Source organism: Paenibacillus sp. GCM10027630 (genome assembly GCF_042676305.1).
Lineage (GTDB): Bacteria > Bacillota > Bacilli > Paenibacillales > NBRC-103111 > Paenibacillus_S.
Genome location: NZ_JBHTGY010000057.1, coordinates 1 through 57,671, shown reverse-complemented (window position 1 = coordinate 57,671; position 57,671 = coordinate 1). Strand labels below are relative to the sequence as shown.

The window sequence follows — 57,671 nt, the reverse complement described above, 5'->3', positions numbered from 1 at the left end:
ATTCACTCCCGCCGATTATTTTATCTATGTTACAATTAGAAAAGCTTCTTATCGAAGCCCTTTCGATGAAGATCCATTCGTGTCTAAATTGCTTTTCTTGCATAAAAAAAGACTGCCTCCTCAGTGAGAGAAACAGCCTTAGCACACCGTTGTCATACAAAATAATCGGCGGCCAGGCTGTCATAGTCCTTGACATTGGACCTTAGACCCTAAGCTTTGCGTCCTTGCTTTTCAGCAAGTTTGCCTTGAACAATCTGGTTAGAAAATGCCATTCATGTTAGGTAAATTGACCTAAACATTTCATATTTTTATTATACGCTCTAGGGGCAATGAGAATCAATCATCTAATTCGTGATTTAAGTCACATTTAAATATTAATTTATAGTAAATCGCAGGAATTGTTAACTAAAAATTAAATAAATCATAGAAGGTGGTCTCATGATCGACGAAAAAACCTCTAAACACGAACATTCCGATACGAACAGCTACTCTATTGTTCTTTTTGATGGTGTGTGTCGATTTTGTAACGGTTGGGTGCAGTTTCTGATTCGCCAAGATAAAGCCGATGTGTTTCGGTTTTCACCCCTTCAATCTGATTATGCACAGTCCTTGCTCGATTCAACCCGTTCGGCTGATACTGCTCCGGATTCTGTTATTTTGGTTGAAAAAGGGGTCGTCTATACTCGTTCCTCGGCAGTTTTGCACATCTTCAAACGATTGGGCCGCTACTGGGCTCTATTCTATTTATTTATAGCTGTTCCCAGACCCCTCCGTGATGCCGTATATCGATGGATTGCGAAGCGCCGTTATAAGCTGTTCGGTAAGTATGACAGCTGTATGATGCCGACCGAGAATGTAAAACGCAAATTTATCGGATAGCAGCAAATCTGTGATGCTTTACTTCTTGGCCTATATCCACATATGGGGATATCTGTTGGTATAAACCGAGGGGCTTTGCTCATTTATCCCCAGAGCTTTATAATGAAATGTGAACAATAACTGTGTTATCCACAATGTTATCCACAGCATGTTAACAAAACGAATACTTGTTCGTTCTTCACCCCATTTTCGGAACAAAAGAGGTGTACCTTGCAAGATTATATTCCTTATATGAACGAAGCCATAGCCGAGGCACGAAAAGCGGAAGCGCTGCTGGAGGTGCCAATCGGCGCAGTAGTCGTTTGGAACAATCAAATTATTGGACGCGGCCATAATCTTCGCGAAACTACTCTGGATCCACTGGCTCACGCCGAGCTTATTGCTATTAAACAGGCTAGCGACTATTTGCAAGCTTGGCGATTGCTGGACTGCCAGCTATTTGTGACGCTGGAGCCCTGCCCTATGTGCGCGGGAGCGATAGTTCAGTCTCGCATTCCCCAAGTCATCTACGGCACGACAGATCCAAAAGCGGGTTGTGCAGGAACATTGATGAATTTGCTGCAAGAGGAGCGGTTCAATCATAGGGTGGATGTAGTAAGCGGTGTGCTTCAAGAGGAATGCAGCTCGATGCTGACGCAGTTTTTTCGCAGACTACGGGGAAAATCATAAGAAGCAGCTCCGACTAATCCCTTGCTAAATCTATAGTCTCTTCTTTGCTATTCCATTTTATATGCAGCTTAAACCCGGCTTCATCTACATACGGCGTATCCATAGTAGACTTACCGCTTATTTTCAAAGTTGCCGATGAAGCTTCGCTTTTGCCGCTATTGTTAAAATTTTTGCTATCTACAAAGGAATAGCTAGTATCTTTAACAGGTTGATTTTCTTTACCGGTATATCGTATCAAGAATGATTTTACATTAGCTGATTGGTCGACCGAACAGGTGACGCTCCAGTTCTCGCTTTTTCCATTAAACTCTATGGGGCTGGAGCATCCCGTCAACCCTAACACCATCACTATTATCATACCTACTATGAATGTTCTCATAGGCATGACCTCCTTAGTTATCGGATTATGATATCCCCGTACGATTCCATTGTTTACTTACTCAATCATCTCATTATTAGCTCCGCGCACCTCAGCCTGCACATCCTGCGGAAGAACAACAGTAACCGTCATCCACGGGTAGTAGGAATCGAAGCCCCTTCTTTGCGGCAACCGTTTAACTTGCACATACATCGTATCCCCAACGGTGCGTACAGCTACGAACTGCTCCTTCTCCATAGGTTGGATTGCCTCGCCCTGGATAGTACGGCTGCGGTAAGTACCGAACACTTGAAGTGACCGCTCCTGCGATTTATCCACCTTTACAGTTTGGTCCTGTGATTGTACGATAACCTTCTTCACCCCTTCGGCTACCGCTTCCTTCACTGTAGGCAAATCCTTCGTTTCATCAATTGCCCCTATCATCGACCTTACTTCACCCATCAGACCGACTGAAGCGAGCATTGTGAACCCAAGACAACCTATACAAAGCACGCCGACGAATAGGATGCTCATCATATCATAGGAGATGATGCTGTTTTCTTTTCTGGAAAAGGATAAATAGAGGACGATTTCCAAACCCAGCAAAACAAATACGATCGGCCACCACGTAATAAACGCATCAAAAGCCTGCTGCCCCTTCCACTGGGAAATAAACAAAACCACCCCCAGCAGCACCAGAGTTATTCCCATCGAAAGCGTACCCACGCGCCACTTCTTCATCTTTCATCCTTCTTTCTTTTACTTCCTAGCAGCAGCCGTAAACCGCCCCCTATGAGGATGACCGAAACGACGAATGTTTGGAAATATTGATGGAACAGCATCGAAATACGTTCTTTCGGAAATAATCGATCAAGCGCTGTTAGCACAACCTCATCCATTAAATAATACAAACCCAGTCCGAGAAGCACGATTCCGACCCATTTTTGATGATTAACCAGCCAATCTACAAACGGGGTGTCCTTCAGCTCTTCCTCGCGATCCTGCCTTGAAATTTGCTGCAGAGCGTCAAAGAAGCTGTAAAACCACAGAATGGGAATCAGAAATAAGAAAAAGGAAAGCCTCAGCACATCCATAATGTAGATGCAGAACAAAAAGGCGGCCATGAGCTGCAAGCCTCTTTTTTGCAAGCCAAGGTACATGTGGCCCGCTCCAGGGACAATAGATAGAAAGGTAGCTATCATCTTATTTTTTTTGCCGTCTTCGCGGGTTTCTTGAAAATCCTCAAAAATCGTTCGATCCGTCAGCAATTCCCCCCGCTGTTTACGGTTTAGCTGCTGGATGCAGTCGAACAGGCAATAAATCCAAATGATTGGCAGCGCGCCGAGAAAAACGAAAAATCCATCTTTATGCGTCAGTAAGGCGACAAAGAAAATCATCACGGCTGATCCGAAAAAAGCAATCATAAAGGTCAAGCCCCGCTGCATTAAACCCAGCTGAAAATGACCGAGCCCCGGTATAAACGACAGCAGCACGGTAAAAATCCGTTCGCTTTCATTGCTGCGATGCTGCGGTTCATAGTAAGCCGTCTCTTGCGGATGGGAAATCGGCGGCGATACGAACTCACCGGAAGGCTCGCGCCTTTTCACAAGCCCGAATACCATATCAATCAGATTGATAGCAGCGATGGCAAAAGCTACAAACAACAGGAAAATGGCAAACTCCTCTAAACGATTCATTTTACCTGATATCCCTATCAAAAACACCAGAGCTAAGGGTCCGAAAAATCCGGCTCCATACAGGAAGGCTCTTATCTTGCGGTTCAAATACAGATGGCCCAGGCCTGGAATAAAAGATAACAGAAGGGCTGTTATCGCGTTCTTGGTTTGCATTAGCGGGCTCCTCCTTTTGCTTGTTTGGGTTGAATGGAATCTAACATGACGATTGTTTTTTCCATAATTCTATAGGAAACGGATGCGTGCCCATTTACTTTGACCGTTTGTTCCGGCTCTAGATCCGGCTCCTGCTCCACAGCTTCTGCCGCAGCATCCAAGTGGCCTATTCTTTCCGTCAAGGACTGAAAAGCTCCCGAGCTCATTAAGATGAAGGTAATGGCGGCCGCGATCGCATAGTGAAACAGAGGATGCCTTGTAAATGACGGTGATCTGCGAGCTGTTCTGGATTCACTCCATTTCGAAGGGACGGAAGCAGGATCAGGAGATGCCGTTGATTCTTCCAAGATTATTCGCCCCATTACAGCTTCAGCCAATTCATCAGCAGACTGAAGTACTGGATACGAACCTGCAGACCGCTCCAAGCTTTGCATATACAAATCAAGACATGAATCACATGAGCTGAGATGCGTTTCATAAGCTAATCTATCCTCATCCGAGAGCAGCTCACCAGCATAAAGATCCCATTGCTCTAACGTATAATGTTTCATCCCCATTCTTCCTCCTTCCAATGTCTGCGAATCCATTGCTTAGCGCGGTACAGCTTCGACTCAACGGTTTTCAAAGTAACTCCTTGTTCAGCCGCTATCTCCAGATAGCTTTTTTCTTCAATATAGTAAGCAACCACAACTTCACGGTAATTAGCAGGGATGTCATCTAAATATTGCCTGAGCTGCTGCTTTCTCTGCTTATCGAGCACTTCCTCTTCCACGGTATGGACGGCATCAGCCGGAAGCAGCTCTTCAATGTCTGAAGTCAGCTGCTCCCGTTTTCGATCCAGCGCCCGTTTGTGATCTATCGCTTTGTTAACCGCGATACGGGTCATCCACGTTTTCAACCCCTGGTGCTGGTATTGGGGGAGTGACGCATAGATTTTCAGCAGCGCTTCCTGTGTTACATCCTCGGCATCTTTAGTAGATCTTAGCACCGAGTAAACGGCATGAAACAAATAAGAATTGTACTTATCCATCAGCAAGCGGAACACTTGCTTATCGCCGGCGATAATTCGTTCGATCCACTCTGATTCCTCTGTAATCGTCCTCCCCCTCCTCTCCGTAACAATAGACGAACCGCCCGCATAGAAACACTGCACTTTATGAAAAAAAAGTTTATTCGTATCACTCATTCATAACTTATAATTGAAACTATACCACTACTAGGACCGGTTCTTCGAATCACATCCTAATATACAAAAGGCGGGAAGCTGTTGATGAGCAATGAGATCAGAGTTACTCATGGGGACTTTCAGGGGTTTGTTGCACAGCATTACGATTTATGGTTCAGTGAGTCAGGAAATTCAGTTGAGCAAGATTTTTATAAGCAGCACATCATCCATAATAGAGGACCGGCCGTAGAGATTGGGTGCGGTACAGGGCGGCTGCTGAATGCTTTAATACGGGACGGCCTGGATGTCGATGGGGTTGATTACTCTGAGGATATGCTAAATATTTGTTCAAGCAAAGCTAAGCGGCTTGGTCTGCATCCTGCACTTTATCACCAAGCCATGCAGCGTCTGGAGCTGCCTCGGAAGTACAATACGATTTATATACCAGGCAATACCTTCAATCTGCTCACAGATCGCGCGGATGCGACCGCAGCCTTGAGCCGTCTGTACTTGCATTTGGCTGATGGAGGCCAACTGCTGCTCACACTAACGATTCCCAAGGCCTACATCAGGAACGAACAACCCGAAGCGTGGCGCATGCTGGCCGAGGTGAACAGAGATGATGGGGCTGTAATTAGACTTAGTGAGCGAGTTGAGCTTGATTTCTGGGAGCAGCTAAAAACCAATTTCAATAAATACGAAGTGTTTAAAGATGGAGAGCGGATCGAAACTCATGAGGATACTATTCGTCTCCGATGGTTCTATCAGAACGAATTTGAGCTGATGCTCACCGCTGCAAGCTTTAAAGAGATCCAGTTCAACTATGGAGCGGATCGCTCGTCTATGCGGATTTTTGCGAGCAAATAGCGATACGGTACGATGCGAAACCCACAACCTTATTTAAGGCCGTTCAGCGAGCCATTCTTTATCCAGTCAAGCCATCCTACGGGGTGGCTTTTGGCATGTCCAAACCTATTGCATCATCAACAATTGCGTTTGCTAAACCGCGCCCTTTTCCTTAAATATAGAATAAAATTTCTGCAACGGTAAACACTATGCTCAATACAAATATAGCAATATTATACAACTGCTTTTTGAAAGTTCGCGTCTAAGGAGATTGAACCAATGGGTAATTGGAGTGCACTCAAGAAATACTTTGTTGCGGATTTGTCAACGGACAAGCAAACTTTTTCCTTGGGGCATTGGGAGGAAAAACTCATTGATAGAACTTCGGTTGAAGGATCCGAAAGCATGCCACAGATTGATACTCTAATTGAGGACTATGGCCTTATTTCACCCCAGCTTAATACCAATATTGAGTGGTTCAAACAGCATTTTTCGTATCCTCAAAACAGCGGACTCATCATCCGTCAGTTTTTGATCGGTCACTCGTCTTTACAAGGCGCCGTAGTCTACCTTAACTCGCAAGTAGATTGGGAGCATTTGAATCGAACCGTACTTGTACCATTGATTTCGATGGACATATCGGACGATATATTGGTGGATGCCGATACGCTTATGGAGGAAATTTTAACGGAAGGACAAGTATGTGCAAATGATAAGCTCCAGAATATCGTAAACGATATTTTGATCGGTTCAGCAGCCGTATTAGTCGATGGATTAGACACTGCGGTGATGGTGGATGTTAAAGGATGGGAGAAAAGAGCCATCGAAAGTCCCAAAACCGAAACCGTAGTTCGCGGATCACAAGAAGGCTTTACGGAGGACATCCGAACGAATCTGTCTATGATTAGACGCAGGCTTATCACTCCCGATCTTATATTCGAATCGGGATATGTAGGCGTCCTGTCAAGGACGGAGATTGCTGTTGTCTATTTAAAATCGATTGCCAATACCGAGCTTGTCAGTGAGGTTCGCAAGCGCATAGCAGCCATCCAAATAGATTACATCGGCGATAGCGGAATGATCGAACAATTGATCGAGGAGCAACCCAACTCTATTTATCCAACTGTTTTGAGTACGGAACGACCCGATCGGTTTGCGGCTCAAATTGCTGAAGGTTATATCGGCATCATCGTGAACAATTCACCCTATGGACTGATCGTTCCGGCTCATTTTCCCCTCTTCCTGCAAACAGCGGAAGACGCTAATTTACGATGGCCTTACAGCACCTTTCTCCGTATTATCCGAACGTTCGGGTTCTTTTTGTCGATGTACTTGCCCGCCCTTTATGTCGGGATTGCCAATTATCATCAGGAAATGATCCCTACAACGCTAATTCTCGCCATTGCCGGTACTCGTGAGGCGGTACCCCTTCCTGTGGCGGCGGAGGCTCTAATGCTGGAGTCCATGTTTGAATTAATTCGTGAGGCCGGCATCCGGATACCGAGCGTCATCGGTCCGACTATCGGAATCGTTGGAGCGTTAATTCTTGGCCAGGCTGCCGTTCAAGCCAACATCGTAAGCCCTATCGTGGTCATTATCACGGCTACTACGGCTTTGGCTTCCTATACGATTCCTAACTACAACATGCAGTTTGCAACACGGATTCTCCGTTTTATTTACTTGATTAGCGCTTCTTTTCTCGGTCTGATCGGGATTGTCTTAATGTCGATTATATTCTTATCTCAGTGGGTCGCAAACAAATCCTTTGGTGTACCGATCTTATCTCCAATTACTCCATATCGCCAAAGCAGCGATACGATCATAAGAGGACCGATTCAAGAACAGAACTATCGCCCTCTGTCGATTCACCCCCAAAGAAAGAAGAAAATGCCAAGCGATAAAGAAAAATGACACCCCTATTCAATCAACAAGAGGAGGCGAAAAAGTGAGAACGCATCACATCGGGGTTCGCGAAGCGGCATCCATAGGAATAATTTTTATCATTACGAATATATTCCTTCCTTTGCAGCGGTTGTTGGCGGATATTGGGGGCACAGCCGCTTGGATCATTATTCTCATAGCCGGATTGCTCTGTCCGTTGATTTGGTGGGGAGTGAGTGGGGTCCTCAGAAACGGAACACAGGGCTCAACACTCATTACTGCGACTGAGGAGATATGGGGACCCTATATGGGAAGCTTGGTGAATCTGGCTTACTTCAGCCTGTTCTTCATCATCACGTTTACCGTGCTTCGCGAGTTCTCGGAGCTGTTGACATCAGATATATTGCTAAGAACCCCGTTAAAAGTTATCTTGCTTTCCCTTCTTATTACTGCCGCCATAGTGGCTTATTCAGGTATTGAAGCTATGGGACGCCTATGCTGGCTAACCATCGGTTTAATCATTGCAAGCGTGTTCATAACACTCGTCGGCGGATTAATGACCCATGCGGAGCCGGATGCGTTATCACCTTTTTGGGGCACCGGAAGAACCCAGGTTCTGACAATGGGGGTCGTGAAAAGCTCCTTATTTTCTGAGTTACTTGTACTTGGCTTCCTGGTCCCCAGAATGCGGAAAACGGAAGAGTGGGGAAAAGCCGCATGGTGGTGCATGGCAATCAGCTCCATAATCCTGTTCAGTACAACCATCGTCTATCTTTACGTAGTTCCCTACCCAACGGCCACACGCTTAAACGTTCCGATGTTTGAAATCAGCCGGATTATTATTTTTGGGCGATGGATTCAACGAGTGGAAAGCCTTTTCCTGATCGTTTGGCTTTTATGTGCCGTAATCAAGCTCTCCATAGCCATATATTGCTGTGCGTCTACTTTATCGCAAATGCTGAAGTTGCCCAGAACTCAGCCTCTGATCATTCCGCTCTCCATTATCATATACAGCTGCTCCTTATTGCCGACCAGCGAGATGGCTGCAGTCGCATGGGATCGGGATATACTGCGAACCTATGGATCGCTAATTTCCATATGCCTTCCGCTGGCGACATGGCTCGCAGCAATTTTGCGCAGAAAGTGGAGGCAACCGTGAGCCTGTTCATGCGTACTTCCCGAGCTTTATTGGTACTCCTATTGTCGCTGCCGCTGCTGACTGGATGCTGGGATCGGCTGGATCCTGAAAATATGGCTTTTATCATTGCTGTCGGGGTTGATTCAGGTCCCAAAAACGATTATATATTCACCTTCGCCATTGCCGTTCCCAAAACAAGCGGCGGCGGACAAAGCTCAAATGATAGCCAGAAAAAAATTGTTTCTGTACATTCCGAGCAGAGCTCAGATATCGCTACTGCGCTGCTTGCGAGCCAAAGCTTTGTTGCCCGCAGGTTAACCCTTATCCATTCCAAAGCGTTTATTTTGGGTGAAGGTATGGCCCGCAAGGGGGTAATGCCTGTATTGGGAGAGGTTGTACGCAATCGTGAATTTCGGCGAACTGTAAATGTTATTACGACGCGTGGGAAGGCGGAAACCTTTATCCAGCACATTCAACCAACCACGGAGAAAGATATCAACTTATGGTTTGAACTGGAATTAGACCCCCATAATGTGGGAGGCATCGTACCGATGAACTCCCGGTTTCACGACTTTATCATGGATATTGAAAACGTCGGAACCGGTGCCACAACCATCTTGGCTGCACCCAGACCTGATATAAAAAAGGGCACTGCCCAGTTGTCCAAGGAGAACGAACATTCAGACTCCAAATCCAAGCAACCGTTAGTTGGTGAACAATTTGCAGGGAGCTTACGTAGATCCGGAGAGGTTCCTGTAGAGTTTTTTGGCAGTGCTATTTATAACAACGGTACTCTGGCAGGTTTTCTTACCGGTGAGGAAACAAAGATTTTAAATGTACTTCGCGGTGAATTTTTTGGAACGACGTGGGGGTTCCGGGATCCTTCAGAAAGCAAACTGAATCTTAGCATCAACATGAGAGCTCAAAAAAAAGCTCAGATGAAAGTAACCCGAAAGAATGACAAAGTCACAGTAACCTTTAGCGTTAAAATGGAAGGAGATTTGATCGGCGTTCAAACAGTTGTGGACTATACAAAGCCGGAGAACACAAAAAAACTCGAACAATCCATACAAAATCAGCTTCATTCCGAGTCGATCAAGCTGCTCAACAAGACGCTTCATCAATGGCAAGTCGATTGTTTCAGCATCAACAACCGTCTCAAATCAACTTTTTCCACACTAAAGGAATGGTATGCTTTTAAGTGGAAAGATCGTATGAAGGATATTGATTATAACGTGGAAATCAGCTTTAAAATGCGCCGCCATGGCGATCAAGTTGGACCCGCTATCGAGGGGGATAAAATGCAATGATTCAACAAATAGCAAAGTTTGGAATATTAGCTGCCATTTCCCTTTGGTCCAGCGTTTATGTCGGAAGCCTCGCCCCGCAACTATGGCGGCAGAGAAACTATAGGGGAGCGGTCGGGATTGCAGTCCTTGCATGTCTTACCCTGATCCTGCCCACTTTATTGACCTTGTATAGTGAAGAATAATGATTATTCAGGCCCAATACCAAAGAGGCTGTCCCAAAAGGGTATCAGTGAATGAATCAGTCCCAAACTACGTACAAAGACGCCTCCAAAACCACCATGTAAGCGGAAATGGAAGCGTCTTTTTTGTAGGGAAATTCCCATCAGTGTGGGGGTTCGAAAGTCCAAAAATGAATCCGGCCGCTTTTTGGATGTTACTTAAGTGACGGGGCGAGAGCGATGTTCAAAGACTGCTTTCAATCTAGAGGGGACCTTGATTTGTCGGGGCCGCTGCGGAAGTAAAGGAAATAGATGGAAATTGTAACGCTAATCCAGCGTGGATATCGCCTGAAATCAATCTAACTGGAAAAACTAACTCTAATAGAGGTGAAATGGTGGATATCAGCCAAAATACGTAGAATTAGCAGGAGGAATTCCAGTTATAAGGCTTGGAACGCTATTTTCGGAGTAACTAACGTGACATTTTCCTGATAATTGCACGGAGTGCGCCAGACTGCCATGCAATGCCGTAACCGAACCACGAACGACTAACCCGATACCCGCGATGAATACGCGCTGGAAAGCGACCTCATCTTATTCATCACTAAGAATACACAAGAATATGCAAAAAAGCCTTCAACTATTAAAGTGGAATTGAGGGCTCTTTTGCAACCATCTATTCAGGATAAAATGGTGGAGGGGGTTGTCTCAAAATGACTTTTGGGACAGCCCCTTGAACTTTATTTAGTAAACGGCACACCCGGTACGAACCAAGGCTAGTATACTAATTCTGCGTTAGTCATATGAACAATCCGATCACATATGGCAACCGCATCTTCCTTATCATGGGTAACGAGTATCGAGGTCATGTTGGCGGTTCGCAGCAATTGGCGCAGCTCCTCTCGAATTTTCCCCTTCAGTCCGGCGTCTAAATTACTGAAAGGCTCATCCATGAGCAGTATAGCCGGTTCCGGCGCCAAAGCACGGGCAAAAGCTACACGCTGCTGCTGCCCTCCGCTAAGCTCGTGCGGATACCGTTTCCCATAGCTCTCCAGGTGTACAAGCTCTAACATCGCCTGCAGCCGCTGCTTGCGTTCGGCTCTGGATAACCGGTGTAACCCGAACATAATATTTTGCTCTACAGTTAAATGGGGAAATAGGGCGTATTCCTGAAAAACCATCCCAACGCCGCGGGCTTCAGGCTGGACGAATAACCGTTCGCTTACCATTATTTTACCATCGATCACAATGCTTCCTGAGGAGGGGACCTCCAGCCCGGATATAAGCCTAAGCAGAGTGCTTTTCCCGCAACCGCTTTGACCAAGGATACCAACCACTTCGCCTTGCTCCAAGTGCATAGAGAAATCATGAAGCACACTCTCATTGCCTTTGGCATAGTGAAAAGAGACAGCGTTCATTTCAAAAAAAGTCATTCTGAATTTCTCTCTCCTAACCAGTAATAGAAATAAACCGAGATCATACCGACGGCTATAATGAATAAGGATGGAATGGAAGCTTGGTGAATTTGTTCGTCACTAGCGTATTGGTAGGCTTTTGTGGCTAATGTGTCAAAATTAAAAGGCCGAAGAAGCAGAGTAAGTGGCAGCTCTTTGACAATTTCCATAAAAGCCAAAATACAGCCTGTGAACACAGCGCCCTTGATCAAAGGCAAATCAACCTTGAAAAAGGTTTTCGTAAACCCCAATCCCAGCAGCCGGGATGCTTCCGTATAGCGGTTTCCGATCTTATCGAACCCCGCCTCCACAGAGTTAAAACCTACGGCCAAAAACCGGATCACATATGCGAAGATGAGCATGAGTAAGGACATACTGAGCACCAGCTTGCCGGCTCCCCAACCGAGCTTCTCATAAACCCCGCCAAGCCGGTTATCCAGTGAGATGAACACAGCGAGCACCCCGATCGAGAGAACGGCACCTGGAATCGCATACCCTGAGGAAATAAGTTTAGACAATATAAGTGTAAAAGCAGAACGCTGATAGCGGCATACATTAGCCACAATAACAGCAAAAAGCATCAATACAATGATCGAAACCAGCGATATAAAGAGGGTATTGGTGAGAAGTCCCATGAATTGGGCGCTCATAACCTCCTTATACGTCCATGTCGCCCATACAATCAGCTGAACGACTGGAACTAGAAAGGACAACGAAACAATAAGACCGCTGAAGAGAACAGCGATAAGAGCAGGAATACCGCGCAGCGTCCTTCGGCTAAGAGGACGAGTCCTGCTTGTTGAAGCATGATATCGTTTCCGTTTGCGGAGAACTCTTTCGATTATGAATAAGCCGACAATAAAGCTCATAAGCAGTGCAGCCAACCGCATCGCAGATTCTACGTCATACATGCCAAACCAGGTTTGAAAAATAGCGGTAGTAAAAGACTGAATCCCGAAGTACTTGGTAACCCCAAAATCATTCAATACTTCAAAGGCGACCAGACTTACTCCCCCGATAATCGCGGCCTGAGACAGCGGCAATACGACCCTGAAAAAAATATACAGCGGATTTTTGCCTAATAATCTGGCATTTTCAATGAAAGAGGCACTTTGCCTCTCCAGGAACGTTTTCGTGATCAGATACACATAAGGAAATAAAAACAAGCTGAAAATAACAATAGCACCCTTCATCGACATGATGTCGAAATAAGCTTGATTCAGATTCCAGCCCAGAACATTGCGCATAAAAATTTGAACACTGCCTGTATAACCCAACATATTAGCATAGGTGTAAGCTGCAATGTATGGTGGAATGGCCAGCGGCAGCACAAAAGCCCATGTGAAAAATCGTCTCAGCGGGAACTCATAAGCAGCTATAAGCCAGGCAAGCGTTACACCAACCAACACGGTACAGGCTGCTGTTCCTAGCACAAGCCATAAGGATTGCAAAGCATAATCCAGCAGTAAATAGTCCTTAATATGCTGCCAATTCTCATTAGGGGAACGAAAAAGACCAGTCGCAATATATAAAGACGGAAGAAGGGCCGCGAAGGCCCCTATAATGCTTAATAAATTCCATCCGTTACTAAATCTCTTCAGATTACGCAGCCAAGCGGAAACAACCATGCCTATTTCCAGCCTGCCTTGTTAAGAAGCTCAGTCGCTTTTTTATTGTGATCTCCAAGCTTGGCAAAATCAATTTGCTGGGATTTGAATGTTCCCCAAGTTTTCAATAGCTCCGGTTTATCCGCCGCTTCATTAACCGGGAACTCAAAGCTGCCTTGCGTCAAAAGAGTTTGGCCTTCTTTGGAAGTCATAAATTCGATAAGCTTGATCGCGTTGTCTTTATTTTTGGCATTCTTGGTCAGACCTACGCCGCTAATATTAAGATGTGTGCCTGTCGTGCTTTGGTTCGGGAAAAAGACGCCGATGTTCTGGGCTACTTTCACTTCTTCCGCATCCTTGGATGCCAGCATTTGACCTACATAATAGGTGTTCATAATCGCGACATCGCCAACTTTGGCTGCAATAGCCTTGGCTTGATCACGGTCTCCGCCTTCCGGCTTACGAGCCAGATTAGCGGCAATACCTTTGGCCCATGCTTCAGCTTTTGCTTCTCCATCAAGTTCAACGAATGAAGCTACAAGTGACTGGTTATACAAGCTGGTTGAAGAGCGAGCCAACACCTTCCCTTTCCACTTATCTGTGGCCAGATCCTCATATGTAGACAATTGCTCCGGCTTAATCCGGTCCTTAGCATACACGATAACCCGAGCTCGGGTTGCTATGCCAATCCAGTTGTTATCCTTGTCGCGCCACTGCTTGGGGACGTTCTTATCAATAGCGGGAGACTGGATCGCTTGAAGTACACCGTTCTGCTTGGCGTAGTTCAGCACGCCTCCATCTACAGTAATAAACAAGTCTGCCTCTGAACTCGTACCTTCGCGCTTCAGGCGCTCAACCAGCTCTTCGGCCGTACCTTTGATTTCATTAACTTTAATCCCCGTTTGTTTCGTAAAAGCATTGAATAATACGCTATCCACCTCGTAGTGTCTCGCTGTATAAATATTAACAGCCTGATCCTTGCCTGCAGTTGGACTCGCTGCCGGAGCTTGTGAGGACTTCGCCGTATCGGCGCTCTCTGCCTTAGGCTGTGGCGTGGAAGACGCACCACCCGTTGAAGGGCTTGAACCGCATGCGGCTACGATAAGTGACAGGATGATCAGCAGCATAGTGCTGAACAAGGTTTGTTTTCTCATTTGAAATCTACATCTCCATTTCGTTAACTAATATTTGATAGTAATACTCATTCTCAATAAAATTGGCCTGAAAAGTTGACTCCCCTCTCTCCCTAAACCCCAAATCGGTTAAAATCTTTATTGATGATAATGAATATCATTACCAGTTGCTTGACTAGTTAACAGTATAACTTACAATAATGAGAATTTGATGTGAAAAAAAAATTTCTTTACCTTTTCGGTAAAGAAATACAGACCGTAGTACCTTCATGTTCTATACTTTGCAAAGTGATCGTTCCGTTATATATATCTACCAGACGTTTAGCAATCGCTAAACCTAGTCCATGCCCTGCCTGTTCTCCACTGCGGGCCTTGTCCGCGCGATAGAAACGGTCCATGATATATGGCATATCGGAACTTGCAATACCTATTCCCGAATCGATTACTTCGATAAGAGCTGCTTCTTCGTTCACGGTAGCCCGGACGCAAATGATTTTGTGCTGCTCCGAGTACTTGACTGCATTATCCAACACAATGAGCAGAATCTGCTCCAGATGCTGAGGGGATATTGCCAGGACTACGGATTTGAGTGCCTCCAACTCTGCTTGTATATCAAACGTTGGGTGGAGCACCGCCATATTTTTAATAATAGTCCGAATCGCTTGCTCCGGATCTGTCACTTCGGAGTTATACTCGGGGTCCAGCTTCTCGGCACGACTGAGCGCCAGCAGCTCCTGCACAAGCATTTTCAGACGCGCAACCTCTTGGATCGAAGCATTCAACGATTCTTCCAATATCGCAGGATCATGTTTTCCCCACCGCTGTAGCAATGACAGATGTCCTTCCACAATAGCTACCGGTGTTCTCAGCTCATGAGAAGCATCTTCTACAAACTGCCTTTGCTGCTGAAAGGAGCGCTCCACCTGATCCATCATCGTATTAAACATGACCATCAAGGTAGCGATCTCATCCTTATTATTGTTCAACTGCATACGCTCGTGCAGACCTTTTTGCTTAATGTTTCGGATCGTTTCGGCCATCCCTTGCAATGGCTTGAGCAGTTGTCCCGCCAATAGCCGTCCACCAAGGCCGCTGATCACCACAGCTCCTAGACCACATAGGACCATCACGTAGAAGAGGGCGTCCGTTAGCTTTTCGAAGTTCACAATGTTTTTTATGATTTCTACAGTCCCATTGAATTTGAAAATCGTAAGCGGGCTTCTCATAATAACTAAACGATCGTTCGTATGTTTTATCCCGACCAATTCCTTTGAGCTTACAGCTTTAGCCTCCACCCACTGCTCCGGAATATCATCGGATACCGTAAGAATAGGCTCCCCCTTCTCATTTAGAACACGAATAAGCTGATCGGGACGGTTCATTCTTTCGAGAAAATTACGCGCTTGCACGAACTCGCCTTCCTTGAAGGATACCTCATTCTCCAAAAAGTAATTCAATATCTCCCTCATATCCTGCTGCGTGTTCGCTTCTTCCTGCTTAATCATCCATCTTTCAACAAAAGCATATTGCACTATATTGTAAACCGCGAATAGCAAAACGAGCAGCAGTGTAGACCATATTGTCAGTTTCCATTTTATAGGGATTTGGGCGAATCGTAAGGGTAACCGCTTCATCGTCTCATCACATAGCCAATGCCGCGTACGGTCTGTATGCAGCTATCCTCCGCGGGGTTATCCATTTTATTGCGCAAATAACGCACGTACACATCCACCACATTCGTTTCCACCCCAGCTTCAAACCCCCATACCATATCCAGCAAAGTTTCCCGGTCCAGTACCCGATTCGTATTCCTCATGAAGGCTTGAAGCAGGTCGTATTCTCTCTTGGTCAGATCGATGGTTTTGCCGCCCTTGGTAACATTCCTCGAATCCAGATTCATTACGATGTCCTGAAAAGTAAGAAGCTGCATCGCCGCGTCCGAAATATCTTCCCGTCTTCGGAATACTACCCTTATGCGTGCCAGCAGCTCCTCGATCGCAAAAGGCTTCGCTATGTAGTCGTCAGCACCACTATCCAATCCAGATATCCGATCCTTAAGGCTGTCTCTGGCTGTTAGCATAATAATCGGTGTTCTCTTCACCTCGCGTATACGACAGCACACTTCAATTCCATCCATACCAGGAAGCATAAGGTCTAATAAGATAACACCCCAGTCCTGCTGCAAAGCCAGCTCCAATCCCCGCTTTCCGTCATGAGCAACCATCACCTTGAACGATTCATGCCGAAGCTCCAATTCGATCAAGCGCGATAAATTTCGCTCGTCTTCTATGAGCAATATAGTTTTCATCAGCTCCCCCTTTTATTTGAGAATTATTATCAGCTGAGGTAATTATAAAAGAAAACGGAGAGTTCCACAATCAGGATGAATAGCAAGCTGTATGATGAGTCGGGCAAAGAACGGCAGCATAGCTGCATAAAATTTTTCAAAAAAAGAAAGGTTTGCCTTTTAGCTTCGTCATACTTAAGTGTAAGTACAAAAAAGCTCCATGCTTGGCTCAGCATTCTTTTTGGATAGGAGGGCAAAATGCTGGAAGACCAGGAATTTATAGATTACATACTTAACGGAGACAAGCAGGCTTTTTCCTTAATTATTAACAAATACAAGGGACGGGTATTTTCCCTACTCCTAAAAATGCTCGGTCCATCGCCTGACATACAGGATATCGCCCAAGAGATTTTTATTAAAGCCTACAACCATCTACAGGAATATAAGCCTGAGCACAGCTTTTCTGCCTGGTTATACCGTATCACCGCGAATCGGTCTATCGACGAGCTTCGTAAACGCAAGCGTACTCCCAGCTTAATCGATCTCGATTTCGAAATCGCCCATAGCAATACGCTGGAAAGCAATTATCTGGGAAAAGAACGTAAGGCTTCTCTACAAAAGTTGATCGAGGAGCTGGACCCAGATCAACGTGTTGTGTTTATGCTGCGGCATCAGCAGTTACTGAGCTATGAGGAAATCGGTGAGCAGTTATCGCTCCCGGTAAGTACCGTGCAAATGCGTCTTCATCACGCATGATTGAAATTGTGCAAAAGCATGAACGCATCAAAAGAAAAGGGGGATTTCTTGTATGAAATGTATGGAAACTAACCCTTTGAACGCATATATGGAAGGCCAGCTTTCCCAATCTGAAAGTATTCGGTTTGAAAAACATCTGGAAAGCTGCAAGGATTGCCAGCTGCAATTGGAGCATTGGATAAATAAGCATGAAGATTTTGAGGATTCATGGGAGGAAGAAGTATCGGATGAAGCGTTCATGCAAAACATTTTGGATCAGCTCACTCCATACACACCATCGGAAGATACGAATCCCGCTGAAGTTGTGATAGACTCCCCTAAACTAATCAATTGGAAACAAAGGAGCCTTGATATTATGAAAAAAATTACGATAGCTGCGGTCGGATTGGCAGTAGTCATATCGTTAGGAACCTATGTACCTCCGACTTTTGCAAACTACGCAAAAAGTTTTTCAATAGCACAGAACAAGTTGATCCAGGGATGAAGAATATTTATAACGAAGGTTTTGTAAAACCGATGGGTCTGAAAGTGACGGATCAGGGAATTACCGTAGAGGTAAAAGGGCGGACACGATGCGGATTTCCATCATCAGCGAAGCCACGGATCAAGACGGCAACTCTATAGACTTAAACCAGTCGAGGGAATTGAAATTTATTATTAAGGACGTAATGGGGAATCCATTGATTCACCGAAAGATGCGAGGATGGAGAGCCAGTAAGAAAGGTGAGCAACTCACGGTGGAGCAAGCATTGACGGATCTTATCACTGGAGGGAAGCAGTTGCCGGATGAATTGACCGTTAAGCTTATAATACGAAAAATAAGATCAATTATGGGTTGAGCTCACTAGGAAACGACGAATCGGGTTACAGGTGGTGGCATGCGTTTGCGCCGCTGACCGATAAGCCGGGGCGGCTTATGTTCAAGCTTCATGCCATATATTCGAAAGAACTCGCCAATTTCAACGTCAAGCTGATCCCTGACGGCATGAATAAAGAGCAGTTGACGCGGAAAATAACGGCAGTAAGTTCACGTTTAGTAAATTTTCTTTAAGAAATCGACGGGTAGCTCATCATGGGCAAAGCGGAATCATTCAAGAGAAGCTTGCGAAGGATTTATGTCCTCTTGCCCTTGCCGCTTTCAAACCAGCTTGTGGACGATCAATAATGATGTTACGTTCCAAACTCCGCGAATACTGCCAACACCCCAAATAGAGCCTCCCGTGCGGCTGTAGTAGGTACTATGCTGTCATTGACGCTTCTATTAAGCCTGCGACTTGTTCCCATTCCATGGTACAAAGTCGTATGTTTTATCCCAACCAAAATAAAGTTGATCCACATATTTCCCTTCATATTTCAATATAAAGAGTAGGCTAAGTTCAAGAAAATGTAACCCTAACCTTAGAACATAGAAGCTAAAATCACTTTGTAATGAATTGAATTTCCTCTTTTTTTTGGGGTGAACAATATTATTTCTATAATCGGTGAGTAAATGTGCAGATTCACTATAATTTAGTCTTTTAATATCATCTAAATAAGGAAAGTCTATTGGGATTGAACTTTCCTCACAAAATTGCTTGAAAAATAAACGAAAAATATCAGATGCTCTCATATCCTTGTATTCATGTTCTTTTAGAATTTTTCTATCTTCTACAAGATATGACCAAGCCAATGTTTCTAATGCAACTTGACTCGAAACTATTTTATGTTCGATAATTCCATCTGATTGACACTCAAGATACCAACTTAATGTATGAGTCAGAACATTGCTCCAATATTCATCCTGCAATTTACTGTATATCTGTGGAAGTATTCTTTGAAGTGATTGCCCGTCATTGATAGGGAACCATGTTTTTCTATACTTCCATTCATCGATTATTGGGGTTTCGTATCTCTTCCAGACTATTTTGTTATCAAAATAGCCCTCCAATAAGCAAATTCCCACATGCCTACCCGATGCAAATGAGAGTGTCCAATATAAAGCCTTTTCCAAACTTGCTATATCTTTAGTATCAAACATTTCTCCATCTAGTCTTTTTATCTGACAGAGATGTGTTATTGCATAGCCACCAGTATTTTTGAGTTTTTCATTAATTTTTTTTTCACTATAGTCAGGTCTTTTATCAATGATAATGTCCCACTCATTTATATTAATTTTATTCCTGCTTCTTATGCCACTTTGCTTGTATTTAACAATATCTCCGTAAGTGTTTAAAAAGTTAACAATTCCACAATTTATATAAGAAACCTTAGTAGACTGCTGTTCTATAATATTAAATACATTACCCGCAATACTACCAGTAATAATTGAAAATTCACTTATAAATACTTCGTCCTCAATATGGTTAGGGATTTTCAACTTAATCTTGTTCTTTTCTGAGTTGTTAAATAATTTGTGAAAATTTGCATCTTTTTTAAGAATAGGTTCTCCAAAAAACTTAATATTTGGATTGGGGAGCCATTCCAATGATAGTTCACCAATAAAGTTAAAATATTCTGCATCATTCACATTTAAGGTAAACTCTCCTTGATAGATAGGGATAGTCTCATTGATGTTAAATTTAAGGTAATCAGATTCTAATACCTTTGGAAATTTTTCAAAATCTAACATTGAATTACTCCCCTTTACTTTGAGCATCTGAAATTTCAAAAATAAACTCATTCCTTTGGTTTAACAATATAGTACCCTATTTGGAATTAGCGTCTTTGACTTATCGCTTCAAAAGACAGTCGAGTTTCTGGATCTAAGTGTACTGCTCATTTCCGTAACAACAATCGTATTGTATCTTTAAACCATCCCCATCCCATTCAACAAAACAAAATGCCACCTTGAAAGGTGGCTAATCTTTTAATATTCGCTCAACTGCTCTCAGCTTTCTTCCTCACTTGGCATACTGTAACGTAAAATCATATCAGCTGAACTATGGCCACTTAGACTTCGAATGACGCTTTATGTCTTCACCTGCTCTCACAAGCCCTGTAATGAAACCGTGGCGTGTTTGGTGTATATTATAACCATTCTTATCCATAAGATGCTGAATACTTCTGATGCTAAAACGTTCTTGTCTTTTACTTGGGAATAGAGCAGAGTGACTGTCTGAGCGATCTAGAGCGGCCGATTCTGACACCCTTATACCTGTCATGTAACATATCAATATAATAGCATTCTTCGGCGCTCTTTTTACCGATTGTGGTGTTCTAACCTAGCCAAAAATAATAGATTCTATATTTTCTTGTTTTTCTTTTGATTCCTTTAAAAGTAAAGGTAAAATTTTCATCGTAAAAGAGTAATCGATAAAATCTAGCTCTAGTAGTGAAATAAAATTTTCTTTGGTCTCGACTATCGACAACAACTCAGCTGGTGAAAGTGTGATCCTCTCAGTGAGGTTTGGAAAATACCTCATATAAATTTGCTTTCTATTAGGTATTGAGTAATCATACCCATAAAATTTACTGTATATCTTAGCATAACATTTTGAAGCATAATTTATTAAACCGATAGTATTTCCATACCCTTTTTGACGGTCATCATGAACAAGAGTTATGTCATAACTCCCATCTTCTTTACCTATATCAATATTAACCGAACTCACTATACTGAATATATTCTTTAAAAATGTGTCTTTAACACATTCAGGACTGTACCCAGATTCTTCAAAGATTCTAGTAAGATGAGGAAATATAAAATATTTCTCAACTCTCTCTCTCATCATCTCAAAAAGCAAGTTAAATACGATATCATTGTAATAAAATTTAGGTAATGCATCTAATAATTTTTTTTGAACATCTTCGGTGGCTCTGCTTACATAATACGCAGTAAAGTATTCTTGGAAACTCCTGTGGGTAAAAACATACTTGTCACCATCTAAAAGTAGAAGGCAAACAGAATTGATAATGTCTTTCTTAACCAATTTAACATCATATTCGATTTTAAGTATTCTTTTAGCATTTTCTAAGTATTCGTTTAATTCTTTATCAGTAAAATGTGTCTGACTTCTCATATATGACTGAATAGAAAATAAACTTATTATATCTTTAAATGTATCAATGGGCATGTTCTCTGCAAACAAAAATCTTTTGAATCCACCTTCTTTAATAGCATCATGGTGTGAATAAAGTGCATTAAAAGCTTGCTCATAAAATACACACAACTTTTCAGGAATATCTGCTGATTGGCTATAGGTCATTAACATAATCGTTAATAATAAAGGATTTGATAAAAAGGTCTCATGTTCATTATATAATCTTTTATCAAGAATTTTTTTAAAATTTTCTTTAGTACTAAGATCGTATTCTAAGTTATCAATGAGTTGAAGGCACTGTTTTTTTGATAAGGGTTTCATCTTTAATTCAGGGAAATTATTCCATGTTACGAAATTTCTATCTGGGCGTGAAGAAACTATAAAAAAGTTATTAGTATATTTATCACTGATTTTAACAATTTGTTTTGATACTGTATTTCTAAACCGCTGCTTCAACTCATCAAATCCGTCAAATATAAATACAAAATCCCCCTTTTTTATGGCGTTCATAAAATAAGGTTTTTCTAACGTGAAATTAAAATCACTTATCTTTTGGTACATAAAATCTAATAAGTCGAAGGAAGTAATATCTTCTAGATCATTAATTTCTCTTAGCTCGATAAAAATTGGAATATATTTTTCGGACTCTACCGCACTTAGAAACAAATGCTTCATCAATGTCGATTTCCCGGTCCCTCCAGTACCAATAAGCAAAAACTTGTTATTATTTTCAAGAAGTTTCTTAATTTCACTACTTTGAACTAATCCGTCTTTAGATTCCAGTTCAATATCCACATAAAATTGATACAAATGCACAGGCGAATACCTATATAGAATAGTTTTTGTAAAACTATACTTATTGGTTGCTGTTGTTAAATAATCTTTAAATGCAGTACCTATTTTTATCTTAATATTAGCTAACGTATCTTTACCTAGATTAGTTACTCCATGCGCCCATTTGTCTATATTATTTTGAATTAGTTCAGTTATAACTGATGTAACAGTTTCTTCGTTTATCATCTCTCTGTTCTCCTTTAGCTAGCTTTGAAGCGAGTTACCATTTAAGTAATATTATAGTATTAATAACTATATTTGTCTTGGAAATAATTATTAAATCACCAATATTCATCTAGTCGCAAGACAAGCCTAAACCTTTATCAAACATAATGAGATTAATCTAATGTTGCTTATCCTTCATACTGTATAGGATAGCTTGTAATCAAACCTTCTGCTTAAAAACAAAAAAAGCATCACTTGGATGCTTCTAACGCTTTCGACAAATTGACTTAGGCTTTTTCTGATATTCCTTGAAAATCTTATAAAAGGTGTTCTTTTTAAGCCTTAACATATCAATGAACTGCACAGCGGTTATCTCTTTTCTTTCCCACTTTGAATAATTTTAATCCAGTATTCTGCTTCTGTTCTTTGCTCAAACGCGTCAATGTTCATCTGTGGTCTGCCTAGCTGTTTAACCTTCGCAACAGATATTCCTTCTGCTTGTCCATGTTTGATGTTCTCACTTTCTCTTTCAGCAACGAACGAAAGCACCTGTAAGACCAAATCCATAGAACGAAACAAAAAGGTGATCGTGCACTACTAAAGGAGCGAGATCATTCATGAAGTCAAACCACCCTATGCCAATGTGAATGTTTGCATATGATACGGAGTTCATTGACACAAACGATGAATTTTAAGTATTTTATCATATCTGCACTATGGTCACTACAAAGGATACTAGTTCTGTCCTTCTTCTATCATTGGCTCCTTGGTATCTTCTACAACTCTCACTAACTTAATATTTTGCATAGGGCTTGAGAGAAGTATGTTCTCTGTAACCAAAACATTGAACCAACACTTGAGAAACCGAATCCATATATTCACTGTAAAGGGTGATAGTCTAGTTGTTGATTGTAATTTCTCAACTCTGTAAGGAATGCCTTCATACCCCACCTTTTCAAATGCCAAATAGTTGATGTAAGAGCGAACTATTATTGCCGTCATGTCTTGAATAAAGATAATTTCAGAATGGTTTTCACTTAACCACTCCTTAAAATATCCAAAAAGAATATGGTATTCTGATTTTGTTCGTGGTTTCACAATTTCAGCTTCCTTGACACTGACAAACAGCTTAGATGCTTCTGTAATTTCAGTTTGAAGTTGGCTAGTGACCACTGGATTTTCAGAACTTACGATTCTACGTTCAAGGACAATCCGTCTGCCCTTTCTTTTTTCGGCTCCTGTTTCTTGCGACATGCACGATTACCTCCCAAAGAATCCTGTTTGGGGTTACGCTGTCGTAAGTTAGGTCAGTTAGAGCAACAGTTCTGTATATATTATACACACAGTCTACATGATTTCTTGAATTAAACTGTGTGTCTAAACTATCGCCTAAAAAAACAAAAAACCTTGCTATAACAAGGTTTTACCATAAATGGCGCGCCCGATACGATTCGAACGTACGACCTGCAGTTTAGGAAACTGACGCTCTATCCTGCTGAGCTACGGGCGCGCGATAAGCATTAGTTTACCACAAAACGTCGAAGGAAAAAAGTGCTTGCGTTTTTTTCGGATAGCCCCGTATAATCTACTGTATTTCAGCTGCTTTACTTCAGCTCCACTGCCCTTACAAACGCAGCTTCCTGCACAATCGGCAGCAATTGCTCCACTCTGTAGGAGCCTGGAAATCTTACAATCATCTCCAGTATAAGCTCATCCGGATCGATTCCATTACTTTCAGCATGAAAGCTAAGAATCGTTATGTTTTTTTCTTCAAGCAGCTGTTGAATTTTATACGTTGCCCCCGTCTCATTAGTAAGCCGAATAACCAATTGTTCGGTTTTGGGGGAGGCGAGCCAGTTGAAACGGCCATGCAATAGCTTTTGAGCGAGAAGAATAATTAGGGTCACGCCCCCGCCTAGTATATATAACCCGGCTCCAATAGCCATTCCCACCCCTGCTGTAGCCCATATGCCAGCTGCGGTCGTGAGCCCTTTTATAGTCTGCCGCTGCATAAAGATCATGCCGGCTCCCAGAAATCCTACTCCGCTCACCACCTGAGCAGCAATACGTGATGGATCGAACGCTACGTTTTCCCATCCGTTTTGGTCCTGAAATCCGTATTTTGAAATAACCATCATAAGACAAGCACCGAGTGCCACAACAAAATGTGTACGAATACCCGCCTCCTTCATTCGGTTTTTACGTTCATAGCCAACAAGTGCACCGCAAATTCCAGCTAGAATAACCCGCAGCAAATACTCATATTTGCATAATTATCAGCCTCCATAATGCTAGTATTTATTAATGAGTGCATTGCCAAATCAGCAGGCAGCAGCACGAATAAGGAAATGAGTCTTATTAATGTACTAATTTTGTGTATTCCATATTACACCTGCCCCTCAGTTTAAAAAAGCTCTGCGAGCTTTTTAAGCATGCTCCTTAAGGACAATTGACAATTCCCTTACCAAAGGTTTACTTTTTTTATACCCATTACTGCAATCCTCTCGAAGGGAGTGGAATATGAGAAAATCCTTTATCCGACATTTGAAACCGGTTTCATTCCAAAGCAAGCTGTTGATGTCCTATATCATGATTATTATGATTTCCGTACTAGCGGCTCTACTTATCTACGGAGTCAATTTGTACAATCAAACCAAAGGCTACTATGAAGATTTACTGAATGAATTTAGCAATAGGACTAACGTGATCATAAGTGACTTTATTTCTAATGTTTCGCTGAACTCCTTCTTTTATTTAACCGATCCCAAGCTGCAATCCATTTTAACCAAAAGGTATCAGCTGGAAAGCAGAGAGCATGTGGAGGATACCCTTTACGTTCAGAGAGCAATGGATCAATTGGTGCTGATGAATGGGAATATTTCAACAATCTCAGTTATGGCTCCCAACGGGCGCGTCTACACCAGCATGTCGGCCTTCGAGCCCGGAATGAAGCAAACTATCGATAAAATGAACAAACAAGAGCTGCTTAATGGCAATATAGTCATCTCCCCTCCTTACGAAAACAATACGAAAGGGAATAAGGATAAACAAATTTCTATAGTCAGATATTTAACCGATATCAATATGAATAAAACTATTGAAAGCTATGCGAAAATAGATATCCGATTTAGAGCTCTCCAAAACATCCTTGGAGGTATTGCCAATTCGAACAATGAGTTGGGGACAATCGTCATTATGGATGGCAAAGTTATATACCATTCCAATCTTCCATCCGAAGCTCTAGACAGCAAAGAAACGCAGGACATTGCGGCCTTTTTTGACAATCAACTGAGTGATGGGAAAAAGTTTCAAAAGCTGTACATGAACCAAGAATCGTATTTATTTAGCGCCCGAGTCAACGACATGACCAAATGGAAAGTTATCCATTACATTCCGACAAGGCTGATCGATCAAGCATTCCTGAACAATACGCGGAATTATATTTTGCTGAGCTTCATTTCTTTGATCACTGCCTTTATTCTCGCCTTATTTTTCTCCAAACGTTTTATTAAACCCATACATAAATTGAACAGCGAAATGAAGCTGGTTGACTCCGGATATTTGGACCGAGTACCCATCCACGAGAACCGTGTAGACGAAATAAGTCGGCTGGTAACCAGCTACAACGAAATGATTCACCGCCTCAAGGAAAGCCGCGAGCTCGAGATTATTTCCGGTCAGCTGCAGAAACGCGCGGAGATGAACATGCTTCAAGCGCAAATTAATCCGCATTTTCTGTACAATACATTAAATGTCATTCATTCCGTAGCCGAGTTAAATAGAGTCAGCGATATTTCGACTATGGCAAGGTCTTTATCCGATATGTATCGGTATAACATCAAAACCGGTGATGAAGCAACGATTCACAATGAACTGGAACAAATCAAAAATTATATCAGTATTCAGCAAATCCGCTTTTTAGGCAAATTTCAAGTTGTGTATGAGATAGAGGAGGATCTATTTCCTTATAAAATATTGAAGTTTTTGCTGCAGCCCTTAGTTGAAAACTCCTTCTATCATGGGCTGGAGCCTAAAGGAGGCAAAGGGACTCTAATTATTTCCATCACCAAAAAAGGACATCTGCTCCATATCAGAGTTGAGGATGACGGAGTCGGCATGAGTGACCAGAAACTGGCTGAACTAAACGATATTTTCACAAATCCGTTCCAGACTGCAAGCCTGGACTCCAAGGATAATTTCGGGTTACGCAATGTCCATGCCAGAATTAAAAACTTCTACGGTGAAGACTATTGGATCAAGCTGAGCAGTGAGCTGCAAACAGGAACTTGTATCGAAATGACCATTCCGGGAGTGAAGGAGATGAACACTGATGAAAATACTGGTGGTCGATGACGAATTTTTTGCTAGGAAAGCGATGGTACAAATGATTCAGGATTGGAATCCACATGTGATTTTGTATGAAGCGGAGGATGGCCGGGAAGCCATGGAGCTGCTTAATAAAGCTAAGCCCATCCTCGTATTATCAGATATTCGCATGCCCTTCCTGGACGGGATCGAGCTGGCCGCTTTCATATATGAGCACCACCCGGATACGGCCAACATTATAATCAGCGGGTACGATGATTTTAAATATGCGCAGCAGGCAATTCGTTACAAGGTAGAGCATTATTTGTTGAAGCCCGTTGATAAGGAGCATATATGGACTTTATTGGAGCAATACAGGGATAAAGTCGTCATGTCTACTGAAAAAAGACTGGAGGATTGCTTTGCCGCATTATTATACGAGGGGACTCCAAGCAAGTTCATCCCTCTGGATATAGAGGTTGTCGATCGATACGCTATTGCAATCCTCCGAATGAATGTTAATTATAAAGATGATGTAAAACAAGCTGTGAAACGGCTTCTGTCAGCCGCCCAGCTGCGAGCTATTATAGTTGGAGATAGACGGTATGCAGATATGCTCGTCATGTGGATGTATGATTCGGGAGGAATTTCACTAACAGCAGAATGGGCAGGGAAACATCGGGAATTTTTTAAGCAAATGATCAGAGATTCCTCTCAATCAAGTGAATACAGCTTATCTGTCGGGCTAAGCAGCGTACATACGCATATTACGGAACTTGCAGCATCTTATAAAGAGGCTAAAACTGCTCTACTCTACAGACTGATCTCCGGGGAAAATCAAGTTTATGACGCCGCATTTGCTTGTAGGAACCATCCGTATAACTATGCCGCTATCGATGAGTGGATTTCCTGCTTGCACCAGAAGCTACTGAAGGGTCAGACGGTAGAAGCTGCTGATACGATGCGCCATTTTATGACGGAAGCCGCCCAGCATAATTTATCGGTAAACGTGCTTCATGATATGTGTGCCAAAGTTACAGCAATGTTAAATTCAGTTATTGAGCTAATGAATACAAGAAATGAAGCAGCCGAAGTTTTCCTGCAGCAAATTGATCTGCATGAATATCATTCCGTGGAAAGCATAGCTGAGGAGTTTGCCCAGGTGATAGCGAAGCTCGGTGAACGTCTGCTGCAGGGCAGAGTTAAAACAGACATGATCGAGCACATCAAAAATTACATGCTGCACAACTACAAGCAAGATATCCTGCTAGAAGATTTGGCCAAAAATATGTATTTTACAGATCCAGCTTATTTAAGTCGTCTATTTAAGAAAAAAACCGGGATGGGCTTTTCCCAATTTCTGCTCTCTGTGCGAATGCTGAAGGCTAAATCGATGCTCGAAAATGATACTACCTTGACCATAGCTGAGGTAGCAAGTGCGGTGGGTTTTAATGATTATTCCTACTTTATCCAAATGTACAAGAAAAGCTTTGGCGAAACACCTGGAAAATATAAAAGTGGCAATAAGCAGCCCGATGCTTGATGGGAAACAATAGTCATTTTTCTCATACTCATAAAGTCATCTATCTCATATTTCATAGTGACATCCTTAAATATACTTGGAATATCAGCAAACGAAAGGGGTCAAATAAAAATGAGAGTAGCAGGAAAATGGACTTCTGTCCTATTGGCTTCAGCTTTAGTAATTGTAACCGCTTGCTCCAATGATAGCTCTGGCGGAGCTGGTACGAGTAAGGATGGCAAAGCCGAAAGCCCAGGGGCAGCACCCGCAGCAAGCGGCCAAAAGGTAAAAATCGAGTACTTCCAAATGAAATCCGAAATGGTCGATGTAGTCAATGAATTAATTAAAGATTTTCAGAGTAAAAATCCTAACATTACCGTCGAGCAGAACAATGTCCCTAATCCGGAAAATGTATGGACCATGCGCGTTTCCACCGATGATGCTCCGGCCGCGTTTACCCATTTCCCTCACAATGCCGTGTTTCAGCAGCTTTCCAAAGAAGGCAGAGTGGTTGACTTGACTGGCGGACCGCTGATGGCTAACGTCTCTCCCGCACTCGCAGACCTTAGTAAAATTGATGGAAAGAACTACTTGGTACCGATTGCCGTAGCCACTCTCGGCGTATACTACAACATCGACATGTTTAATGAATTGGGCTTGCAAATTCCGAAAACCTATGACGAGCTTATTGCAACCGCTGACAAAATCAAAGCAGCAGGCAAAACGCCTTTCTATTTCCATGATAAAGATTGGAATGGCATCCGTCAGGAAGTCGTATCCAGGATGGGGCTTCAAATTCCTGATGTTCAAAATTTTCTCGATAACGTCATGAAAGGTAAAGCTCATATTACCGATAACGCAGAATTCAAGCCTTTTGCCCAAAAGCTGTACAATCTTAGAAAATACGCTCAGAAGGATGCGCTTGGTACAGGATACGACGACGCTCTTCCTGAGTTTGCCAACGGTAAATCGGCTATGTGGTATACAGGAATTTGGGCGATTCAACCCATCAAGAAGTCCAATCCTAACTTGAAGTTCTCGATGTTCCCTATGCCAGCGGCGACAGCGGACAACACCAAGGTCCAAGTATCCGTTGACACCGCAATTGGCATTCCTGCCAAAGGTAAAAATCAACCGGAAGCCAAGAAATTTATTGAATTTATGTCATCAAAGGAAGTTGTTCAAAAGTATGTCGATCTAAGCGGTTATCCTGCAGCCATTAATGGAGTTACTAACAACAATAAGGAAATTACGAGTTTGAGCAATCTGATTGCAGCAGGCAAAGTGTATCCGACCATTGAGCGGGTATGGCCACCGGGAGTAAATGGCGATGTAGGTAAGGCAACCCAGGAAATGTTCGCCACAGGCGATGTTGATGGATACCTGAAGGCTCTGGATAAGATTTTTTACAATAAGCTAAATCAGTAGTTGGAATGGTATAAGAAAAGCTTCCGATCGAAGCTCTTTCGATGAAGATACATTCGTGTCTAAGTTGTAGCTTTTCTTGCAATATCCGACTTGTTCGGCTCCGCTGAAAACTTATAGAGTCTGATATTATAAGAAAAGCTTCCGATCGAAGCTCTTTCGATGAAGATACATTCGTGTCTAAGTTGTAGCTTTTCTTGCAATATCCGACTTGTTCAGCTCCGCTGAAAACTTATAGAGTCTGATATTATAAACATAGCCCCCGAGGCAAGCAGATCCGTGTCCAGGGGGTTTTTCTATGACTTCAATTAGGTTAGAACGTATGGAGGTGGACTATGGAGGTTGTACCCGGTACAGGGCTATCTGTCAAAAAGAAAAAGTCAATAACTGCAAGCAAAGCAGGGCTCATTTTCTTTTTGCTTACATTGCCCACCCTGTTGTTATATATTGTTTTTTTTCTGTTCCCGGTAGGGATGGGATTCTTCTACAGCATGACGAATTGGGACGGCTTTTCCAAGTCGTTTCGTTTCGTTGGTCTGAATAACTACATTAACATTATGAAAGACAGCCGATTTATCGATTCCATGAAATTTACTTTTCTCTATACATCTCTGGTCGTTGTCATTAAGCTGCTGATCGCGTTAGTATTGGCCATTTTATTAAGCGGCAGTCTGAAGCTTCGCGGTTTCTTCCGGTCCGTATTTTTCTTTCCAGCCGTATTAAGCATGCTTACAGTCGGACTTATTTTCAATCAAGTCTTTTATTCCGTACTTCCTCATTTAGGAGAGGCGCTTTCCCTGGAGTGGCTGTCCAAAAACATATTGGGAAATAAAAATACTGCCATGTATGGAATTGCCCTTACGAATATATGGCATGGGATTGCAACACCAATGGTTATCTTTATTGCAGGACTTTCGAGTGTTCCCAAAGATTTAAAGGAAGCCGCTGTCATCGATGGGGCAACCCCGGTACAACGCTTTTTCTCTGTCACTGTCCCCTTCCTAATCCCGATGCTGACGGTTAATTTAGTCATTGCCATCAAAGGTGCTCTCACCGTGTTCGATTATATCGTCGCTATGACGGATGGTGGTCCTGCACATGCGACGGAGTCGATGGGCTTCCTGATCTATAAGCATGGGATGACGGAGATGAAATTCGGCTACGGTACCGCGGAAGCCATCTATGTGTTCCTGATGATCGCTACGATTTCCTTTATCCAAATCAAATTGTTGAACCGCAAGGAGGCCGGACAGCTGTGAGGACTAGCGTAATATCTCGGACAATGTCCTATCTCGTACTCGTAGTTGGTATGTGCTTTGTGCTCGCACCCTTGTATTTGACTTTGACCATCGCTATGAAAACAACAGCCGAAACTGCAAAAAGCTTTTTTGCTCTACCTTCCAGCTTCTATATGGGCAATTTCGTTGAGGTCATTCATAAAGCTAACTTCTTTAAGTTTGTGGGAAATTCCGTCTATGTAACTATACTTTCTGTCCTGCTCATGCTGCTGTTGATTCCAATGGTCTCTTACGCTATTTCACGGAATTTTTCCAAGCCCTACTATAGATTTTTATATTTATTTGTGATGTCCGGCATTTTCGTTCCGTTTCAAGCCATTATGCTTCCCATATACAGACATATGAGTAATCTAAAGCTGTTGGATCAAAATGGTCTTATCGTAATGTATGTTACATTGGCCTTTGCTCAAGGCATATTCTTATGTGTCGGGTTTCTCAAAAATATACCGTTGGAGCTTGACGAAGCTTCCAAAATAGACGGCAGCGGGGTATGGACGACTTTTACACGGATTATATATCCGCTTATGCTGCCAATCATCGCTACCGTTCTGATCTTGAACAGCTTGTGGATCTGGAACGACTTTCAGCTTCCCCTAATCATTCTGAATCGTCATCCGGATTATTGGACGCTGCCGCTCTTCATTTATAATTTCAAAAGTGAGTATGCTTTCAATTACAATTTGGCATTTGCCGGTTTCTTTATTTCAATGCTCCCGATTATTATTTTGTATGGCTTCACTCAGAAGTATATTATTGGGGGACTTACGGAAGGAGCGCTTAAATAATCGCCAACAAGCACATCGGGCTACAAACAAGCCGTGCTCTGACCATTGCTCATAGGGGATCGTCCGGCTATGCCCCTGAAAAAACTGGCTACCTTCGAGCTCGCTATTCAAATGCATGCACAATCACTGTATGTTATGAACTTGCTTGCCGCGTTTAATAACGGATCGGATACTGATTCTGCCTTCACTTTTATCCCTTGCGAACAAGATCAGGTCAGCCCAATAGCCGGCCTCAATGGCCCCAATCTGCTGCTCACCAAGCAGATGAGCGGGCTTTAACGTAGCCATTCTGATGGCCTCGCTCAGCTCGGCACCCGTAAACCGCATAAAGCATTGCACGCATTCGGACAACGATACGGCTGCTCCGGCGAGCATGAGCGGGTTGGCAGCCATCTGCAAACGCCCCGACGGCAGCAGCTCGACTTCGCCTCCCACATGTGTCTTGTAGATACCTGCTTTCATCCCGGCAAGATGAACAGCGTCGCTGACTAGCACAAGCCGGTCCTGTTTAACTCGCGCTATCACCTTTACAACGGATGGATGCAGATGATGACCGTCCGCAATAATACTCGCGGATAACCGGTCCTCCGACAATTGAGACCAAATATAATTGGGATGCCGGGGCAGCTGAAGGTGGGCCGCATTACCGAGATGCGTAGACATGCGAGCTCCTGCATCAACAGCTGCCGCAATCTCTTCATGAGTGGCAGCTGTGTGCCCGATGCACACCAATATCCCCTCCCTTGCGAGTTCACGGATCATGGCAAGAGCCCCGCTTCGCTCAGGAGCGATTGTAACCACTCGAATACGGCCGCCAGAGGCATGCTGCCAATTCGTAAATTCTGTCCATTCCGGGTCACGGATATGCTCCTTCGGGTGCGCTCCCCTTGGACCATCCTGATCGGACAAATACGGCCCCTCCATATGAATCCCGACGATTGTCTCATCAACCACCACATATCGTTCGCAGGCTAGTCGCAGCGCAGTCAAGGTATCGTGGATTTGTTCATAACTCGCTGTAATAATGGTTGGGCAAAAAGAAGTCACTCCGCTTGCCAGCACCTTATCAACCATTAGCCGGATAGTTTCAATACGCTCTTCCATAGAGGAATCGGAAAGATTAACATCGTAACCGGCATAACCGTTGATCTGCAAGTCGATCAAGCCCGGTGCGATCCACAGCTCATCATTATCAGGTTCCTGTTGACTGGATGGAGATATCTTGGCAATTCGCCCTCCTTCCAGTTCTATAAGAACAGATTCCCCTGTTGTTACTAGCTTTCCCCTAATTTCTGTTACGGCTGTCTCGATTGACATGCTGCACCTCCTTCATTCTATCTTTCTATTCCTTATGAGAACGGAACTGCTTTATGGCTTCATAAATCGATGATTCCAGCTCATGGGCGAACGGTCCCGGAAGGCCAAAATAATAGATTGAGTCGTGCGCTTCGTATCCACCTTCGTCAATTTGGGAGGAAGTTGGCACGTAACCGATCATCCCATTGCTGTATCCTGTCGGCATCACTCCATTACCCAAAAGCTGCTTTACCCATAGTCCGTAATGAACGGACATTTCAGCATTTACAGCGAGGATGGAACAGCCCTCTGCAATTGTCAGCAGGGTCATCTCCAAATCGGCTGCCTCACGCAGCCGTTCCGGCTCGCTGAGCAGCAGCCTGCTCCACTCGATAATAATTTCCGGCTGCAGCTTCAGAAGCTGCGGATTGGCAACAGCTGCGTCAGAATGCTGTGAAGGGGACTTGTCAGCAGAAGGTAGAATCGAATCGGCATCTATCACCAATTCTGAATTGGATTCTGCCACACTTCTCTCGATAGAGTGCAAAGCCACCTCGGCGATTTCTTTGAGCTCCTTCGGAGTAGTCACAGCTTGAAACGGAAGAGGGACCGTCAATCGCCGTCCGTTAAGCACTGCAGGGGGAAGCTGCTTCATAGGCCTTCCCAGCACGGCAAGCACCTCATCAGCCAGCATTCTCCCCAGCTGCTCTACATGCTTGTCATCCCCGCGGAAGAAGCTCTCTCCTTCAACCAGGGCAGGCCGTACATCGGCACAAAAGCCTTGCACAAAAGTGGCGATTGCATTCCCCCCAATGGCATGCTCCAGAAGCTCCATTGCAATCCCCGGAAATTCCGAAGAAACGTCGTTATCTCCTGTTGTCGTCGGATGACAAGAATAATGAACCAGCAGCGCTTTCGTCTCTCCACCTATAAGCTTGTTAAACCGTGTAACTGTAACAGCGGGGTCTGTAGTGCCACTTGCATTAGGAGCCATGATGATCTGACCATTCATCCACTTTCTACGGTTAATGCCCATGTGGCACTCCCCCCGGCCGCTCTCCACCGTTACAGGCTCAAATGTGGAAGCTGCCTCTTCAACGGCAGTCAGTATGGCTGCTTCCAAGAAGGAAATATAGGCTGGGTCAGGCTTGCCGATTGATGAAGTGAAAGCACCACTCGTCTGTGGACCTGAATGATTATGGGTAGCATGGAATACTATCTCTTCACTCTTGAATCCCCATCGTCGGCCTAATTGCTGCCTTAAGCCTTCAAGTCGTTCGCTGCCCCACCAGATCAAATCAGCGGATAGGAGCAGCACTTGTGCTGACCAGGTCATCTTATGGGATTCATCCTGTTCTGAATTCAATCGTATAGGAGTGCTCCCTGCCTCCTCTTGCTTAAAGAAAAAAACCCGCACATGAAGCGGGTGTTTAACGGATTCGAATGTCCCTTGGCGATGGGCAAACCCCGCCAAAGGTATAGGCCTTTCCGGAGTAATGTCCGCCTTGGCGGAGCCAAGCAGCAAGCGCGCTTCCATGGGCTTTCGCTCCTGTCGATTGGGTTAGGAGTCGCGGTTTTCCCGCGTTCCCTTATTTTTCTTACTTACTTATTCACTGACTCATCAGACAGCAATTCGATGATCAGCAAAGCATTGCGCATAATGTGATAAGGATCCTTGACCGGCAAAGCGACCGTCTTTTGCACCGGATCTCCTCTACGATTGCGAATCTGGACCCACTCCCCGATGGAGGGATCGGAATTAGGAAAGGTACGGAACACATAATCATGCATCTGTTCATATTTTTCAAGACACTCGGTGTCTCCCGTCAGCTTGTGTGCAAGCAGCAGCACATACAGTGCTTCTGAGTGGGGCCACCAAATTTTCATATCCCAGGTGTCGCAAACGAGTCCTTCATAACGTCCGCCTGCTTTGCGACCCTGCGGCGCTTCGCCCTTGCGGTCGACATAGCGGAACAACCCTCCAAATTCGGAGTCCCAGCCTAGCTGCACGGCCCGCTTCACAGCTTGTATCGCTTCGGGAATCAGCTCGGTACGGCCTAATTTACCCGCTTCGTGCATAACGAACCACATACACTCCAGGGAATGCCCGGGTGTAATGTGTGTACTGAGCAATGTATCGCTATCGCTTGGATTAGCTGGAAGCATTTCTCTTATTAAACCGTCCGAGTCAAGGAAGCATTCCATAATCTCGTCCATATAAGTACTGCTTTTCCTGCGTATTTCCGATGCTTCTTCATGATGGAAAACCTCCAACGCATCAGCAAGCTCTTGCGAAACGTTCAGCATTATCATGGATACGGAATGCGCCTTATATCCATCCGGGATGGGATACGGTTCGCTGCGAATATCTCCATCTGCCAACCTTTCATCAATCCGATGATACAGCCGCAGGGCAGCTTTAAGCACCTCCGAATCGTGGGCCGTAACAGCATATTGGGCAAAGCCCAGAACTACAAAGCAATCGGCATAAAAGCTCGTGTCATAGCCTTCCCCCGCTGCCAATTCCTTCTTTTCACCCGACTCGGACAATACATAAGCGCAGTTTCCATTCTCCATAAACACATGCTGCTGTAAAAAATCGACCGTTTTCCTTGCATGCTGCAGATAAAAATCAGCGTCCCCTTGTAACAGCCCTTTGCTGCACAGATTTGATAATTTCGCCAGCAACCATATGAACCGACCTTGCGACCATGTATATTTGTCCGTGCCTATCAATTCATTCCCTATATTGTTGAAGCAGGTGTACACACCCCCGTGCTTGTCATCAAGCGCCCTCATCCAAAAGGGAAGCAGTACATGCTGCACATGATCCTGATAAAATGGCAACAGCTTGTTCATTGTTCACCTCAATATCATTGAATTGTGTAGTATTGTGTTGAGCCTTTAACTACTTGCTTCCCGTCATACTAACGCTCTGAATAATATATTTTCGCAGGAAAATGAACACAATCATAATCGGGATAATCGAGATGACCGACCCGGCTGACATCACTGTCATATCAATAGAGAAAGTCGATTGGAACATGGCCAACCCCAGCTCCATCGTAAACAACGACTTATCCCCGACAACGAGCAGAGGCCATACGAATGAATTCCACGCTTCTATAAAGGCAAATATACTGAGCGCACTAATCGGCGCTGTCATTAACGGAAACACGATCTGGAAAAAAATTCTCCATTCAGAGGCACCTTCGACCCTTGCAGATTCAATAATTTCATCGGGTATTTGTTGAATGATATTTTGTCTCATAAAAAAGATACCGAAGCTCATGACCAGATAAGGCATCACCATACCCGTGAACTTGTTAAGCAAATCTAACTGCTGCATTTGTAAATACAAAGGTATCATATAGATTTCAAAAGGTACGATCGCGGTTGATAAAAAGATGGAAAACAGGAAGGCCAATCCGAAATAACGAAACTTCGCGAAAATATAGCCGGCCAGCATAGAGGTAAACACTATTGCCGCTGCGGAAAAGGTTGCCATCTTCAAGCTGTTTAGAAAATATAGATGAAAAGGGGCAGCCTTGAATACCGCGGCAAAGTTACTGAAATTGAACTGATTCGGAATGAACGTGGGCGGCCAAACATTCAATTCCGGAGATGTCTTGAACGCAGTGGAAATCATCCATAAGAAGGGGATTATCATAATAACGGCACCAACCGTTAGTACAAGGAGACTGGCAAAGGATGCAATCCTGTTTCGCTGTCTCATAATTTCAACCCCTTTTTCGACGTAGTTTTCTCACGGGCAAGCCACAGCTGAATCAACGTAAGAACCAACACAATAAGGAACAGTATGAAGGCTTCAGCAGATGCGTAGCCCATTTTGTAATACCGGAATGCATTTTCGATCATATCGTACACAAGCACCCTGACCACATATCCCGGGGAACCTTGAATATCCGAAGCCAGAATGTAGATTTGGCTGAAAACATTGTAGCCGTGGATAATCGTTATAATGGATACGAAAGCCGTAATTGGTTTAAGGAGCGGGAGTGTAATATACCAGAAGGCTTTGGCCCCTGTCGCCCCATCAATCGAAGCTGCTTCATAATTATCCTTCGGAATACCGGTTATCCCAACCAGGAAAATGATCATATTATAACCGATCGTTTTCCATACGGTCAGCATAATGACGGAAACAATGGCCAGCTTAGGATCGAACAGCCAAGCTTGCTTGGCTATGCCGAAGAATGATAAAAAATAGTTAAGCAATCCATGATTGGAATCAAGGATCCATTTCCAGGTTACAGCTACAGGAACCATTGGCGTTATTACCGGCAGAAAATAGAACGCTTCATACCACGCTTTAAAACGCACTCCTTTACTAAGGAGGTAAGCAATCAATAAAGCGCTGGGTACACTGAAAATTAAAATGCCGAAAGCGATAATGGAAGTGTTTTTGAGTGAAATTAGAAAAGCTTCGCTTTGAAATAACGTGACAAAGTTTTCAAATCCTACAAAAGGTTTTTTATCAGATACCAAATCCCATTCAAAGAAGCTGATATACATAGTTTTAATTATGGGTATAAACCGCAAGTATCCGTACAGGATCAGGATCGGAGCCAAGCCTACTATGCAGAACCAATGGGCCGGCTTCAGCCGAAACTTATTTTTCCTATTTATCGACATATTCCATCCCCCCTCTATAGGTTTCTTTACTCATAGAAGCGAGGCGCTCTCTTTATCCAGGTACATATATGCCGCGGTAGCATTTCTTAATACTGAGGCGGGGCAGCTGACATCTATAGGTCCTTGAATGGCGTCTCGGACAGCCGAGCTTTTACGCTCGCCAGGAACAGTGCAGTAAATCGAAGCTGCTGACAGGATTGTCGGGATCGTCAATGTTATAGCTTCCAGAGGAACTTCACCTAGCGATGCAAAGCAGCCATCGTTGACCTGCTGCTGTCTGCTAATCTCATCCAGCAAGACAACCTTGACGGCTTGAGGATCTTGAAAATCCGCAACATGGGGGTCGTTAAAGGCGATGTGTCCATTTTCTCCAATGCCAATACAAGCGATATCAATCGGTTGCGCAGCCAGCAGCGCCGAATAACGTGCACATTCCACAGCAGGATCGTTCAACCCATCAATAGCGTGAAACTGCTTCGGCTTGCGGCGGTTAAACAAAGTATCCATTAAGTAACGAGAGAAGCTTTGCGGAGCTTCAGCAGACAGGCTAACGTATTCATCCAGATGAAAGCAGATGACACGCTCCCACGGTATATTGTCAATAGATTGCAAAGCGCCAAGGAATTCATTCTGCGAAGGTGCGGAAGCAAAGATCACGGCGATTGTTTCTTTTATAGTAAGAAGCTCCATCATTTTATCCGCTAAACCAGCGGCCACTGCTTCTCCCATTTCCTTACGTGTCTCATATCTGCGAATTTGTAAACGATCTACCTGATCTATGTAACCCATGACTAATCACCCAGCCCTTATTTTTAGTTTGCATCTAAAGCTGTTTTACTGAAGCTCGAGGAACTAACTTTTGCTCAAACACGATATGCTTGCTCTTGGAGACACGCTCCTGCATAATACGATCGATCAATGTTTGTGCCAATGCCTTCCCTGCCTCCAGGGTTGGAATTGAAACGGTAGTTAACGGAAAAATGGCGAGTTCAATATCATCGAAGCCAGTTACGGACAAATTGTCCGGTACCTTTAAGCCTGCATTGTCAAAAGCTTTTATTACCCCCATAGCTATAACATCATCGAAGCAAACGAGTGCGGTCGGTCGATCTTCCATCGCAATTAGCTGGTTTCCAATGGCATAACCATCAGACAATGACTTTGCCTCTTTGAATATATACTTGGGATCTGTAGTGATACTATGGGCGAAAAGTGTGTCTTGGAAGGCGGCGAACCTCAGCTTGCCCGCCTTCGAAGTGTTGAGGCCGTTAACGAAGCCTATTCGCGTATGGCCTTTTTGCAGCAAATGCTCCGTCACCTGCTTGCCTCCGCTGTAATCGTCAAATTCCACGGTATCGCAATCGAGTCCGGGAATGTTCCCGAGCAATACAAACGGAAGCTTTTTCCTTTTTAAAGCGTAGATATGGTCAAAGCTGACTTCTTCCAACAGCGGAGCAATAATAAGACCGTCGACCCGTTTGCCAACCATCGCCTGAATTTGTTCCACTTCCATTTTATGGTCCTCGCCACTGCTGCATAAAAACACCGTATATCCATGCTCTGCAGCCACTTCCTGAACGCCCTTAGTAATATGGTTGTAAAAGGGATTCGTAATATCTTTGATCAGCAAGCCAATTGTTTTGGTGAATCTTGAGGTTAATCCTCTAGCAATCTCATTAGGAACATAGCCGTATTGGGCTGCGGTTTGCAGCACCTTCTGCCTGGTTTTCTCTGAAAAGCCCTCTTTGTTGTTCAGTACGCCAGAGATTGTGCTTTTGGCCAGTCCTGTCATTTTGGAGAGATCGGATATAGTAATATTCATTAACGAAAATCCTCCGAAGCAAGTAGCTTGTATAGTCCTTCGATCGTACGCTGAGTACCCTCCATGGGTGTTCCACCCTCTGGAATATAATGTGTTTCTATTGTGTATAAGCCTGAATACCCGTCACGTTCAAGTGCATCTATTTGTTCGAAAAAAGGTACACTTCCCTCACCGATCGGGACACAGCGCGGGCTTCCATCGGCTCCAATCAATGCGTCCTTCAAGTGAACATGCCCAAGAGTATCCTTCACGAGCTCATAGCCTTGAGGAAATGCGTGTCGACCACCATAAGCCTCGTTGCCAGGATCCCATAATATTTTTAACGAAGGGTGATTTACCCTTCTGGCCAGTGCCCCGACTTCCGCTGCATAACCTCCATTGCAAGAAGGCTCGTTCTCCAGTAAAAGAGTAACATTGGCTGCTCCTGCTTTTACCGCTGCTGTATTCAAATGGGCGGCAATTTCATCTAGATACCTCTCCGGCTCTTGCTCTCTCCAAAAAGAAAAGATACGAATACGTGATGTCCCGAGCAGCTTCGCGATATCTAAAGCTCTTTCCAGCTTGGCAAAATGAGCTGTTATATCTTCCTCTCCCAGACCAAATGTATCACCGCCTGCAACAGGACGATTTAAATCCAAAGCACATTTGAAAACTGGAGAGGCGACAGCAGAAACGAATAAACCGCACTGCTCCACCTTGCTGCGAATATCGATTAATTGATCATCCGTCAAGTTCATAACGTTGATCCCATCCACTGTACGAATCTCCACATGTCTTAATTTTTGTTGAACAGCCCAATCCAACGCTTTCGTTAAGGATGGAGAAATTTCATCAGTCAGCACACCCAAGCGATCCCATATCATGTTTATCTTCCTTTCCTTGCAATTGCCTAGCAGATCGGCGTAAGATGACCGTCCTATGAATACGATTTCAGTACCTTCGTGATTCCCTGTGCAATATCATACATATCCTGTTCATCGCCTAATAGTACGTTCTGATGCATCCACAACACTTCTTTAAGGCAAGCTCTTTCACTAACCGGACACGAATAAGTGCGGGATTCACCTGTCCACTTGCGGGTTCCTTCGATAATCGCCGGATTTAAATTCAAGGATACGTAACCTTCATGTACAGGAATACCTTCGGCTCCTATTGCTCTGCATACCTGTTGTTTAGAGATTCGTTCGGCAAGCTCCGGCATTATTTTGAATAAAAACAAATGATTGGCATGGCGGGTGATTCGAGGGTCTCTATCCAGAACCCGAATGCCCTCGATTTGGTGCATTAGCTCTTCGAGCAGCTTCGCATTTTTCTCACGGGTTACCATCTGTTGCTCTAATCTGCTTAACTGGGCGATCAGAATGGCGGCCTGGAATTCCGTCATTCGTAGATTCCAGCCCACATTTTCATGCTGATACCATTCACCGCTGCGAACTCTTCCGGCGTTAATAAGGGACCATGCCAGATCTGCCATCTCATCACTCTGGGTAAGGATCATTCCACCTTCGCCTGAGTTAATGTTCTTCGTTGACTGGAAGCTGAACGTGCCCAGATCGCCAATCGTTCCGGCTCCTGAACCATTCCAGCGCGCTCCTACCGCCTGCGCTGAATCCTCAATAATACGCAGCTTATATTTATCAGCAATAGCTTTCAGTTGTGTCATATCAGCCATAGCTCCACCAATATGGACGGGAACTATCGCTTTTGTTCTAGGTGTGATGGCGGCTTCAACCTTACTCGCATCAAGCAGAAGCGTGTTTTCCTCTACGTCTACGAATACGGGGATAGCACCAAACATCAGTGCAGCTGACGCGGTTGCAAAAAAGGTGTACGGCGGCATGATAACCTCATCGCCAGGTTGGACACCAGCCGCTTGCAGCGCTATAGTAATAGCTACCGTTCCGTTGACTACGGTAATTGCGTGCTTCGCGTCGTGGATTGCTGCAAATTGCTTCTCCGCTTCCGGGAGCTGGATACGTCCTGTCCCTCCCCATTTACCGGAATGCAGCACTTCGAGAAGAAGACGCTCCTCCATTTCTCCATATATCGGCCAGTCGGGGAACGACTTGGTTCTCGTCGGTACTCCCCCATCTATTGCTAATTTTACCATAGGATTAACCTCCTGGTTGGTCAGATTACAACATGATTTCTTTGCCGGAACGAGACGATTCATAAATCGCCAGGATCAAATCAACGGACTTCCTTGCTTCCTCTCCATTGATATGCGGTTCCCTATCCTCACGAATAGCTTGAATCATATCCTCAATATAAAAGCAGTGCCCCTCGATTGAAATTTGCTGCGGATTGCTGCTGGAGCCAAGTCCAAGTGTGTCATGAATTACCGGCGCTTCTTCCTTATGCTCCATGAAATTCCACTGCTTAATGCCTTCATCGCCAAACTCAATCGTTCCTTTATCCCCATGCAGCTCAAAGCGCGTTTCCTGGCCCGGATAGACGGAAGTCGTCCCTTGAATAACGCCAAATGCCCCATTTATAAACTTTATGGCAACTACTGCCGTATCTTCGACTTCAATACTGCGGACAAGCGGAGCGGTATAAGCAAATACGGATGCAACATCTCCCATTAAAAATTGGATTAGATCCACTCCATGTACACCTTGATTCATTAAGGCTCCCCCGCCGTCGAGATCCCAAGTGCCTCGCCATCCGCCGCTGCCGTAATATTCGGGACTGCGGTAATATTTCAAATACGCATTTCCCATAACAAGCTTACCGAGCTTGCCATCTTGAATCGCTTGGCGTGCGTGCAGCGCCGCCGGCATGAGCCGCCTTTGAAATACGCAGCCGAGCTTAACCTTCTGCTTTCGGCATTCCTCGATCATCGCTGTCATTTTATCGGCCTTAATCTCCAAGGGCTTCTCGCACAACACATGTTTCCCAGCCTGGGCCGCCGCTATGGTTACTTCGCTATGCATACCACTTGGCGTACATACGCATACGACATCAATTTCCGAAAGCTTAAGCAGTTCCTCATAGTTATCAAATACGTATCGAACGTTAAACTGCTCTCCCAGTCTTCGCGCCTTTTCAATACTTGGGTCGGCAATGGCTATCAATTCTGCATCCGCATGCTTCTGAAGAATAGATTCCGCATGGAATCTTGCAATTACACCAGCCCCAACAATTGCGAATTTCAATTTGCTTGGCATGTTTCACCCCTTAGATGGGCGAGCCTAATCTTCAATTAGACTCGCTTTGTCTCACTATTCCGCCAATACTCCAGCTTTTTTCAGAATATCGTTCGTTTCTTTAGCTGCTTCGTCCAGGAAAGCTTTCATCTTCTCCGGATTGTCAACAAAAGATGCATCAGTGAAGCCCTTAGTAGCTAAACGGTCGGCAAACTTGGTCAGGATCTCATCAAACTCAGCAACCGGCGGGTATGCCTGTAAATCTTGCTTGGTGAAAAATGCTTTATATTGCGGGTAATCTTTATACAGATTGCTCAAATCCAGGTCATCACGCGCAGGCAACCAACCCGTCATTGCAATCATTTGTGCATGATTCTCAGGTTTCGTTAAGAAGCGAATGAAATTCCAGGCTGCATCCGCCTTCTCTTTTTGTGCGCTGGAAACGTAGAAATTAACTATACTTACAACATTGGACTTAAGCGGTGCCGCATCATAGTTTAAATCAGGAGCTTTTTTCTTAGTATCGATGATGACGTTGGATTCCCGGACATAAAATGCTGCCAGCTTGGTTTGAAACGCCTCAGTATCATGCTTAACCTTGGGATCATCCGTTTTGTACTTATGTACCATATCTACATACATTTTTAACGTTTGAAGCCCGGCATCCGTGTTGTAATCGGCCTTGTATTTTCCTGGAGAAGCTTCTTTAATAATACTGCCGCCCCTCTGTGCGAGGAGATTCCAGAACTTTTCTCCAACCCCGCTGCCCCCGCCGCTTAACCGAAGACTCATACCTGCACGCTCCAGATTACCGGAGGCATCTCTTTTGGCCAATTTCTGTGCGTACTCCAGCAGTTGATCTGCAGTTGGAGGAGCGGTAAGCCCAGCTTCTTTCAGCATGTCTTTGTTATAGTAAATGGCTCCCGCCCCCATCAGAGCAGGTACGCCATAGGTCTTATCCTTCACTTTTGTGTTATCGACAACCAATTTTTGATGAATACCTGAATTCACTTGTTTGACTAAATCCTCTGGTGCGGGTTGAAGCATATTACCTTGAATATAGCGTAGCGCCAGATTCGGATTTAAGGGAAGGATATCTGCCCCGCTTTTTGAGGGAAGCGCTGCTGCAACCTTCTTCTCGTAGTCGCGAAGCGGGAATGAAGAAATCGAGACCGTTACATTTGGATTAGTTTTCTTGAACTCATCGGCCATTTTTTGGAACCACGGATCCAACTCCGGCCATCCACCCCAGATGGATATTTCCACAGGCTTAGCTGACTTATCTCCTGCTGGTGCTTTCGAGCCGTCGGCCGGTTTTCCACTATCGCTAGAGCAGCCTGCCAAAACCATGGATAATGAAAGAGCGCTTGTCAGTGCGGTTGTCAATAAACGGTTTGATTTCATTAGTTGATTCTCCCCCTGAAAATGAATTTGGTAGAAATTTTCCACAGGTATACACTTGGTTGACTTCCAGCAATCATAAATATTCTACAACCACCTCCTCAATTATTGATTTGAACCGGTTCAAATTTAATTCAAAAAAAATCGTTTTTCTCACTTCCTAATTTCATGTTATATAACATAACACAAATCATGAAAATCCTTGCCCACGCGATAAATGATTTTTCATTCAATAATAGAAAAAAAACCGATAAACTGCTGAAATCCGGTAAAAATCATCTGTGAATAGGAAAAAATGGTTGCTTTCAGATTTGAACCGGTTCAAAATTTGAGTTGACTAATTATTTTCAGTATAGATTCACGCAAACTTAATGTCAACTAAATTATCATTATAGTAACATGATTGTTTCATATTCTAAGTTTTTACTAAAGAGTTCCGGTAAAGAATCCTTTTTGCACTGTAAAAGCGAATATAGCTTATCCAATAATTTGAACCGTTTCAAATGTATTATAAAGCGCTTACAAATTTTATTCAACCCTCTTTTCTTAATTTAGTAAGATTTTTCTAATTTAGTACAACAATTTCTCATCCATTCATTACTTGCAAAAAAATACAGACAAGCATTTCAGTCCTATGGACTGGAATACCTGCCTGTTGGCTGCCTTGCTATCGTCTTTTCTTACGAAACCTTGAACTGTGATAATAGACGATGCAGCTCTTCCGTCATCTCGGATAGGGATTTTACGGAGGATTGAACCTCACCCGTCGTTTTTAGCTGATTGCTCGCAGTTAACGCCACATTCTGTGATGCTGTAGATGATTTATGGGCAATAGCCGTAACTTGTTGGACAGCTGCTGTAATTTGCTGCGCTCCAGCGGACATTTCTTCCGAGGTCGCCGCCATTTCTTGAATCTGAGAAGCAATCTCTGTTGTTGATTGCCTGATATGATCGAAATTAAGCTCTGTCTCGCGAACCATTTCAATTCCCGTTTGTACTTCATCCTTAACTTTACTCATCGATTCACCGGATTCATGAATACTCGTTTGAATCTCATTCAGCAGCTGAGCTATTTCCCCCGAAGAACTGCTGGATTGCTCCGCTAACTTACGCACCTCTGCCGCTACTACAGCAAATCCCGCTCCATGTTCATGAGCTCTTGCCGCTTCTATCGCTGCATTTAACGCGAGTAGATTCGTTTGCTGGGCGATATCTTGGATGGCTTGCAGGATGCTGCCAATTTGCTGTGATTTATGGTCGAGCATCTTGATAACAAGATCCGTTTGGTGAACGGATTCACTTATAGAGCTCATCTGCTGGACGGTAATTTGAATAGAGTTGCCCCCATTCTCCGCTTGCTGCCTTGATGACTCCACCGTTTCAGAGATGGAAGCCGCATTCTCGGCGAGTCGTCCGATTCCTGCGCCAACTTCCTCCATAGAACGCGATGTCTCTTCCATACTTAGGGTTTGCTTATTCGCGCCGTCAGCTACATCCTTAACCGTTTCCGCAATTTGCCGTGAGGAGATCTGCATCTCATCCGAGCTTATATTAAGCTGGTCTGCAGAAGCTGCCACTAGCTGGGCATGCTCGTTAATTTTAAGTATCATTTGGCGCATATGGTCAGTCATCTGTCCGAAAGCTCCATTCAGCTCTCCAATTTCATCCTGACGCGTAAGAATGGAAGTATTAACGGATAGGTCTCCTGATGATACTCGTTTTGCAATGGAGCTCATCTCTTGTATTGGTTTGGATACATGTCTGGCAATCAAGAACGATACAGCGAGGCCAGCGGCTATAGCAATTAAGCTCAACGCTATAACCCAGGCAACTCCAGACTCATACGAATCAGTGAGCTCAGCAGCCCATTCATTGGCATATCCCTGGTTATTTTCACTAAGCATACTGACAATTGCGCTGCAGCTGCTTAAAAAAACATTCCCCTGACGAATAAGATCCATCCCTTCAGGTCCGCGTTTTTGTACACCATTCAAGATCGCCGGAAACTTTTCAGCATACGCATTCCAGTTTTGAGCAAAATACTTGATCAAACCGGCATCCTTTTCAGTAAAGGCGATTCCATCAACCTTCTTTACCTTTCCTTGAATTTCATTGAACAAACGGGTTGCTTTATCCGTTTGACTTTCGGCATCCATGCCTAGGCCTTCCTGTGCTCTTTGATCTTCGAGATTTAGCTGGATTCGCAACATCAGATCGTCAAGCTCAATCAGGTTATGATTTAAATTGCCCAGCAGAATAACATTCGTCAACCCTATTTCAGTCGTTTGCTTCGACTTCTTACCCATATTGCCCATGTTCGTTATTGCTGTAATACTTATGGTCGACAACAGCAGTAAAACTACCAAAAAGCTAAATAAAAGTTTTTTGAACAATGTCAATTTCATCTTCGCAGCCTCCGAATATATCTATCTCTATATGGATTTTTTGTTGTTAATTTCTACTGGAAAAAATTACTTTTTACAGTCAAATTAACACTCTGATAATTTCGGTGCCGAGTTTCCGATTATGTATAGGTATATAGACCTAATATAAAAACATATACCTGCATACTCTCTCACTAACTTCTGTATTGGATCAAATTCAGCTTTTGCACGAATAAAAAAGAGCCCTGCAAGAAGAGCTCTCATCAATCCTTTTACACCGATGTCAAGATTTGTGGACCTTCCTTTGTTATCGCCACAGTATGCTCAAATTGAGCGGATAAGCTCCCATCCCAGGTTCGCGCTGTCCAGCCATCGGAGTCGATGAACATCTCATAGCCTCCTGCATTAATCATCGGTTCTATCGTAATGACCATGCCTTCTCTCAGCTTGAAGCCTTTCCCCGGCTTGCCGGTATGCTCGAATGAAGGGGCCTCGTGCATCGATTGACCGATCCCATGCCCAACCAAATCCCTGACAACCGAGTACCCCGCATCTTCGGCATGCTTCTGAACTACATGCATTACATCTCCAATATGACGGCCAGCCATTGCTTGCGCGATACCACGATCCAAGCATTCCTTAGTGACCTTCACCAACCTCTTGGCTTCAGGGGAAACCGTTCCGATCATGTAGGTCCAGGCTGAGTCCGCCATCCATCCGTTATAACTGCACACAATGTCTATCTTGGCAATGTCACCACTCTTTAGCGGCGTAGGGTTCGGGAATCCATGAGCTATCACATCGTTAACCGACGCACAAGTTGCAAATGGAAAACCTTTATACCCTTTAGTTACCTGCTGAGCCCCATGCTTTGTAATAAACTGCTCTGCAAAATCATTGATCTCCAAGGTTGTAACGCCTGGTCCGATTCGTTTACCTATTTCTTGATGACACAAAGCGAGAATTCTCCCCGCTTCCCGCATTTTGGCAATTTCTTGTGGTGTCTTTAAAATGATCATGGGGCAACCTCCTTAAAGTTTCGCTCAGCTGTACGGCCTACCTATACTACTAGCTTACGCAATTGCATGAAAAAGTGACTATATGTTACATTAACTTCAGAATGTACGCATACATTTTCCGCAATTGTACACTCTGTGTGAAGGAGGCTGGTATAGGTATGACAATGCATGACCGTGCATGGAACGAAGAAGAGCAGCGGCTTCGCCGCGTTGCCGGGTTGATCAAAACTCGCGTTAATGAAGTAGGACAGCTCGCCGAACAAAGATTAGAAACCGCTATCGACACCAACCGTGATTTTTGGGCCGACATTACCGTTAATATGAATAATCCGGACGAAATCATGGAGACCTATACAAGCATTAATCAGCAATCTATGGTTATGGTTAATCAGGAAAGAGACCTTCTGCATGCTGAGGACACGCTGAAGCAACTGCTTCGATTGCATGATACTCCCTATTTTGGCCGGATAGACTTTACAGAAAGCGGCTATCAGGATACGGAGAGCATTTACATAGGAACCTCATCCTTCTTTGACGAAGCTACGCAGCAGTATTGGATTTATGACTGGCGAGCGCCTATCTCCAACTTATTTTACGATTATCCGCCAGGACCTGCTTCTTATAAGACACCCGGCGGACAAATTGACGGAACAGTTGAGTTGAAACGGCAGTATGTCATTCGGCAGGGCGAAATGAAGGCAATGTTCGATACGGGAATCACCATTGGCGATGAAATTTTGCAGACTATGCTAGGTCAAAACGCCGATGATCGAATGAAAAGCATAGTCGCTACTATCCAAAAAGAGCAGAACCAGATCATTCGGGATGATCGGCATCAGGTTCTAATCGTCCAGGGTGCAGCAGGTAGCGGCAAAACCTCCGTTGCGTTGCAACGAGTTGCTTACCTTATGTATAAGCACAGAAACACGCTCAATGCTGATAATATGGTGCTTTTTTCGCCAAACGACTTATTTAACAGCTATATTTCAACGGTGCTCCCGGAGCTTGGGGAAACCAACATGCAGCAAACGACCTATCAGCAATATTTACAATACCGTTTAGGCAGCCGTTATAATGTCGAAGATCAGTATACCCAGATGGAGTATAGGCTAACAGCGAGAAACGACCCTGCGTATGCCATACGCCAAAGCGGTATCCAGTTCAAGTCCTCCCATGCTTTTATTCGTATTATGGACAGCTATGCACAGCATTTGGAGCAAGCCGATATGATCTTCAAAGATCTTAGGTTTCGCGGCAAAGTGTTGATATCCCAGCAGCAGTTGAGCGACTATTTTTACGGTATAGATCCGTCCATTAAGCTGAGCAACCGGGTACAACTGATGAAAGACTGGCTGCTTAAGGAGCTTAAGGCTCTGGCCAAGGCCGAGCGAACTGAAGCTTGGGTGAAGGAAGCTATGGAGCTGCTCGACAAGGATGAGTACCAGAAGGCTTTCAGCACTATGGAGGAGAGGAACACAGATCAGGAACAGCTGTTCTATGATGCCAAACAGGAAGCATTTCTATTGAGCAGATATGTCGTTCATCAGAATTTCCAGCCGCTTCGCCGTAAGATTAAAAAGCTGAAATTCATTAACATTCACGCCCTCTACAAGCAGTTGTTCCAAGAGCACAGCCGCAGCCTGCTCGAGTCCATAGAGGTGACATCGCTGCCGGCGGATTGGGAAGCTATATGCCTCCAAACCGTTGCACAGCTCGACAACCAACAGCTTGCTTTTGAAGACGCCACTCCCTTGCTATATTTGAATGAGCTAATTGAAGGCTTTCAATCATACAACACGGTTCGTCATGTCATTATAGATGAGGCTCAGGACTATTCGGCATTCCAATTCACCTTTTTGAAAAGACTGTTCCCCCGCAGCAAAATGACTTTGTTGGGTGATATGAACCAAGCTATCTATACCAATAGCACAGTAACTAGTGAATCCAATGGAAAAAATAACGCAGGCACACCAAGCAATCCGCATGGGTATAACCATGTCATCGAATTGTTCGGCGCCGGACAAACGGATATCATTCGCTTGGTACGAAGCTACCGATCTACCCGTGAGATCGTTGAGTTCACCAAAGCTATGCTGCCGAATGGTGAAGCCATAGAACCTTTTAATCGCAATGGCGAAAAACCGCTTGTCCTAAGAGCCACTGACCTAAATAGCCTCACAGCAAGCGTGATTGCTGATTTAAATGCCTTGCAGGCTGAGGGAATACATTCCATTGCTATTCTTACCAAAACGGCGGAGGAGAGCCGTGTAGCTTATGAGCGGCTATTTCCCTCGATACCTGTAGCATTAATCACCAAGAACGATCATTCCTTTGAGAAGGGTATTCTGATCATGCCCGCTTATTTGGCCAAAGGCCTGGAATTTGATGCTGTGCTCCTGTGGAATGCTTCTCATAGTCAATATGATCAAGAAAGCGAGCGCAAGCTATTCTACACCGCTTGTACGCGAGCCATGCATCGGCTTCACATCTTCTATATTGATGAACTGACCCGCTTTATTTTAGCGCTTGATGCGCATGCTTATAACCATTCGGAGACCTATTAAAAATGAGCCGATTCGTCGGTTCTCTTTTTTTATACTTCATGGTAGAATGAGGAAACTATGGAAATGGGGTGTGCAAAAGGTTGCTTACAAATGGTAGGTTCTACATCATATATAATGAATTATCTATCACGATCTGCTCCGAGTTGGATGATGTTTGCGAAGAATTGGCTCAAGGCGGAATGCTATACAGCTATGCTGATGATGAAGAACTGGCACACTCCATGTTGTTGGAATGCTTTCATTTCCTGACATCGAAAAACTTATAATCTAGAATCCTCGCAGCTTTGAAGCCTCTTTTACCCATTCTCAACTGACAAAAGAAATGAACAAACAAAGAACCCTCGAAAGGGCTCTTTTTCTTTTATTGACACTTACCTATCCTTCGCCGTTATTATGACGGGAATGGTTCTGCTGTTTGACCTTCTTAGACCCTGAGAGCGGTTCTTGAATCTGATTATGCTCGTCCTGATTCTTTTTACCGCTTGGCTGGTTTACCGGTTGGGGAATATCCTTTGGCATAAGTCTTAGCTCCTTTCGTCTATTAGTCTTTATCGGTAAGAACTGAATCGCCTATCGGCTTATCGTGATTGAGCGCATCTTGATGCCGGTGATCATTCGTTTGCTGCTGGACCTGCTGCGCCTGATGACTGGTAACGACTTGCTTATCAAAATCCTTAACTACATTTTGCAAATTTTTATCTACATCACTTTTGTTTTTTGTCATTGTGCCCTCCGCTATTTAGATGTCAGAGCATGCAGCTGCTGCGCACACTCATGAATATGCCTGACATAGTCATCGATCAACGTTTGGATCACCGTAGTTCGCTCATCCGCATTCCGTCCTTCTACCTCTACATCGACAAATTCCACCTTAACCTCTCTAGAGTCCACGTACGTGCACTTAAAGTCAAAGCTGTAACCGTTACGCCCTTCAGTTATAATACTTACCCATAGGGCATTAGGATCGGCTGCATCCGCCTTAACCTCTGCCTTGTCGGATGTATTAAGCACCGTTGGTATCGTTCTTTGCCATGCTTCCACAAGCTGCTGCTGATCGATTGCCAAGCTATCGGTCTTTGCCATTTTATCAACACCTCCACTTCTATAAGGTGCGGAACCCTAAACGACTTTATACCCAACAGGCAGCAGTAAAAAAAGGAACCTGATAAATGCCGCGGAGCCACCCTGATAACGAGAACGAGAAAAAAAGCCGCACAATCCAAGTTAACATGGATTCCACAGCTTTTGGTTTAATTATGTAGGGTTGTACTCTATCATCTCACGTAAGTGGCCATTTAATAAATAAATGGCGGAGAGGGTGGGATTCGAACCCACGGAGACCTCACGACCTCGGCGGTTTTCAAGACCGCTGCCTTAAACCACTCGACCACCTCTCCAGGTGACAAAAAGCATTGTATCATAATTGTACATGCAATATCAAGTGCTATTTTTTAGTGATCTTGGTTGCATGGTTCATATAGGGTTGAAGCACCTCAGGAATCAGAACGCTGCCGTCTTCCTGCTGATAATTTTCCAATATTGCAGCCACCGTACGGCCTAGTGCCAAGCCGGAGCCATTCAGTGTATGAACGAACTCAGGTTTTGCTTTGGCATCACGACGGAAGCGAATGTTCGCTCGGCGAGCCTGGAAATCTTCAAAGTTGCTGCACGACGAAATCTCTCGGTACGTATTGCTGTTAGGCAGCCATACCTCCAAGTCATAAGTTTTCGCCGAGGAGAACCCAATATCGCCTGTACACAACGTCAGTACACGGTAGGGCAGCTTCAACAGCTGCAGCACCTTCTCAGCATCCGCTGTCAGCTTTTCCAGCTCCTCGTAGGACTTCTCAGGCGCCGTCAGCTTCACCAGTTCAATCTTATTGAACTGATGCTGGCGAATCAAGCCACGGGTATCTCTGCCCGCAGAACCGGCCTCAGAACGGAAACAGGCGCTGAAGGCGACGAAATATTTCGGAAGCTCCTCCAGCGTCAAGATATCGTCCCGGTGATAATTGGTTACCGGAACCTCGGCTGTAGGTATCAAGAAATAATCGGTATCTGCAATTTTAAACACATCTTCTTCAAATTTCGGAAGCTGTCCGGTACCCGTTAAGCTATCGCGGTTGACAATATAGGGTGGCAGCATTTCTTCATAGCCATGTTCATCGCTGTGCAAATCCATCATGAAGCTGATTAAAGCCCGTTCCAGACGCGCACCCAACCCTTTATAGAAAACAAACCGCGAGCCCGTTACTTTCCCAGCTGCCTCAAAATCGAGAATTCCGAGATCATGCCCAATATCATAATGTGCCTTAGGCTCGAAAGAGAACTTAGCAGGTTCGCCTACACGACGAATTTCGATGTTTTCCTCTTCTGAGCTCCCAACAGGCACACTATCATTCGGAACATTAGGCAAAGCCATTATAATGCCATTCAGATCGGTTTCCAGAACACGAATTTCGTCGTCCAGCTCCTTGATCCGATCGCCAACACCTTTCATTTCCTCAATCAACGCATCAGCATCCTGCTTCGCTTTCTTCAAAGCGGCGACTTCCTGGGAAACGACGTTGCGGCGGTTCTTCAATTGCTCCACTTCTTGAAGAAGCTCTCTTCGTTTCGTATCAAGGCTGGTGAAGCGACTTATATCGTCCAGCGTTTTGCCGCGGTTCTTCATCCCCTGCTCCACGCGTCCTATATCACTGCGTAATAACTTTACATCCAACAAGGAGACTCCTCCTACCTCGTTTCACGTACCATGTCCAGGAAATATGCATGCATCCGCTCATCATCAGTCAGTTCCGGATGGAACGAAGCCGCGAGCAAGTGTCCTTGACGCGCCGCAACTATTTGATCGCGGTATGTTGCTAATACATCGACGCCTGGACCTACTTCCTCGATCAGTGGCGCTCGAATAAATACCGCTCGAACATCGTCAGCAATTCCCTTAATAGCCAAATCCGTTTCAAAGCTTTCCCGTTGACGTCCGAACGCATTACGGGCTACTTTGATATCCATCAACTCAAGATGGGCCTCCGGCTGTCCTGCGATATCCTTGGCAATCACAATAAGACCGGCGCAGGTACCGAAGATTGGCTTTCCTTGCTGCGAGAACGACTGCAGCTTCGTAATGAAGTTGTAGGTGCGCATCAGCTTTCCGATGGTCGTGCTTTCGCCGCCTGGAATAATGATGCCTTCAACTTCATCGAGCTGCTCCGTTCTTTTAACAATGACGCCTTCGCCGCCTGCCTTGTCAATAAGCCTGATATGCTCAGCAACGGCCCCTTGCAAAGCTAAAACCCCTATTTTCATAGCTGTCCACCCTCTCAGCTGACAATTACCAGCCGCGATCCTGCATGCGCTGTGTAACATCCAGCTTGGAGATTTCGATACCTTTCATAGGCGCTCCCAAGTTTTTGGAAACCTCTGCAATCAAGGCATAATCCGTATAGTGCGTTGTCGCTTCTACGATTGCTTTTGCGAACTTCTCAGGATTTTCCGATTTGAAAATACCGGATCCTACGAATACGCCATCTGAACCCAGATGCATCATCAAAGCCGCATCCGCCGGTGTGGATACACCGCCAGCAGCGAAGTTAACTACAGGCAATTTACCTGTTTCGTGAACTTGAAGCAATAGCTCATAAGGTGCTCCCAGGTTTTTAGCTTCTGCCATAAGCTCGTCTTTTGACATAGCTTGTACTCTTTTAATTTGGCCAACCATTGTACGCATATGACGCACAGCTTCAACAATGTTGCCAGTTCCCGGCTCGCCTTTGGTACGGATCATGGATGCGCCTTCGCCGATTCTACGCAATGCCTCACCCAGATCTCTTGCTCCGCATACAAATGGAACCGTAAAATCCTTTTTAAAGATATGGAAAACTTCATCTGCAGGTGTTAGTACTTCACTCTCATCGATATAATCGACGCCCATAGATTCAAGAATTTTTGCTTCAACAAAATGCCCAATCCGAGCTTTAGCCATAACAGGAACTGTTACAACCTTCATTACCTCTTCCATAACCGTTGGATCAGCCATACGAGCTACCCCGCCAGCTGCACGGATATCAGAAGGCACGCGCTCTAATGCCATAACAGCGGAAGCCCCTGCTGCTTCTGCAATCTTTGCTTGCTCTGCATTCATGACGTCCATGATGACGCCACCTTTTTGCATTTCGGCCATACCTTTTTTAACACGCGATGTACCAGTTTCCATTTTCCTACTCCTCCAAACATCTATCAATAAATTTCTTAATCCACAAACTACTAAACAATTATTTTACAGGAATACCTTTAAATACACAACCGCTTTGCTTGGTTTCTTATTTCTTTGTTCCCGAGATCATATCTACAAAAAAGTTGCCAATAGCCCGGAAGAACAGTCGGAACCAACTACCCTTTTCAACATCATCCACAGCTATCAAATTAGCCGTTTTTTCTGTACCCGCATAAGTCACCTTCACCGTTCCCAGCACATCCCCTTTGGCTATAGGGGCTACAAGCTTACTTTCATCTGCCGGTGAAGCGGTTATTACGAATTGATCCGGTGTAGCTCCTTTTTTCGCAACGAAGGTAATTCCTGTTTGTGTTACAACCGGTACTTGAGTAGCAACACCCTTCTTAATATTTACTACCTTCAAGGAATCTATTTCTAACTTGGCTGTAAGCACTTGTTTCGTTTCAAAATTATTAAAGCCATAATCCAGCACTTTTCTTGTTTCTTCAAAACGCTGGGGCTCTTTCTTCGTTCCCATAACCACACTAATTAACCGAAAGCCATTCCGTTCTGCCGTACCTGTAAAGCAATAACCCGCATCATCCGTAGAACCTGTCTTCAGACCATCCAATCCTGGATATGCGTATTTCTTGAAGTTAACATTATCCTTATTGCCTTCCAGCATCCAGTTCCAGTTGATCATCGGTGTTTTATCTTTTTCGCGAAATTTCTTGGAAGTAGTCTTGGTGTATTCAAGAATTTCTTTATGATCTTTGATAATATTATAAGCCAAAATTGCAGCATCCCTTGCGGTAAGAAGAGTCTCCCCTTGCAGCTCCTTTGGAGCATATTTGCCAAGGTCAGCCCTTGATAAGCCCGTAGCATTAATAAAATGCGCCTGATCGGATAGCCCAAGCTGCTTGGCCTTCTCATTCATGAGCTTAGCAAAATTCTCTTCTGTATCACCAATCTTCTCAGCAAGCGCTACTGAAGCATCATTCGCTGAATAAATGGACATTGCCGCAAACAAATCTTTTACCGTGGCCTGTTCTTTAAAAGCAAGAAGCCCCCCGGACCCGATTACATCCGCAGCATACTGGCTTGTCGTCACCATGTCATCCCACTTAATTTTGCCGCTCTTAACAGCTTCCATAACCAAATATTCTGTCATCATCTTGGCCATACTGGCTGGGGGTAATGCTGTATCCGCATCTTTCTCAAACAAAACTTGACCGGTACTGGCTTCTATCAAAATGGCAGATTTCACATCCAGCTTCAAATCCGGCGCCGGCGCATCTGCCGCCATAACACTTTTGGGTTGAATAACAAACGTACATAACTGAATTAGCAATGCAACAACAATCAGGACAGATATGCGCCTTACAGACAGCAACAAAGCTCTCACTCCTCCTAGTAAAATAGTATATAAACGCGTATTTACTATTGTACCACAGCACCAGAGGCATGTTCAAAAAAAGAAACGGCAGCCTCGTAAGGCCCCGTCTCTCTTCTAAAATCACTGCTATTTTTACATAGAATAGTTTGGAGCTTCCTTCGTAATTTGAACATCATGTGGATGGCTTTCACGTAGCCCTGCTCCGGTAATACGAATAAAAGAGGTATCATTGATAAGCTCAGGTATAGTACTCGCTCCACAATAACCCATTCCGGAACGCAGACCACCGATCAATTGATACACCGTATCAGCCAACGGCCCCTTGTAAGCAACGCGTCCTTCGATACCTTCAGGAACCAGCTTGCTTTCATTTTCCTGAAAATAACGGTCCTTGCTGCCTTCCTTCATAGCCCCAAGCGAACCCATGCCGCGGTAAACTTTAAACTTTCTGCCTTGGTAAATTTCCGAATCACCAGGGCTTTCATCGGTACCAGCGAACAGGCTCCCGATCATAACTGCGCTTGCGCCAGCTGCAATAGCCTTTGTAACGTCCCCAGAGTACTTAATCCCGCCGTCTGCGATTATCGGCACATTATATTGCTTGGCAACCGACGCACAGTCGTAGATGGCTGTAATTTGCGGTACACCAATACCTGCAATAACACGAGTTGTGCAAATTGATCCAGGACCAATACCAACCTTTACCATCGATGCGCCAGCTTCAATTAGATCTCTCGTACCATCACCAGTAGCAACATTACCAGCACAGATAGGAAGATCAGGGTATTGATCACGAAGCTTCCTAACCGTCTTTAAAATATTAATATGATGTCCATGCGCGGAGTCTACAACAATCATATCAATTCCTGCTTCAACCAAAGCCGCAGCACGCTCCATTACATCCTTGGAGACACCTACCGCAGCACCTACTGCCAAACGGCCCTGCTTGTCTTTCGCCGAGTTAGGGAACTGAATGGCTTTCTCAATATCCTTAATCGTTATAAGACCTTTAAGTGTGTTATGCTCGTCAACGATTGGAAGCTTTTCAATCTTATGCTTTTGCAAAATGCCTTCTGCCTGCTGCAAGGTTGTTCCTACAGGAGCCGTGACTAGATTCTCGCGTGTCATAACATCCTTGATCTTGATCGAATAATCATGTACAAAACGAAGATCCCTGTTTGTCAGAATGCCTACAAGCTTTTTATTCTCATCACAAATCGGTACACCGGAGATACGGTACTTAGCCATCAGCTCTTCGGCATCATAAACGTGATGCTCAGCTGTAAGTGAGAACGGGTTTGTTATAACTCCACTCTCTGAACGCTTAACCCGGTCAACTTCCTCGGCCTGCTGGGCGATAGGCATATTCTTGTGAATAATCCCTATGCCCCCTTCTCTTGCGATAGAAATGGCCAAAGCCGATTCCGTTACTGTATCCATTGCAGAGCTAAGCAAAGGGATGTTTAATTTAATCTTATCCGTCAACTGCGTTGAAATATCGATTTCTTTACCAAAAACCTCCGACTTTCGCGGTACCAATAATACATCGTCAAATGTTAGTCCTTCTTTAGCAAACTTGTTTTCCCACACGGAACTAAATCCTCCCTCATTTTCATACTTGCCGGTAGATATTATTGCAATAGTATCAAAAGGCCTTTTTTAATGTCAAGTATATATTGTTCTGCTCTTGGAAGCGTTGGAAGGAGTTGTAAAATATTCAAATATGACTCCCAAACTTTCCTTTTCTTAGTATGCCCCTTACAATTTCAAAGTTTCATAAAACAAAAAGAGTCTTTTTGGATATAAACCCAAAAGACTCTTTTCTGTTGCTTTGCTTGGCAACGTCCTACTCTCCCAAGACCCTGCGGTCTAAGTACCATTGGCGCTGGAGGGCTTAACGGTCGTGTTCGAGATGGGAACGCGT

The 57,671-nt window shown here is 44.2% G+C and carries 51 protein-coding genes, 2 tRNA genes, 1 rRNA gene and 1 riboswitch; of the genes, 16 read left to right on the top strand and 38 right to left on the bottom strand.

What is annotated here, in order from left to right:
• Positions 1 to 164 precede the first annotated feature (164 nt).
• Positions 165 to 255, bottom strand: a riboswitch (cyclic di-GMP riboswitch).
• A gap of 183 nt (positions 256 to 438) precedes the next feature.
• The gene (locus tag ACFQ0C_RS28025; protein ID WP_379371601.1) at positions 439 to 879 is read left to right on the top strand and encodes a thiol-disulfide oxidoreductase DCC family protein; all 441 of its coding nucleotides are present in this window, start codon (positions 439 to 441) and stop codon (positions 877 to 879) included.
• Between the two features lie 231 nt (positions 880 to 1,110).
• Positions 1,111 to 1,548, top strand: a complete 438-nt coding sequence (tadA, locus tag ACFQ0C_RS28020; protein WP_258214052.1) for a tRNA adenosine(34) deaminase TadA — start codon at positions 1,111 to 1,113, stop codon at positions 1,546 to 1,548.
• Positions 1,549 to 1,561: 13 nt separating this feature from the next.
• Here tadA and ACFQ0C_RS28015 read toward each other — a convergent pair whose 3' ends face one another.
• Genes ACFQ0C_RS28015 through ACFQ0C_RS27995 form a run of 5 tightly spaced genes read right to left on the bottom strand, consistent with a single transcriptional unit; the run spans position 1,562 to position 4,942 of the window.
• Positions 1,562 to 1,927, bottom strand: a complete 366-nt coding sequence (locus ACFQ0C_RS28015; RefSeq protein WP_379371599.1) for a hypothetical protein — start codon at positions 1,925 to 1,927, stop codon at positions 1,562 to 1,564.
• Positions 1,928 to 1,984: 57 nt separating this feature from the next.
• A complete protein-coding gene (locus tag ACFQ0C_RS28010; protein WP_379371597.1) occupies positions 1,985 to 2,647 on the bottom strand; it encodes a LiaF transmembrane domain-containing protein in 663 nt (220 codons plus the stop codon).
• The gene (locus tag ACFQ0C_RS28005) at positions 2,644 to 3,756 is read right to left on the bottom strand and encodes a hypothetical protein (protein ID WP_379371595.1); all 1,113 of its coding nucleotides are present in this window, start codon (positions 3,754 to 3,756) and stop codon (positions 2,644 to 2,646) included. The genes ACFQ0C_RS28010 and ACFQ0C_RS28005 overlap by 4 nt, the downstream gene beginning before the upstream one ends.
• Positions 3,756 to 4,307, bottom strand: coding sequence for a hypothetical protein (locus ACFQ0C_RS28000; RefSeq protein ID WP_379371593.1), 552 nt, complete (start codon positions 4,305 to 4,307; stop codon positions 3,756 to 3,758). Before ACFQ0C_RS28000 ends, ACFQ0C_RS28005 begins: the two co-directional genes overlap by 1 nt.
• The gene (locus ACFQ0C_RS27995) at positions 4,304 to 4,942 is read right to left on the bottom strand and encodes an RNA polymerase sigma factor (RefSeq protein ID WP_379371591.1); all 639 of its coding nucleotides are present in this window, start codon (positions 4,940 to 4,942) and stop codon (positions 4,304 to 4,306) included. The genes ACFQ0C_RS28000 and ACFQ0C_RS27995 overlap by 4 nt, the downstream gene beginning before the upstream one ends.
• An 84-nt stretch (positions 4,943 to 5,026) precedes the next feature.
• Here ACFQ0C_RS27995 and ACFQ0C_RS27990 point away from each other — a divergent pair, with 84 nt between their 5' ends.
• The 4 genes from ACFQ0C_RS27990 to ACFQ0C_RS27975 all read left to right on the top strand — a co-directional run bounded on the left by ACFQ0C_RS27990 (position 5,027) and on the right by ACFQ0C_RS27975 (position 10,096).
• Positions 5,027 to 5,788, top strand: a complete 762-nt coding sequence (locus tag ACFQ0C_RS27990; RefSeq protein ID WP_379371589.1) for a class I SAM-dependent DNA methyltransferase — start codon at positions 5,027 to 5,029, stop codon at positions 5,786 to 5,788.
• Positions 5,789 to 6,046: 258 nt separating this feature from the next.
• Positions 6,047 to 7,678 carry a spore germination protein gene (locus ACFQ0C_RS27985; RefSeq protein WP_379371587.1) on the top strand — a complete coding sequence of 544 codons (1,632 nt, stop codon included), beginning with the start codon at positions 6,047 to 6,049 and terminating at the stop codon, positions 7,676 to 7,678.
• A gap of 34 nt (positions 7,679 to 7,712) precedes the next feature.
• Positions 7,713 to 8,807: a GerAB/ArcD/ProY family transporter gene (locus ACFQ0C_RS27980; RefSeq protein ID WP_379371585.1), complete on the top strand. Its 1,095-nt coding sequence runs from the start codon at positions 7,713 to 7,715 to the stop codon at positions 8,805 to 8,807.
• Complete coding sequence (locus tag ACFQ0C_RS27975) at positions 8,804 to 10,096, top strand: Ger(x)C family spore germination protein (protein WP_379371583.1); 1,293 nt, start codon at positions 8,804 to 8,806, stop codon at positions 10,094 to 10,096. The genes ACFQ0C_RS27980 and ACFQ0C_RS27975 overlap by 4 nt, the downstream gene beginning before the upstream one ends.
• 934 nt (positions 10,097 to 11,030) lie before the next feature.
• On the opposite strand, the gene ACFQ0C_RS27970 is transcribed toward ACFQ0C_RS27975, so the two are convergent.
• The 5 genes from ACFQ0C_RS27970 to ACFQ0C_RS27950 all read right to left on the bottom strand — a co-directional run bounded on the left by ACFQ0C_RS27970 (position 11,031) and on the right by ACFQ0C_RS27950 (position 16,756).
• Positions 11,031 to 11,687, bottom strand: coding sequence for an ABC transporter ATP-binding protein (locus ACFQ0C_RS27970; protein ID WP_379371581.1), 657 nt, complete (start codon positions 11,685 to 11,687; stop codon positions 11,031 to 11,033).
• Positions 11,684 to 13,336 (bottom strand): ABC transporter permease, encoded by a 1,653-nt coding sequence (locus ACFQ0C_RS27965; RefSeq protein ID WP_379371579.1) that lies wholly within the window; start codon positions 13,334 to 13,336, stop codon positions 11,684 to 11,686. The genes ACFQ0C_RS27970 and ACFQ0C_RS27965 overlap by 4 nt, the downstream gene beginning before the upstream one ends.
• Before the next feature lie 2 nt (positions 13,337 to 13,338).
• Positions 13,339 to 14,469, bottom strand: a complete 1,131-nt coding sequence (locus ACFQ0C_RS27960) for a Fe(3+) ABC transporter substrate-binding protein (RefSeq protein WP_379371577.1) — start codon at positions 14,467 to 14,469, stop codon at positions 13,339 to 13,341.
• 209 nt (positions 14,470 to 14,678) lie between these two features.
• Positions 14,679 to 16,082 carry a HAMP domain-containing sensor histidine kinase gene (locus tag ACFQ0C_RS27955; RefSeq protein ID WP_379371575.1) on the bottom strand — a complete coding sequence of 468 codons (1,404 nt, stop codon included), beginning with the start codon at positions 16,080 to 16,082 and terminating at the stop codon, positions 14,679 to 14,681.
• Entirely contained in the window at positions 16,079 to 16,756 is a 678-nt protein-coding gene (locus ACFQ0C_RS27950; RefSeq protein ID WP_379371573.1) for a response regulator transcription factor, read from the bottom strand. Before ACFQ0C_RS27950 ends, ACFQ0C_RS27955 begins: the two co-directional genes overlap by 4 nt.
• A 237-nt stretch (positions 16,757 to 16,993) precedes the next feature.
• Here ACFQ0C_RS27950 and ACFQ0C_RS27945 point away from each other — a divergent pair, with 237 nt between their 5' ends.
• The 4 genes from ACFQ0C_RS27945 to ACFQ0C_RS27930 all read left to right on the top strand — a co-directional run bounded on the left by ACFQ0C_RS27945 (position 16,994) and on the right by ACFQ0C_RS27930 (position 18,542).
• Complete coding sequence (locus tag ACFQ0C_RS27945) at positions 16,994 to 17,491, top strand: RNA polymerase sigma factor (RefSeq protein WP_379371571.1); 498 nt, start codon at positions 16,994 to 16,996, stop codon at positions 17,489 to 17,491.
• A gap of 52 nt (positions 17,492 to 17,543) precedes the next feature.
• Positions 17,544 to 17,975: an anti-sigma factor family protein gene (locus ACFQ0C_RS27940; RefSeq protein WP_379371569.1), complete on the top strand. Its 432-nt coding sequence runs from the start codon at positions 17,544 to 17,546 to the stop codon at positions 17,973 to 17,975.
• Positions 17,976 to 18,063: 88 nt separating this feature from the next.
• The gene (locus tag ACFQ0C_RS27935; RefSeq protein WP_379371567.1) at positions 18,064 to 18,330 is read left to right on the top strand and encodes a hypothetical protein; all 267 of its coding nucleotides are present in this window, start codon (positions 18,064 to 18,066) and stop codon (positions 18,328 to 18,330) included.
• On the top strand, positions 18,327 to 18,542 hold the full coding sequence (locus ACFQ0C_RS27930; RefSeq protein WP_379371565.1) for a hypothetical protein: 216 nt from the start codon (positions 18,327 to 18,329) through the stop codon (positions 18,540 to 18,542). The genes ACFQ0C_RS27935 and ACFQ0C_RS27930 overlap by 4 nt, the downstream gene beginning before the upstream one ends.
• 210 nt (positions 18,543 to 18,752) lie before the next feature.
• Here the strand turns inward: ACFQ0C_RS27930 and ACFQ0C_RS27925 are convergent, their stop codons facing one another.
• From ACFQ0C_RS27925 to ACFQ0C_RS27905, 5 genes are all read right to left on the bottom strand, one after another.
• Entirely contained in the window at positions 18,753 to 20,099 is a 1,347-nt protein-coding gene (locus tag ACFQ0C_RS27925) for a YopA family protein (protein WP_379371563.1), read from the bottom strand.
• 592 nt (positions 20,100 to 20,691) lie between these two features.
• On the bottom strand, positions 20,692 to 22,530 hold the full coding sequence (locus tag ACFQ0C_RS27920; RefSeq protein ID WP_379371561.1) for an NACHT domain-containing protein: 1,839 nt from the start codon (positions 22,528 to 22,530) through the stop codon (positions 20,692 to 20,694).
• A 714-nt stretch (positions 22,531 to 23,244) separates the two neighbouring features.
• Positions 23,245 to 23,763: a hypothetical protein gene (locus ACFQ0C_RS27915; RefSeq protein ID WP_379371559.1), complete on the bottom strand. Its 519-nt coding sequence runs from the start codon at positions 23,761 to 23,763 to the stop codon at positions 23,245 to 23,247.
• Between the two features lie 179 nt (positions 23,764 to 23,942).
• Positions 23,943 to 24,019: transfer RNA gene (locus ACFQ0C_RS27910), tRNA-Arg, on the bottom strand.
• 94 nt (positions 24,020 to 24,113) lie between these two features.
• A complete protein-coding gene (locus ACFQ0C_RS27905; RefSeq protein ID WP_379371557.1) occupies positions 24,114 to 24,764 on the bottom strand; it encodes an MgtC/SapB family protein in 651 nt (216 codons plus the stop codon).
• A 265-nt stretch (positions 24,765 to 25,029) separates the two neighbouring features.
• On the opposite strand from ACFQ0C_RS27905, the gene ACFQ0C_RS27900 reads away from it, so the two are divergent.
• The 5 genes from ACFQ0C_RS27900 to ACFQ0C_RS27880 all read left to right on the top strand — a co-directional run bounded on the left by ACFQ0C_RS27900 (position 25,030) and on the right by ACFQ0C_RS27880 (position 31,844).
• The gene (locus tag ACFQ0C_RS27900; protein ID WP_379371555.1) at positions 25,030 to 26,862 is read left to right on the top strand and encodes a sensor histidine kinase; all 1,833 of its coding nucleotides are present in this window, start codon (positions 25,030 to 25,032) and stop codon (positions 26,860 to 26,862) included.
• Positions 26,840 to 28,357 (top strand): response regulator, encoded by a 1,518-nt coding sequence (locus tag ACFQ0C_RS27895; protein WP_379371553.1) that lies wholly within the window; start codon positions 26,840 to 26,842, stop codon positions 28,355 to 28,357. Before ACFQ0C_RS27900 ends, ACFQ0C_RS27895 begins: the two co-directional genes overlap by 23 nt.
• 111 nt (positions 28,358 to 28,468) lie before the next feature.
• Positions 28,469 to 29,764, top strand: coding sequence for an ABC transporter substrate-binding protein (locus tag ACFQ0C_RS27890; RefSeq protein WP_379371551.1), 1,296 nt, complete (start codon positions 28,469 to 28,471; stop codon positions 29,762 to 29,764).
• Positions 29,765 to 30,096: 332 nt separating this feature from the next.
• A complete protein-coding gene (locus ACFQ0C_RS27885; protein WP_379371549.1) occupies positions 30,097 to 31,020 on the top strand; it encodes a carbohydrate ABC transporter permease in 924 nt (307 codons plus the stop codon).
• The gene (locus ACFQ0C_RS27880) at positions 31,017 to 31,844 is read left to right on the top strand and encodes a carbohydrate ABC transporter permease (RefSeq protein WP_379371547.1); all 828 of its coding nucleotides are present in this window, start codon (positions 31,017 to 31,019) and stop codon (positions 31,842 to 31,844) included. The genes ACFQ0C_RS27885 and ACFQ0C_RS27880 overlap by 4 nt, the downstream gene beginning before the upstream one ends.
• 123 nt (positions 31,845 to 31,967) lie before the next feature.
• Here the strand turns inward: ACFQ0C_RS27880 and nagA are convergent, their stop codons facing one another.
• The 13 genes from nagA to map all read right to left on the bottom strand — a co-directional run bounded on the left by nagA (position 31,968) and on the right by map (position 47,571).
• Complete coding sequence (nagA, locus tag ACFQ0C_RS27875; protein WP_379371545.1) at positions 31,968 to 33,161, bottom strand: N-acetylglucosamine-6-phosphate deacetylase; 1,194 nt, start codon at positions 33,159 to 33,161, stop codon at positions 31,968 to 31,970.
• Between the two features lie 25 nt (positions 33,162 to 33,186).
• Positions 33,187 to 34,677 (bottom strand): neutral/alkaline non-lysosomal ceramidase N-terminal domain-containing protein, encoded by a 1,491-nt coding sequence (locus tag ACFQ0C_RS27870; protein WP_379371542.1) that lies wholly within the window; start codon positions 34,675 to 34,677, stop codon positions 33,187 to 33,189.
• Positions 34,678 to 34,742: 65 nt separating this feature from the next.
• A complete protein-coding gene (locus ACFQ0C_RS27865; RefSeq protein ID WP_379371540.1) occupies positions 34,743 to 35,999 on the bottom strand; it encodes an AGE family epimerase/isomerase in 1,257 nt (418 codons plus the stop codon).
• A 49-nt stretch (positions 36,000 to 36,048) separates the two neighbouring features.
• On the bottom strand, positions 36,049 to 36,876 hold the full coding sequence (locus ACFQ0C_RS27860; protein WP_258213842.1) for a carbohydrate ABC transporter permease: 828 nt from the start codon (positions 36,874 to 36,876) through the stop codon (positions 36,049 to 36,051).
• Positions 36,873 to 37,796 carry a carbohydrate ABC transporter permease gene (locus ACFQ0C_RS27855; RefSeq protein WP_379371538.1) on the bottom strand — a complete coding sequence of 308 codons (924 nt, stop codon included), beginning with the start codon at positions 37,794 to 37,796 and terminating at the stop codon, positions 36,873 to 36,875. Before ACFQ0C_RS27855 ends, ACFQ0C_RS27860 begins: the two co-directional genes overlap by 4 nt.
• Positions 37,797 to 37,826: 30 nt before the next feature.
• Complete coding sequence (locus tag ACFQ0C_RS27850; RefSeq protein WP_379371536.1) at positions 37,827 to 38,585, bottom strand: glucosamine-6-phosphate deaminase; 759 nt, start codon at positions 38,583 to 38,585, stop codon at positions 37,827 to 37,829.
• A 34-nt stretch (positions 38,586 to 38,619) separates the two neighbouring features.
• On the bottom strand, positions 38,620 to 39,618 hold the full coding sequence (locus ACFQ0C_RS27845) for a LacI family DNA-binding transcriptional regulator (protein ID WP_379371534.1): 999 nt from the start codon (positions 39,616 to 39,618) through the stop codon (positions 38,620 to 38,622).
• Positions 39,618 to 40,481, bottom strand: coding sequence for a sugar phosphate isomerase/epimerase family protein (locus tag ACFQ0C_RS27840; protein WP_379371532.1), 864 nt, complete (start codon positions 40,479 to 40,481; stop codon positions 39,618 to 39,620). Before ACFQ0C_RS27840 ends, ACFQ0C_RS27845 begins: the two co-directional genes overlap by 1 nt.
• Before the next feature lie 53 nt (positions 40,482 to 40,534).
• Positions 40,535 to 41,728, bottom strand: coding sequence for a DegT/DnrJ/EryC1/StrS family aminotransferase (locus ACFQ0C_RS27835; RefSeq protein ID WP_379371530.1), 1,194 nt, complete (start codon positions 41,726 to 41,728; stop codon positions 40,535 to 40,537).
• A 25-nt stretch (positions 41,729 to 41,753) separates the two neighbouring features.
• Positions 41,754 to 42,788, bottom strand: coding sequence for a Gfo/Idh/MocA family protein (locus ACFQ0C_RS27830; RefSeq protein ID WP_379371528.1), 1,035 nt, complete (start codon positions 42,786 to 42,788; stop codon positions 41,754 to 41,756).
• Between the two features lie 54 nt (positions 42,789 to 42,842).
• On the bottom strand, positions 42,843 to 44,171 hold the full coding sequence (locus tag ACFQ0C_RS27825; protein ID WP_258213835.1) for an extracellular solute-binding protein: 1,329 nt from the start codon (positions 44,169 to 44,171) through the stop codon (positions 42,843 to 42,845).
• A gap of 677 nt (positions 44,172 to 44,848) precedes the next feature.
• Positions 44,849 to 46,573 carry a methyl-accepting chemotaxis protein gene (locus ACFQ0C_RS27820; protein ID WP_379371525.1) on the bottom strand — a complete coding sequence of 575 codons (1,725 nt, stop codon included), beginning with the start codon at positions 46,571 to 46,573 and terminating at the stop codon, positions 44,849 to 44,851.
• A 251-nt stretch (positions 46,574 to 46,824) separates the two neighbouring features.
• Positions 46,825 to 47,571 (bottom strand): type I methionyl aminopeptidase, encoded by a 747-nt coding sequence (map, locus tag ACFQ0C_RS27815; RefSeq protein ID WP_379371523.1) that lies wholly within the window; start codon positions 47,569 to 47,571, stop codon positions 46,825 to 46,827.
• 158 nt (positions 47,572 to 47,729) lie between these two features.
• Here map and helD point away from each other — a divergent pair, with 158 nt between their 5' ends.
• The gene (gene helD, locus ACFQ0C_RS27810; protein ID WP_379371521.1) at positions 47,730 to 50,135 is read left to right on the top strand and encodes an RNA polymerase recycling motor HelD; all 2,406 of its coding nucleotides are present in this window, start codon (positions 47,730 to 47,732) and stop codon (positions 50,133 to 50,135) included.
• Between the two features lie 375 nt (positions 50,136 to 50,510).
• Here the strand turns inward: helD and ACFQ0C_RS27805 are convergent, their stop codons facing one another.
• The 10 genes from ACFQ0C_RS27805 to rrf all read right to left on the bottom strand — a co-directional run.
• Positions 50,511 to 50,654 carry a small acid-soluble spore protein P gene (locus ACFQ0C_RS27805; RefSeq protein ID WP_379371519.1) on the bottom strand — a complete coding sequence of 48 codons (144 nt, stop codon included), beginning with the start codon at positions 50,652 to 50,654 and terminating at the stop codon, positions 50,511 to 50,513.
• 22 nt (positions 50,655 to 50,676) lie between these two features.
• On the bottom strand, positions 50,677 to 50,859 hold the full coding sequence (locus tag ACFQ0C_RS27800) for a hypothetical protein (protein WP_258213830.1): 183 nt from the start codon (positions 50,857 to 50,859) through the stop codon (positions 50,677 to 50,679).
• An 11-nt stretch (positions 50,860 to 50,870) separates the two neighbouring features.
• Entirely contained in the window at positions 50,871 to 51,218 is a 348-nt protein-coding gene (locus tag ACFQ0C_RS27795; RefSeq protein ID WP_379371517.1) for a hypothetical protein, read from the bottom strand.
• 224 nt (positions 51,219 to 51,442) lie between these two features.
• Positions 51,443 to 51,532: transfer RNA gene (locus ACFQ0C_RS27790), tRNA-Ser, on the bottom strand.
• Between the two features lie 47 nt (positions 51,533 to 51,579).
• A complete protein-coding gene (gene serS / locus ACFQ0C_RS27785) occupies positions 51,580 to 52,860 on the bottom strand; it encodes a serine--tRNA ligase (RefSeq protein ID WP_379371515.1) in 1,281 nt (426 codons plus the stop codon).
• Positions 52,861 to 52,871: 11 nt separating this feature from the next.
• A complete protein-coding gene (gene pdxT, locus ACFQ0C_RS27780; RefSeq protein ID WP_379371513.1) occupies positions 52,872 to 53,444 on the bottom strand; it encodes a pyridoxal 5'-phosphate synthase glutaminase subunit PdxT in 573 nt (190 codons plus the stop codon).
• 25 nt (positions 53,445 to 53,469) lie between these two features.
• The gene (gene pdxS / locus ACFQ0C_RS27775; RefSeq protein WP_258213826.1) at positions 53,470 to 54,351 is read right to left on the bottom strand and encodes a pyridoxal 5'-phosphate synthase lyase subunit PdxS; all 882 of its coding nucleotides are present in this window, start codon (positions 54,349 to 54,351) and stop codon (positions 53,470 to 53,472) included.
• A gap of 106 nt (positions 54,352 to 54,457) precedes the next feature.
• A complete protein-coding gene (locus tag ACFQ0C_RS27770; RefSeq protein WP_258213825.1) occupies positions 54,458 to 55,747 on the bottom strand; it encodes a D-alanyl-D-alanine carboxypeptidase family protein in 1,290 nt (429 codons plus the stop codon).
• A gap of 132 nt (positions 55,748 to 55,879) precedes the next feature.
• On the bottom strand, positions 55,880 to 57,337 hold the full coding sequence (gene guaB / locus ACFQ0C_RS27765) for an IMP dehydrogenase (RefSeq protein WP_258213824.1): 1,458 nt from the start codon (positions 57,335 to 57,337) through the stop codon (positions 55,880 to 55,882).
• A gap of 243 nt (positions 57,338 to 57,580) precedes the next feature.
• Positions 57,581 to 57,671: ribosomal RNA gene (gene rrf / locus ACFQ0C_RS27760) — 5S ribosomal RNA — on the bottom strand; the annotation flags it as partial.

Excerpts from the sequence above, each read along its gene's own strand:
- ACFQ0C_RS28025 (WP_379371601.1), top strand. The coding sequence starts at position 439 with ATGATCGACGAAAAAACCTCTAAACACGAACATTCCGATACGAACAGC.
- tadA (WP_258214052.1), top strand. The coding sequence starts at position 1,111 with ATGAACGAAGCCATAGCCGAGGCACGAAAAGCGGAAGCGCTGCTGGAG.
- ACFQ0C_RS28015 (WP_379371599.1), bottom strand. The coding sequence starts at position 1,927 with ATGAGAACATTCATAGTAGGTATGATAATAGTGATGGTGTTAGGGTTG.
- ACFQ0C_RS28010 (WP_379371597.1), bottom strand. The coding sequence starts at position 2,647 with ATGAAGAAGTGGCGCGTGGGTACGCTTTCGATGGGAATAACTCTGGTG.
- ACFQ0C_RS28005 (WP_379371595.1), bottom strand. The coding sequence starts at position 3,756 with ATGCAAACCAAGAACGCGATAACAGCCCTTCTGTTATCTTTTATTCCA.
- ACFQ0C_RS28000 (WP_379371593.1), bottom strand. The coding sequence starts at position 4,307 with ATGAAACATTATACGTTAGAGCAATGGGATCTTTATGCTGGTGAGCTG.
- ACFQ0C_RS27995 (WP_379371591.1), bottom strand. The coding sequence starts at position 4,942 with ATGAGTGATACGAATAAACTTTTTTTTCATAAAGTGCAGTGTTTCTAT.
- ACFQ0C_RS27990 (WP_379371589.1), top strand. The coding sequence starts at position 5,027 with ATGAGCAATGAGATCAGAGTTACTCATGGGGACTTTCAGGGGTTTGTT.
- ACFQ0C_RS27985 (WP_379371587.1), top strand. The coding sequence starts at position 6,047 with ATGGGTAATTGGAGTGCACTCAAGAAATACTTTGTTGCGGATTTGTCA.
- ACFQ0C_RS27970 (WP_379371581.1), bottom strand. The coding sequence starts at position 11,687 with ATGACTTTTTTTGAAATGAACGCTGTCTCTTTTCACTATGCCAAAGGC.
- ACFQ0C_RS27965 (WP_379371579.1), bottom strand. The coding sequence starts at position 13,336 with ATGGTTGTTTCCGCTTGGCTGCGTAATCTGAAGAGATTTAGTAACGGA.
- ACFQ0C_RS27960 (WP_379371577.1), bottom strand. The coding sequence starts at position 14,469 with ATGAGAAAACAAACCTTGTTCAGCACTATGCTGCTGATCATCCTGTCA.
- ACFQ0C_RS27955 (WP_379371575.1), bottom strand. The coding sequence starts at position 16,082 with ATGAAGCGGTTACCCTTACGATTCGCCCAAATCCCTATAAAATGGAAA.
- ACFQ0C_RS27950 (WP_379371573.1), bottom strand. The coding sequence starts at position 16,756 with ATGAAAACTATATTGCTCATAGAAGACGAGCGAAATTTATCGCGCTTG.
- ACFQ0C_RS27945 (WP_379371571.1), top strand. The coding sequence starts at position 16,994 with ATGCTGGAAGACCAGGAATTTATAGATTACATACTTAACGGAGACAAG.
- ACFQ0C_RS27940 (WP_379371569.1), top strand. The coding sequence starts at position 17,544 with ATGAAATGTATGGAAACTAACCCTTTGAACGCATATATGGAAGGCCAG.
- ACFQ0C_RS27935 (WP_379371567.1), top strand. The coding sequence starts at position 18,064 with ATGCGGATTTCCATCATCAGCGAAGCCACGGATCAAGACGGCAACTCT.
- ACFQ0C_RS27925 (WP_379371563.1), bottom strand. The coding sequence starts at position 20,099 with ATGTTAGATTTTGAAAAATTTCCAAAGGTATTAGAATCTGATTACCTT.
- ACFQ0C_RS27920 (WP_379371561.1), bottom strand. The coding sequence starts at position 22,530 with ATGATAAACGAAGAAACTGTTACATCAGTTATAACTGAACTAATTCAA.
- ACFQ0C_RS27915 (WP_379371559.1), bottom strand. The coding sequence starts at position 23,763 with ATGTCGCAAGAAACAGGAGCCGAAAAAAGAAAGGGCAGACGGATTGTC.
- ACFQ0C_RS27900 (WP_379371555.1), top strand. The coding sequence starts at position 25,030 with ATGAGAAAATCCTTTATCCGACATTTGAAACCGGTTTCATTCCAAAGC.
- ACFQ0C_RS27895 (WP_379371553.1), top strand. The coding sequence starts at position 26,840 with ATGAAAATACTGGTGGTCGATGACGAATTTTTTGCTAGGAAAGCGATG.
- ACFQ0C_RS27890 (WP_379371551.1), top strand. The coding sequence starts at position 28,469 with ATGAGAGTAGCAGGAAAATGGACTTCTGTCCTATTGGCTTCAGCTTTA.
- ACFQ0C_RS27885 (WP_379371549.1), top strand. The coding sequence starts at position 30,097 with ATGGAGGTTGTACCCGGTACAGGGCTATCTGTCAAAAAGAAAAAGTCA.
- nagA (WP_379371545.1), bottom strand. The coding sequence starts at position 33,161 with ATGTCAATCGAGACAGCCGTAACAGAAATTAGGGGAAAGCTAGTAACA.
- ACFQ0C_RS27870 (WP_379371542.1), bottom strand. The coding sequence starts at position 34,677 with ATGGAAGCGCGCTTGCTGCTTGGCTCCGCCAAGGCGGACATTACTCCG.
- ACFQ0C_RS27865 (WP_379371540.1), bottom strand. The coding sequence starts at position 35,999 with ATGAACAAGCTGTTGCCATTTTATCAGGATCATGTGCAGCATGTACTG.
- ACFQ0C_RS27860 (WP_258213842.1), bottom strand. The coding sequence starts at position 36,876 with ATGAGACAGCGAAACAGGATTGCATCCTTTGCCAGTCTCCTTGTACTA.
- ACFQ0C_RS27855 (WP_379371538.1), bottom strand. The coding sequence starts at position 37,796 with ATGTCGATAAATAGGAAAAATAAGTTTCGGCTGAAGCCGGCCCATTGG.
- ACFQ0C_RS27850 (WP_379371536.1), bottom strand. The coding sequence starts at position 38,585 with ATGGGTTACATAGATCAGGTAGATCGTTTACAAATTCGCAGATATGAG.
- ACFQ0C_RS27845 (WP_379371534.1), bottom strand. The coding sequence starts at position 39,618 with ATGAATATTACTATATCCGATCTCTCCAAAATGACAGGACTGGCCAAA.
- ACFQ0C_RS27840 (WP_379371532.1), bottom strand. The coding sequence starts at position 40,481 with ATGATATGGGATCGCTTGGGTGTGCTGACTGATGAAATTTCTCCATCC.
- ACFQ0C_RS27835 (WP_379371530.1), bottom strand. The coding sequence starts at position 41,728 with ATGGTAAAATTAGCAATAGATGGGGGAGTACCGACGAGAACCAAGTCG.
- ACFQ0C_RS27830 (WP_379371528.1), bottom strand. The coding sequence starts at position 42,788 with ATGCCAAGCAAATTGAAATTCGCAATTGTTGGGGCTGGTGTAATTGCA.
- ACFQ0C_RS27825 (WP_258213835.1), bottom strand. The coding sequence starts at position 44,171 with ATGAAATCAAACCGTTTATTGACAACCGCACTGACAAGCGCTCTTTCA.
- ACFQ0C_RS27820 (WP_379371525.1), bottom strand. The coding sequence starts at position 46,573 with ATGAAATTGACATTGTTCAAAAAACTTTTATTTAGCTTTTTGGTAGTT.
- map (WP_379371523.1), bottom strand. The coding sequence starts at position 47,571 with ATGATCATTTTAAAGACACCACAAGAAATTGCCAAAATGCGGGAAGCG.
- helD (WP_379371521.1), top strand. The coding sequence starts at position 47,730 with ATGACAATGCATGACCGTGCATGGAACGAAGAAGAGCAGCGGCTTCGC.
- ACFQ0C_RS27805 (WP_379371519.1), bottom strand. The coding sequence starts at position 50,654 with ATGCCAAAGGATATTCCCCAACCGGTAAACCAGCCAAGCGGTAAAAAG.
- ACFQ0C_RS27800 (WP_258213830.1), bottom strand. The coding sequence starts at position 50,859 with ATGACAAAAAACAAAAGTGATGTAGATAAAAATTTGCAAAATGTAGTT.
- ACFQ0C_RS27795 (WP_379371517.1), bottom strand. The coding sequence starts at position 51,218 with ATGGCAAAGACCGATAGCTTGGCAATCGATCAGCAGCAGCTTGTGGAA.
- pdxT (WP_379371513.1), bottom strand. The coding sequence starts at position 53,444 with ATGAAAATAGGGGTTTTAGCTTTGCAAGGGGCCGTTGCTGAGCATATC.
- pdxS (WP_258213826.1), bottom strand. The coding sequence starts at position 54,351 with ATGGAAACTGGTACATCGCGTGTTAAAAAAGGTATGGCCGAAATGCAA.